52 protein-coding genes (1 of these 52 cut by a window edge) are annotated in these 57385 nt (G+C 72.1%); 37 read left to right on the plus strand and 15 right to left on the minus strand.

What is annotated here, in order from left to right:
• Positions 1-265 precede the first annotated feature (265 nt).
• The 11 genes from uvrC (at position 266) to pgi (ending at position 14500) form a co-directional block, all read left to right on the plus strand.
• Positions 266-2287: an excinuclease ABC subunit UvrC gene (gene uvrC, locus ACZ6S8_RS07505; RefSeq protein ID WP_469453353.1), complete on the plus strand. Its 2022-nt coding sequence runs from the start codon at positions 266-268 to the stop codon at positions 2285-2287.
• Positions 2284-3231 carry an RNase adapter RapZ gene (gene rapZ / locus ACZ6S8_RS07510; RefSeq protein WP_469453355.1) on the plus strand — a complete coding sequence of 316 codons (948 nt, stop codon included), beginning with the start codon at positions 2284-2286 and terminating at the stop codon, positions 3229-3231. The genes uvrC and rapZ overlap by 4 nt, the downstream gene beginning before the upstream one ends.
• On the plus strand, positions 3228-4283 hold the full coding sequence (locus ACZ6S8_RS07515) for a gluconeogenesis factor YvcK family protein (RefSeq protein WP_469453356.1): 1056 nt from the start codon (positions 3228-3230) through the stop codon (positions 4281-4283). The genes rapZ and ACZ6S8_RS07515 overlap by 4 nt, the downstream gene beginning before the upstream one ends.
• On the plus strand, positions 4274-5269 hold the full coding sequence (gene whiA, locus ACZ6S8_RS07520) for a DNA-binding protein WhiA (RefSeq protein ID WP_267722317.1): 996 nt from the start codon (positions 4274-4276) through the stop codon (positions 5267-5269). The genes ACZ6S8_RS07515 and whiA overlap by 10 nt, the downstream gene beginning before the upstream one ends.
• 154 nt (positions 5270-5423) lie before the next feature.
• Positions 5424-8384: a M14 family metallopeptidase gene (locus tag ACZ6S8_RS07525; RefSeq protein WP_469453359.1), complete on the plus strand. Its 2961-nt coding sequence runs from the start codon at positions 5424-5426 to the stop codon at positions 8382-8384.
• A gap of 233 nt (positions 8385-8617) precedes the next feature.
• The gene (gap, locus tag ACZ6S8_RS07530) at positions 8618-9622 is read left to right on the plus strand and encodes a type I glyceraldehyde-3-phosphate dehydrogenase (protein WP_351275161.1); all 1005 of its coding nucleotides are present in this window, start codon (positions 8618-8620) and stop codon (positions 9620-9622) included.
• Between the two features lie 142 nt (positions 9623-9764).
• Complete coding sequence (locus ACZ6S8_RS07535; RefSeq protein WP_469453360.1) at positions 9765-10976, plus strand: phosphoglycerate kinase; 1212 nt, start codon at positions 9765-9767, stop codon at positions 10974-10976.
• Between the two features lie 6 nt (positions 10977-10982).
• Positions 10983-11774 carry a triose-phosphate isomerase gene (gene tpiA / locus ACZ6S8_RS07540; protein WP_469453361.1) on the plus strand — a complete coding sequence of 264 codons (792 nt, stop codon included), beginning with the start codon at positions 10983-10985 and terminating at the stop codon, positions 11772-11774.
• 144 nt (positions 11775-11918) lie between these two features.
• Positions 11919-12152, plus strand: coding sequence for a preprotein translocase subunit SecG (gene secG / locus ACZ6S8_RS07545; RefSeq protein ID WP_267722499.1), 234 nt, complete (start codon positions 11919-11921; stop codon positions 12150-12152).
• A gap of 181 nt (positions 12153-12333) precedes the next feature.
• Positions 12334-12669 (plus strand): RNA polymerase-binding protein RbpA, encoded by a 336-nt coding sequence (locus ACZ6S8_RS07550; RefSeq protein ID WP_007263454.1) that lies wholly within the window; start codon positions 12334-12336, stop codon positions 12667-12669.
• Positions 12670-12844: 175 nt separating this feature from the next.
• Positions 12845-14500 (plus strand): glucose-6-phosphate isomerase, encoded by a 1656-nt coding sequence (pgi, locus tag ACZ6S8_RS07555; RefSeq protein WP_469453363.1) that lies wholly within the window; start codon positions 12845-12847, stop codon positions 14498-14500.
• 84 nt (positions 14501-14584) lie between these two features.
• Here the strand turns inward: pgi and pgl are convergent, their stop codons facing one another.
• The 5 genes from pgl to tkt all read right to left on the minus strand — a co-directional run bounded on the left by pgl (position 14585) and on the right by tkt (position 21335).
• Entirely contained in the window at positions 14585-15367 is a 783-nt protein-coding gene (gene pgl, locus ACZ6S8_RS07560) for a 6-phosphogluconolactonase (RefSeq protein WP_469453365.1), read from the minus strand.
• Positions 15368-15504: 137 nt separating this feature from the next.
• A complete protein-coding gene (opcA, locus tag ACZ6S8_RS07565) occupies positions 15505-16551 on the minus strand; it encodes a glucose-6-phosphate dehydrogenase assembly protein OpcA (protein ID WP_469453367.1) in 1047 nt (348 codons plus the stop codon).
• On the minus strand, positions 16548-18074 hold the full coding sequence (zwf, locus tag ACZ6S8_RS07570; RefSeq protein WP_371591348.1) for a glucose-6-phosphate dehydrogenase: 1527 nt from the start codon (positions 18072-18074) through the stop codon (positions 16548-16550). Before zwf ends, opcA begins: the two co-directional genes overlap by 4 nt.
• A 5-nt stretch (positions 18075-18079) precedes the next feature.
• Positions 18080-19198 carry a transaldolase gene (gene tal, locus ACZ6S8_RS07575; protein ID WP_469453369.1) on the minus strand — a complete coding sequence of 373 codons (1119 nt, stop codon included), beginning with the start codon at positions 19196-19198 and terminating at the stop codon, positions 18080-18082.
• 34 nt (positions 19199-19232) lie between these two features.
• Positions 19233-21335 carry a transketolase gene (tkt, locus tag ACZ6S8_RS07580; protein ID WP_469453371.1) on the minus strand — a complete coding sequence of 701 codons (2103 nt, stop codon included), beginning with the start codon at positions 21333-21335 and terminating at the stop codon, positions 19233-19235.
• Between the two features lie 353 nt (positions 21336-21688).
• Here tkt and ACZ6S8_RS07585 point away from each other — a divergent pair, with 353 nt between their 5' ends.
• The 3 genes from ACZ6S8_RS07585 to ACZ6S8_RS07595 all read left to right on the plus strand — a co-directional run bounded on the left by ACZ6S8_RS07585 (position 21689) and on the right by ACZ6S8_RS07595 (position 24303).
• The gene (locus ACZ6S8_RS07585; RefSeq protein ID WP_469453373.1) at positions 21689-22630 is read left to right on the plus strand and encodes a heme o synthase; all 942 of its coding nucleotides are present in this window, start codon (positions 21689-21691) and stop codon (positions 22628-22630) included.
• Between the two features lie 24 nt (positions 22631-22654).
• Positions 22655-22996 carry a hypothetical protein gene (locus ACZ6S8_RS07590; protein ID WP_469453375.1) on the plus strand — a complete coding sequence of 114 codons (342 nt, stop codon included), beginning with the start codon at positions 22655-22657 and terminating at the stop codon, positions 22994-22996.
• Between the two features lie 164 nt (positions 22997-23160).
• Complete coding sequence (locus ACZ6S8_RS07595) at positions 23161-24303, plus strand: amidohydrolase family protein (protein WP_469453376.1); 1143 nt, start codon at positions 23161-23163, stop codon at positions 24301-24303.
• A 31-nt stretch (positions 24304-24334) separates the two neighbouring features.
• Here the strand turns inward: ACZ6S8_RS07595 and ACZ6S8_RS07600 are convergent, their stop codons facing one another.
• The 4 genes from ACZ6S8_RS07600 to ACZ6S8_RS07615 form a co-directional block, all read right to left on the minus strand.
• On the minus strand, positions 24335-25324 hold the full coding sequence (locus ACZ6S8_RS07600; RefSeq protein WP_469453378.1) for a COX15/CtaA family protein: 990 nt from the start codon (positions 25322-25324) through the stop codon (positions 24335-24337).
• Positions 25325-25328: 4 nt separating this feature from the next.
• Positions 25329-26462, minus strand: coding sequence for a hypothetical protein (locus ACZ6S8_RS07605; RefSeq protein ID WP_469453380.1), 1134 nt, complete (start codon positions 26460-26462; stop codon positions 25329-25331).
• A gap of 82 nt (positions 26463-26544) precedes the next feature.
• The gene (locus ACZ6S8_RS07610) at positions 26545-27327 is read right to left on the minus strand and encodes an ABC transporter permease (protein WP_469453382.1); all 783 of its coding nucleotides are present in this window, start codon (positions 27325-27327) and stop codon (positions 26545-26547) included.
• Positions 27324-28250 (minus strand): ABC transporter ATP-binding protein, encoded by a 927-nt coding sequence (locus tag ACZ6S8_RS07615; RefSeq protein WP_469453383.1) that lies wholly within the window; start codon positions 28248-28250, stop codon positions 27324-27326. The genes ACZ6S8_RS07610 and ACZ6S8_RS07615 overlap by 4 nt, the downstream gene beginning before the upstream one ends.
• Before the next feature lie 121 nt (positions 28251-28371).
• Here ACZ6S8_RS07615 and ACZ6S8_RS07620 point away from each other — a divergent pair, with 121 nt between their 5' ends.
• The 13 genes from ACZ6S8_RS07620 (at position 28372) to dapD (ending at position 39665) form a co-directional block, all read left to right on the plus strand.
• Positions 28372-29163 carry a formate/nitrite transporter family protein gene (locus tag ACZ6S8_RS07620; protein ID WP_469453384.1) on the plus strand — a complete coding sequence of 264 codons (792 nt, stop codon included), beginning with the start codon at positions 28372-28374 and terminating at the stop codon, positions 29161-29163.
• A gap of 111 nt (positions 29164-29274) precedes the next feature.
• Positions 29275-30036 carry a helix-turn-helix transcriptional regulator gene (locus ACZ6S8_RS07625; RefSeq protein WP_469453386.1) on the plus strand — a complete coding sequence of 254 codons (762 nt, stop codon included), beginning with the start codon at positions 29275-29277 and terminating at the stop codon, positions 30034-30036.
• Positions 30033-31448, plus strand: a complete 1416-nt coding sequence (gene sufB / locus ACZ6S8_RS07630) for a Fe-S cluster assembly protein SufB (protein ID WP_469453388.1) — start codon at positions 30033-30035, stop codon at positions 31446-31448. Before ACZ6S8_RS07625 ends, sufB begins: the two co-directional genes overlap by 4 nt.
• 78 nt (positions 31449-31526) lie before the next feature.
• Entirely contained in the window at positions 31527-32705 is a 1179-nt protein-coding gene (gene sufD, locus ACZ6S8_RS07635) for a Fe-S cluster assembly protein SufD (protein ID WP_469453390.1), read from the plus strand.
• On the plus strand, positions 32705-33022 hold the full coding sequence (locus ACZ6S8_RS07640) for a bifunctional 3-phenylpropionate/cinnamic acid dioxygenase ferredoxin subunit (RefSeq protein WP_053681636.1): 318 nt from the start codon (positions 32705-32707) through the stop codon (positions 33020-33022). Before sufD ends, ACZ6S8_RS07640 begins: the two co-directional genes overlap by 1 nt.
• 7 nt (positions 33023-33029) lie before the next feature.
• Positions 33030-33803 carry a Fe-S cluster assembly ATPase SufC gene (sufC, locus tag ACZ6S8_RS07645; RefSeq protein WP_267722352.1) on the plus strand — a complete coding sequence of 258 codons (774 nt, stop codon included), beginning with the start codon at positions 33030-33032 and terminating at the stop codon, positions 33801-33803.
• Positions 33800-35056: a cysteine desulfurase gene (locus ACZ6S8_RS07650; protein WP_386521572.1), complete on the plus strand. Its 1257-nt coding sequence runs from the start codon at positions 33800-33802 to the stop codon at positions 35054-35056. Before sufC ends, ACZ6S8_RS07650 begins: the two co-directional genes overlap by 4 nt.
• Positions 35057-35087: 31 nt before the next feature.
• Positions 35088-35549: a Fe-S cluster assembly sulfur transfer protein SufU gene (gene sufU, locus ACZ6S8_RS07655; RefSeq protein ID WP_383915146.1), complete on the plus strand. Its 462-nt coding sequence runs from the start codon at positions 35088-35090 to the stop codon at positions 35547-35549.
• Complete coding sequence (locus ACZ6S8_RS07660) at positions 35546-35890, plus strand: metal-sulfur cluster assembly factor (RefSeq protein ID WP_008741046.1); 345 nt, start codon at positions 35546-35548, stop codon at positions 35888-35890. Before sufU ends, ACZ6S8_RS07660 begins: the two co-directional genes overlap by 4 nt.
• A 195-nt stretch (positions 35891-36085) precedes the next feature.
• Positions 36086-37480, plus strand: coding sequence for a hypothetical protein (locus tag ACZ6S8_RS07665; RefSeq protein ID WP_469453393.1), 1395 nt, complete (start codon positions 36086-36088; stop codon positions 37478-37480).
• Positions 37481-37542: 62 nt separating this feature from the next.
• Entirely contained in the window at positions 37543-37866 is a 324-nt protein-coding gene (locus ACZ6S8_RS07670; protein WP_469453395.1) for a DMT family transporter, read from the plus strand.
• A complete protein-coding gene (locus ACZ6S8_RS07675; RefSeq protein ID WP_469453397.1) occupies positions 37866-38417 on the plus strand; it encodes a TetR/AcrR family transcriptional regulator in 552 nt (183 codons plus the stop codon). Before ACZ6S8_RS07670 ends, ACZ6S8_RS07675 begins: the two co-directional genes overlap by 1 nt.
• 267 nt (positions 38418-38684) lie before the next feature.
• Positions 38685-39665, plus strand: a complete 981-nt coding sequence (gene dapD / locus ACZ6S8_RS07680) for a 2,3,4,5-tetrahydropyridine-2,6-dicarboxylate N-succinyltransferase (RefSeq protein ID WP_469453398.1) — start codon at positions 38685-38687, stop codon at positions 39663-39665.
• Between the two features lie 148 nt (positions 39666-39813).
• Here dapD and ACZ6S8_RS07685 read toward each other — a convergent pair whose 3' ends face one another.
• Both ACZ6S8_RS07685 and ACZ6S8_RS07690 read right to left on the minus strand, forming a co-directional pair.
• Entirely contained in the window at positions 39814-40098 is a 285-nt protein-coding gene (locus ACZ6S8_RS07685; protein WP_469453400.1) for a hypothetical protein, read from the minus strand.
• A gap of 233 nt (positions 40099-40331) precedes the next feature.
• The gene (locus tag ACZ6S8_RS07690; RefSeq protein WP_469453401.1) at positions 40332-42173 is read right to left on the minus strand and encodes an endonuclease/exonuclease/phosphatase family protein; all 1842 of its coding nucleotides are present in this window, start codon (positions 42171-42173) and stop codon (positions 40332-40334) included.
• 339 nt (positions 42174-42512) lie between these two features.
• Between ACZ6S8_RS07690 and ACZ6S8_RS07695 the strand changes: the two genes are divergently transcribed.
• Entirely contained in the window at positions 42513-44081 is a 1569-nt protein-coding gene (locus ACZ6S8_RS07695; RefSeq protein WP_469453402.1) for a hypothetical protein, read from the plus strand.
• Positions 44082-44405: 324 nt separating this feature from the next.
• Positions 44406-45845 carry an alkaline phosphatase PhoX gene (locus tag ACZ6S8_RS07700; RefSeq protein ID WP_469453404.1) on the plus strand — a complete coding sequence of 480 codons (1440 nt, stop codon included), beginning with the start codon at positions 44406-44408 and terminating at the stop codon, positions 45843-45845.
• 134 nt (positions 45846-45979) lie between these two features.
• Here the strand turns inward: ACZ6S8_RS07700 and ACZ6S8_RS07705 are convergent, their stop codons facing one another.
• The 4 genes from ACZ6S8_RS07705 to ACZ6S8_RS07720 form a co-directional block, all read right to left on the minus strand.
• Positions 45980-46156, minus strand: coding sequence for a hypothetical protein (locus tag ACZ6S8_RS07705; protein WP_469453406.1), 177 nt, complete (start codon positions 46154-46156; stop codon positions 45980-45982).
• A 102-nt stretch (positions 46157-46258) separates the two neighbouring features.
• Positions 46259-47509: a TerD family protein gene (locus ACZ6S8_RS07710; protein ID WP_469453408.1), complete on the minus strand. Its 1251-nt coding sequence runs from the start codon at positions 47507-47509 to the stop codon at positions 46259-46261.
• A gap of 53 nt (positions 47510-47562) precedes the next feature.
• Positions 47563-47784, minus strand: coding sequence for a hypothetical protein (locus ACZ6S8_RS07715; RefSeq protein ID WP_469453409.1), 222 nt, complete (start codon positions 47782-47784; stop codon positions 47563-47565).
• Between the two features lie 136 nt (positions 47785-47920).
• Entirely contained in the window at positions 47921-49444 is a 1524-nt protein-coding gene (locus ACZ6S8_RS07720) for an aldehyde dehydrogenase (NADP(+)) (protein ID WP_469453410.1), read from the minus strand.
• Between the two features lie 257 nt (positions 49445-49701).
• Between ACZ6S8_RS07720 and ACZ6S8_RS07725 the strand changes: the two genes are divergently transcribed.
• From ACZ6S8_RS07725 to ACZ6S8_RS07760, 8 genes are all read left to right on the plus strand, one after another.
• Positions 49702-50466, plus strand: a complete 765-nt coding sequence (locus ACZ6S8_RS07725) for an IclR family transcriptional regulator (RefSeq protein ID WP_469453412.1) — start codon at positions 49702-49704, stop codon at positions 50464-50466.
• A gap of 239 nt (positions 50467-50705) precedes the next feature.
• Entirely contained in the window at positions 50706-51707 is a 1002-nt protein-coding gene (locus tag ACZ6S8_RS07730) for a hypothetical protein (RefSeq protein ID WP_469453414.1), read from the plus strand.
• Positions 51707-53005 (plus strand): sensor histidine kinase, encoded by a 1299-nt coding sequence (locus ACZ6S8_RS07735; RefSeq protein ID WP_469453416.1) that lies wholly within the window; start codon positions 51707-51709, stop codon positions 53003-53005. Before ACZ6S8_RS07730 ends, ACZ6S8_RS07735 begins: the two co-directional genes overlap by 1 nt.
• A 176-nt stretch (positions 53006-53181) precedes the next feature.
• On the plus strand, positions 53182-53832 hold the full coding sequence (locus ACZ6S8_RS07740) for a response regulator transcription factor (RefSeq protein ID WP_469453603.1): 651 nt from the start codon (positions 53182-53184) through the stop codon (positions 53830-53832).
• A gap of 62 nt (positions 53833-53894) precedes the next feature.
• Positions 53895-55343, plus strand: coding sequence for a peptidoglycan D,D-transpeptidase FtsI family protein (locus tag ACZ6S8_RS07745; protein WP_469453417.1), 1449 nt, complete (start codon positions 53895-53897; stop codon positions 55341-55343).
• Between the two features lie 63 nt (positions 55344-55406).
• On the plus strand, positions 55407-55898 hold the full coding sequence (locus ACZ6S8_RS07750; protein ID WP_469453419.1) for a GNAT family N-acetyltransferase: 492 nt from the start codon (positions 55407-55409) through the stop codon (positions 55896-55898).
• A 68-nt stretch (positions 55899-55966) separates the two neighbouring features.
• Entirely contained in the window at positions 55967-56674 is a 708-nt protein-coding gene (locus ACZ6S8_RS07755) for a DsbA family oxidoreductase (RefSeq protein WP_469453420.1), read from the plus strand.
• A 206-nt stretch (positions 56675-56880) separates the two neighbouring features.
• Positions 56881-57385, plus strand: partial view of an aminotransferase class V-fold PLP-dependent enzyme gene (locus tag ACZ6S8_RS07760; protein WP_469453421.1) — the 5' portion only. It continues 551 nt past the right edge of the window; the window shows 505 of its 1056 coding nt (coding positions 1-505); its start codon is at positions 56881-56883; the stop codon falls past the right edge of the window.

A 57385-nucleotide genomic window follows, 5' to 3' on the forward strand; every position in this document is an offset into this window, starting at 1 on the left:
GGCGGGGGGGGGGGGGGGGGGGGGCCCGGGCCCGGGCCGCCCCCGGGGGGCCCCCCCCCCGCGGGGGGGCCCCCCGGGGGGGGGCGGCCCCCCCGGGGGGGCCCCCCCCCCCCGCCGTGTCCCGCCTGAGCCGTGCCTGAGCCGTGTCCCGTCGCGCCAGGGCCCGGGCCCGGACCCCGCGCCCGCGCGCCCCGAACACCTGCGGCCCCCGCCGGGGGCCCGGGCGTACGGTCCGTTGTCGGCGGGCGCAAGTAGGGTGGGCGGCATGGCCGACCCTTCCAGCTACCGCCCCAAGCCGGGACAGATCCCCGACTCCCCGGGGGTCTACCGATTCCGCGACGAGCACCGCCGGGTGATCTACGTCGGGAAGGCCAAGAACCTGCGCCAGCGGCTCGGCAGCTACTTCCAGGACGTCGCCAACCTGCACCCCCGCACCGCCACCATGGTGACCACGGCCGCCTCCGTCGAGTGGACCGTCGTCTCCACCGAGGTCGAGGCGCTCCAGCTGGAGTACTCCTGGATCAAGGAGTACGACCCCCGGTTCAACGTCAAGTACCGCGACGACAAGAGCTACCCCTCCCTCGCCGTCACCCTCAACGAGGAGTACCCGCGGGTCCAGGTCATGCGCGGCCCCAAGAAGAAGGGCGTGCGCTACTTCGGACCGTACGGCCACGCCTGGGCCATCCGCGAGACCGTCGACCTGATGCTGCGGGTCTTCCCCGTCCGCACCTGCTCCGCCGGCGTCTTCAAGCGCTCCGCGCAGATCGGCCGCCCCTGCCTCCTCGGCTACATCGGCAAGTGCTCCGCGCCCTGCGTCGGCCGGGTCACCCCCGAGGAGCACCGCGAACTGGCCGACGACTTCTGCGACTTCATGGCCGGCCGCACCGGCACCTACCTCTCCCGCCTCGAACGGCAGATGCACGAGGCCGCCGAGGACATGGAGTACGAGAAGGCCGCCCGGCTGCGCGACGACATGGGCGCGCTGCGCCGCGCCATGGAGAAGAACGCCGTCGTGCTCGCCGACGCCACCGACGCCGACCTCGTCGCCGTCGCCGAGGACGAGCTCGAAGCCGCCGTGCAGATCTTCCACGTACGCGGGGGCCGGGTCCGCGGCCAGCGCGGCTGGGTCACCGACAAGGTCGAGGCCGTCGACACCGCCGGACTCGTCGAGCACGCCCTCCAGCAGCTGTACGGGGAGGAGAAGGGCGAGGCCGTGCCCAAGGAGGTGCTGGTCCCGGCCCTTCCCGAGGACACGCCGGCCCTGAGCCAGTGGCTCGCCGAGCGCCGCGGCTCGAACGTCAGCCTGCGCATCCCGCAGCGCGGCGACAAGAAGGCCCTGATGGAGACCGTCCACCGCAACGCCCAGCAGTCCCTCGCCCTCCACAAGACCAAGCGCGCCAGCGACCTCACCACCCGATCCCGGGCCCTGGAGGAGATCGCCGAGGCCCTGGACCTGGACGGCGCGCCGCTGCGCATCGAGTGCTACGACATCTCCCACCTGCAGGGCGACGACGTGGTGGCCTCCATGGTCGTCTTCGAGGACGGCCTGGCCCGCAAGAGCGAGTACCGCCGCTTCCAGATCAAGACGTTCGAGGGGCAGGACGACGTCCGCTCCATGCACGAGGTGGTCTCCCGCCGCTTCCGCCGCTACCTCCAGGAGAAGCTGAAGACCGGCGAGTGGTCCCCCGAGGACGCCGACGACGCGGGCGCGGCGGCCGGGGTGGAGGACGACGGGCGGCCCAAGCGCTTCGCCTACCCGCCCCAGCTCGTCGTGGTCGACGGCGGCCAACCGCAGGTGGCCGCCGCCAAGCGGGCCCTGGAGGAGCTCGGCATCGACGACGTCGCCGTGTGCGGCCTGGCCAAGCGGCTGGAGGAGGTCTGGCTGCCGGGTGAGGACGACCCCGTCGTGCTGCCGCGCACCAGCGAGGGCCTGTACCTGCTCCAGCGCATCCGCGACGAGGCCCACCGCTTCGCCATCCAGTACCAGCGCAACAAGCGCGGCAAGCGCTTCACGTCCGGACCGCTGGACGAGGTGCCCGGCCTCGGCGAGAGCCGCAAGCAGGCCCTGGTCAAACACTTCGGTTCGGTGAAAAAGCTGAGACAGGCGACAATCGACCAGATCTGCGAGGTCCCGGGCATAGGCCGCAAGACGGCCGAGACCGTGGCCGCGGCCCTCGCCGGAGCGGTGCCCGCCGGCCCTGCGGTCAACACGGCCACAGGAGAGATCATTGAGGATGAGACACCCGCGCCCGCGGGAGCATCGTCCGAACGGGGGACCGAGCAATGACCGAGCACGAGACCACGCACGACCGAGACGGAGCACAGGTGAGCACGGGCACGACAGTGGAGCCCGGAGATGCCGCCGAGGCGGCCATCCCCGAGCTGGTGATCATCTCCGGCATGTCCGGGGCCGGCCGCAGTACGGCGGCCAAGTGTCTGGAGGACCTGGGCTGGTTCGTCGTCGACAACCTCCCGCCGGCGCTGATCCCCACCATGGTGGAGCTCGGCGCCCGCTCCCAGGGGAACGTGGCGCGCATCGCCGTCGTCGTCGACGTCCGCGGCCGCCAGTTCTTCGACGCCCTGCGCGAGTCCCTCGCGGACCTCGACAGCAAGGGCGTCACCCGGCGCATCGTCTTCCTGGAGTCGTCCGACGACGCGCTGGTCCGCCGCTTCGAGTCGGTCCGCCGCCCGCACCCGCTCCAGGGCGACGGCCGCATCACCGACGGCATCGCCGCCGAGCGCGACCTGCTGCGCGAGCTGCGCGGCGACGCCGACCTGGTGATCGACACCTCCAGCCTGAACGTGCACGAGCTGCGCGCCAAGATGGACGCCCAGTTCGCCGGGGACGAGGAGCCCGAGCTGCGGGCGACCGTCATGTCCTTCGGCTACAAGTACGGCCTCCCCGTCGACGCCGACCTCGTCGTCGACTGCCGCTTCATCCCCAACCCGCACTGGGTCCCGGAGCTGCGCCCCTTCACCGGGCTCAACGAGGAGGTGTCGGGGTACGTCTTCAGCCAGCCCGGCGCCAAGGAGTTCCTCGACCGCTACACCGAGCTGCTCCAGCTCATCGCCACCGGCTACCGCCGCGAGGGCAAGCGGTACGTGACCATCGCGGTCGGGTGCACGGGCGGCAAGCACCGCAGCGTGGCCATGTCCGAGAAGCTCGCCGCCCGCCTCGCCTCCGAGGGAGTCGAGACCGTCGTAGTCCACCGGGACATGGGGCGCGAGTGACCCCACGGACCCCCCGGCTGAGCCGCCTGCGCCGCCTCACCCCGGGACGGGGCGAGGACGGCGCGGGCCGTTCCGGCCGCCGGCGCGGCGCCGCTCCCAAGGTGGTCGCGCTCGGCGGCGGCCAGGGCCTGTCGGCCTCGCTCGCCGCCCTGCGCCGCATCACCGGTGACCTCACCGCCGTGGTCACCGTCGCCGACGACGGCGGCTCCAGCGGCCGGCTCCGGGAGGAGCTCGGCGTGCTGCCGCCCGGCGACCTGCGCAAGGCCTTGGCCGCGCTGTGCGGCGACGACGACTGGGGCCAGACCTGGGCCCGCGTCATCCAGCACCGGTTCCAGTCCGAGGGCGACCTGCACGGGCACGCGGTCGGCAACCTGCTGATCGTCGCCCTGTGGGAGCAGCTCGGCGACCCCGTCCAGGCCCTCGACCTGGTCGGCCGGCTCCTGGGGGCGCAGGGCCGGGTGCTGCCCATGTCGGCGGTACCGCTGGAGCTCCAGGCCTTGGTCAAGGGTCACGACCCGGACCGCCCCGAGGACGTCGACACCGTACGGGGGCAGGCCACGGTGGCCCTGACCCCCGGCGAGGTGCTCTCCGTCCAGGTGGTGCCGAGCGACCCGCCGGCCGTACCGGAAGCGGTGGCCGCGGTGCTGGACGCCGACTGGGTGGTGCTCGGGCCCGGCTCCTGGTTCTCCTCCGTGATCCCGCACCTGCTGGTGCCGGAACTGCTCGACGCGCTGGTCGAGACGAAGGCCCGAAGGGTCCTGTCGCTGAACCTCGCGCCGCAGCCCGGTGAAACAGAGGGCTTCTCTCCGCAGCGTCATTTGGAGGTTTTGGCCCGACACGCCCCTAAACTCGCCCTGGACGTGGTGCTGGCCGACGAGGCCGCCGTACCCGACCGCGAGTCCCTCGCCGATGCCGCGAAACGCTTCGGCGCCGCGGTCGAGCTGGCTCCCGTGGCCAGGCAGGACGGCTCTCCGAAGCACGATCCGGAGCTGCTGGCCGCCGCGTACGACCGTATTTTTCGGATGCATGGAAGGATCGGCCCATGGCGATGACGCCCGCGGTGAAGGACGAGATCTCTCGTCTGCCCGTGACCCGGACCTGCTGCAGGAAGGCCGAGGTCTCGGCGATTCTCCGGTTCGCGGGCGGGTTGCACCTGGTCAGCGGCCGCATCGTCATCGAGGCGGAGCTCGACACGGGCATCGCCGCGCGAAGACTGCGCAAGGACATCCTGGAGATCTTCGGCCATTCCTCGGACCTGGTCGTCATGGCCCCCGGCGGCCTGCGCCGCGGCAGCCGGTACGTGGTCCGGGTCGTCGCCGGCGGTGACCAGCTGGCGCGCCAGACGGGCCTCGTGGACGGCCGGGGACGCCCCATCCGGGGTCTTCCGCCCCAGGTGGTCTCCGGGGCCACCTGTGACGCGGAGGCGGCCTGGCGCGGCGCCTTCCTGGCCCACGGCTCGCTCACCGAGCCGGGCCGGTCCTCCTCCCTGGAGGTCACCTGCCCCGGCCCGGAGGCCGCTCTGGCCCTGGTGGGCGCCGCCCGCAGGCTCTCCATCGCCGCCAAGGCGCGCGAGGTGCGGGGCGTGGACCGGGTCGTGGTCCGCGACGGCGACGCGATCGGGGCCCTGCTCACCCGGCTCGGCGCGCACGAGTCGGTGCTGGCCTGGGAGGAGCGCCGGATGCGGCGCGAGGTGCGCGCCACCGCCAACCGCCTCGCCAACTTCGACGACGCCAACCTGCGCCGCTCGGCGCGCGCCGCGGTGGCCGCCGGAGCCCGCGTGCAGCGGGCGCTGGAGATCCTCGCCGAGGAGGTCCCCGAGCACCTCGCCGCGGCCGGCCGGCTGCGCATGGAGCACAAGCAGGCCTCCCTGGAGGAGCTGGGCGCGCTCGCCGACCCGCCGCTGACCAAGGACGCGGTCGCGGGCCGGATCCGCCGGCTGCTGGCCATGGCCGACAAGCGGGCCCAGGACCTGGGTATCCCGGGCACCGAGTCGAACCTGGACCTCAGCGAGGAGATGGCCGACAACATGGCCGGCTGAGCGGCCGCCGCCGCCGTTGCCGTACGCACACCGCGAGGGGCCCGCACGAGTGATCGTGGGGGCCCCTTTCGGCAGGCCCCATTGACATGTGCATGGGCTGGTCGTGAGCCTGTCGTCCGAACGCTTTCGTGGCAGACGACGCCCAGGGGGGCACATGAGGCACCGCGCGAGATCGATCCTCGCCGCAAGCGCACTCGTCTTCGCAAGCACACTGGCCGCGCTACCCGCGGCAGCCCAGGACCGGGCCGCGACCGGCGCCCCGTCCGGCGCCGACGAGGTGCGGGTCTACGACGCCGACATCACCCGTGAGCAGGTACCGCTCGTCCTGGCCGCCGGCCAGGACGCCCACGAGCTGACCGAGCGCGCCCCGGAGACCGGGACCGCCAAGGTCGAGCTCTTCCTCACGGGCGGCCAGGCGAAGGAGCTCGCCGCGCAGGGGATCCGGCTCGCCGAGCGCAAGGTCCCCGCCGCGGGACTGGCCCGCACCGAGGCGGCCGGGGACGGCGTGTTCCGGCCGTACAGCGGCAAGGGCGGCCTCCAGGAGGAGATCCTGCGGACCGCCGCGGAGAACCCCGCGCTCACCAAGGTCGTCTCCATCGGCAAGACCGTCCAGGGCAAGGACATCCTCGCCCTGAAGGTCGGCAAGAACGCCAGGAAGACCCGGGACGGCGACAAGCCGGCCGTGCTCTACATGTCCAACCAGCACGCCCGCGAGTGGATCACCCCGGAGATGACCCGCCGGCTGATGCACCACACGCTGGACAACTACGGCAAGGACCCGCGCGTCACCGGGCTGGTCGACTCCAGCGAGCTGTGGTTCCTGCTCTCGGCCAACCCCGACGGGTACGACTACACCTTCGCCGCGGACGGCGAACGGCTGTGGCGCAAGAACCTGCGCGACAACAACGGCGACGGCAGGATCACCGCGGGCGACGGGGTCGACCTGAACCGGAACTTCGCCTACAAGTGGGGCTACGACAACGAGGGCTCCTCGCCGAACCAGGCGAGCGAGACCTACCGCGGGCCCAAGGCCTCCTCCGAGCCGGAGACCGTCGCCGTCGACCGCTTCCAGAAGCGCATCGGCTTCGAGTACGCCATCAACTACCACTCGGCCGCCGAACTGCTGCTCTACGGCGTCGGCTGGCAGGTCGCCACCCCCACCCCCGACGACGTCGCCTACAAGACGCTCGCCGGGACGCCGGAGAACCCGGCCGTCCCCGGCTACTACCCGCAGGTCTCCTCGGAGCTCTACACGACCAACGGCGAGGCCGACGGACACGCCTCCAACACCAACGGCATCATGATGTTCACGCCGGAGATGACCACCTGCCAGACGGCCTCCGCGATCGACCCGAACGACCGGTGGAAGCCCGAGGACTGCGCCTCCGGCTTCAACTTCCCGGACGACGAGAAGCTCATCCAGGCGGAGTTCGCCAAGAACGTGCCCTTCGCCCTCTCGGTCGGCGAGAGCGCGGCCCACCCGGACCGGCCCGCCTCCACCGTGGGCCTGAGCGCCGCGGACTTCACCCTCGACCCGTTCACCACCTCCTACGCCGCCCGCGGCGAGGACCAGCGGGTCGCCGTCACGGCCCGCAAGTCGCTGCGCGACAAGGAGCTCAAGTACCGCGTCAACGGCGGCCGCACGCACGACGAGGACCTCAAGGCCTGGAAGGGCGGCGACGTCTACGGCGGCGAGGACAACATCTGGTTCGACGAGTACCGCGCCGAGGTCGACGGCGCCAGGCCGGGCGACAAGGTCGAGGTCTGGTTCACCGGACGCGACCGCACCGGCCGGCAGGTCTCCAGCGAGCACTTCACGTACACGGTGGCCGAGCGGCCGCGCGCGGACGTGCTGGTGATCGCCGAGGAGGGCGCCAAGGCCCAGCACGCGCAGACCTACGTGGACGCCCTGCGCGCCAACGGCAGGTCCGCCGCGGTCTGGGACGTCGCCACCCAGGGGGCGCCGCACCACCTCGGGGCGCTCTCCCACTTCCGCACGGCCGTCCACTACACCGGGGCCAAGACCCCCGGAGGAGACACCCAGCTGGCGGTCCGCGACTTCCTCAACGAGGGCGGCAAGCTGATCGAGGCCGGTGAGCTGGCCGGCGGCAACGCCCAGGTCGGGCGGGCCGTGACCAACGACTTCAGCCAGTACTGGCTCGGCGCCTACGGCCGTACGAGCACCTCCGGCGCCACCGGCTTCACCGGCGCGGCCTCCCTCGCCGGAGCCCGCGGAAACCTCGGCGACGCCGCGGGCAACCCGCTGAACGCCCCCGGCTCCTACACCGTGACCTCCGAAACCCTGGCGCCGGCGCAGTTCCCGCAGTTCAAGAGCGCGCAGGCCGGCCAGTTCGCCGGGGTCGTCAACCCGTACGCCCCCTACGCGGGCACCGGGATGGCCTCGGCCCTGCACACGGACGACGACTGGAAGCGGCTGGTCCGCACGATCGACCTCACCGGAGTCTCCGCCGCGGACAAGCCGCAGCTCAAGCTCGCCCTGAACTGGAACACCGAGGAGGGCTACGACCACGCGGCCCTGGAGGCCCGCACCTCCGGCGGGGACGACTGGACGACCCTGCCGGACGCGGGCGGCCTGAGCAGCTCCACCGTGCCGGAGGAGTGCGCGGCCGGGTTCTTCGTGAACGGCCACCCGTTCCTGCGCCGCTACCTCACGCTGGACGCCGGGGGCTGCACCCCGCAGGGCACCAGCGGAGCCTGGAACAGCTTCACCGGGTCCTCCGGCGGCTGGAAGCAGGTCTCCTTCGACCTGAGCGCGTACGCGGGCAAGAGCGTCGAGCTCTCGCTCTCCTACATCACCGACCCGGGCTCGGGCGGCCGCGGCGTCTTCGCGGACGAGGCGCGCCTGTCCGTCGGCGGCGCGGACCGCGCCGTCGAGGGCTTCGAGACCTCGCTCGGCGTCTGGGCGGCCCAGGGAGCGCCCGCCGGAAGCCCCGACGTTCCGGGCGATTGGTCCCGGTCCGGAGAGCTGTACAAGTCCTACGCGGCGGTGACTACGCGTGACACGGTTCTCCTCGGCTTCGGCCTGGAACACCTGCCGGCCGCGGCGGACCGCGCCGTACTCGTCGGTAAGGCGCTACGCACACTGAAGCACTGACAGGCAACCCCGTCCCACCCTCACTCTGAGTGACGGGTCCAAGGTCCCGGGGGCCTCGTGCCGGAACGGCTGGTACGGGGCCCCCGCGGGGCATCCCCCGGGAGGAGGGGGAGTGTCAGGCCCACGCCGATGTCACTCAAAAGCTCACGGAGAGGTAGGGTCGTAAGCGGTCGGGGACATCCCATACAGCTCGCCGGCGGACTTTACCGGCGCACCAACGAGGAGATCGGTTCGTGACGATCCGCGTAGGCATCAACGGTTTTGGCCGAATTGGCCGCAACTACTTCCGTGCGCTCCTGGAGCAGGGAGCGGACATCGAGATCGTCGGTGTCAACGACCTGACGGACAACGCCACCCTGGTGCACCTGCTCAAGTACGACACCATCCTGGGCCGCCTCAAGGCCGAGGTCTCCCACACCGCAGACACCATCACGGTCGGTGGCAACACCTTCAAGACCTTCGCCGAGCGCGACCCCGCGAACCTCCCCTGGGGTGAGCTGGGCGCCGACATCGTCATCGAGTCGACCGGCATCTTCACCAAGAAGGCCGACGCCGCGAAGCACATCGCCGCAGGCGCGAAGAAGGTCCTCATCTCGGCTCCGGCCAAGGACGAGGACATCACGATCGTGATGGGCGTCAACCAGGACAAGTACGACGCGGCCAACCACCACGTCATCTCCAACGCCTCCTGCACCACCAACTGCGTGGCGCCGATGGCCAAGGTCCTCCTGGAGAACTTCGGCATCGTCAAGGGCATGATGACGACGGTCCACGCGTACACGAACGACCAGCGCATCCTGGACTTCCCGCACTCGGACCTGCGCCGCGCCCGCGCCGCCGCCGAGAACATCATCCCCACCACCACCGGTGCCGCCAAGGCCACCGCCCTGGTGATCCCGGAGCTCGCCGGCAAGCTCGACGGCATCGCGATGCGCGTTCCGGTCCCGACCGGTTCCGTGACCGACCTCGTCATCGAGCTGGAGCGCGAGGTCACCCGGGACGAGGTGAACGCGGCGTTCCAGAAGGCGGCCGAGGGCCAGCTCAAGGGCATCCTCGACTACACCGAGGACGCGATCGTCTCCTCCGACATCGTGAACTGGCCGGCGTCCTGCACCTTCGACTCCTCCCTGACCATGGTCCAGGGCAAGAGCGTCAAGGTCATCGGCTGGTACGACAACGAGTGGGGCTACTCCAACCGTCTCGTGGACCTTACGGTCTACGTCGGTGGCCAGCTCTAAGGTCGCCCCGGTTCCAAGGCAAGGCACCACGATGTGAGCACAGGGTCCGGGCAGCGCGACGAAGCGCCGCACGGGCCCTGTTGCTTGCCTCGTTCTCCCTTCCTCGCCCTTAGGGTGAAGGGCTCCAAAGGAGTAGAAACACATGAAGACGATCGACGAACTGCTCGCCGAAGGCGTCAAGGGCAAGCGGGTCTTCGTCCGCGCGGACCTGAACGTCCCGCTGGCCGAGGGCACCATCACCGACGACGGCCGCATCCGCGCCGTCCAGCCCACGATCGCGAAGCTCGCCGCCTCCGGCGCCCGCGTCATCGTGGCCTCGCACCTGGGCCGCCCCAAGGGCGCCCCGGACCCGGCCTTCTCGCTCGCCCCGGCCGCCAAGCGCCTGGGCGAACTGCTCGGCGCGGACGTCGCGTTCGCCACCGACACCGTCGGCGACTCCGCCAAGGAGACCGTCGCGGCCCTCGCCGACGGCCAGGTCGCCGTCATCGAGAACCTGCGCTTCAACGCCGGTGAGACCGCGAAGGACGACGCCGAGCGCGGCGCCTTCGCGGACCGGCTCGCGGAGCTCGCCGACGTCTACGTCGGCGACGGCTTCGGCGCCGTCCACCGCAAGCACGCCTCGGTCTTCGACCTCCCCGCGCGCCTCCCGCACGCGGCCGGCTACCTCATCGCCACCGAGGTCGGCGTCCTGAAGAAGCTGACCGACGACGTCAAGCGCCCGTACGTCGTCGTCCTCGGCGGCGCCAAGGTCTCCGACAAGCTCGCCGTCATCGACGAGCTGCTCGGCAAGGCCGACCGCATCCTCATCGGCGGCGGCATGGCCTACACCTTCCTCAAGGCCCTGGGCCACGAGGTCGGCATCTCCCTGCTCCAGAAGGACCAGCTGGAGAAGGTCACCGAGTACATGGAGCGCGCCAAGGCCACGGGCGTCGAGCTCGTGCTCCCGGTCGACGTGCTCGTCTCCACGGAATTCCCCGACCTCAAGGGGAAGACCCCGGCGGACTTCGAGACCGTGGACGCGGACAAGATCCCCGCCGACAAGGAGGGCCTGGACATCGGCCCCCGGACGCGCGAGCTGTACGCGTCGAAGATCGCCGATGCCGAGACCGTCTTCTGGAACGGCCCGGTGGGCGTCTTCGAGCACCCCGACTACGCCAACGGCACCAAGGCCGTCGCGCAGGCCCTCGTCGACAGCAGCGCCTTCACCGTCGTCGGCGGCGGAGACTCGGCCGCGGCCGTGCGCACGCTCGGCTTCGACGAGAATGCTTTCGGCCACATTTCCACCGGTGGCGGCGCCTCCCTCGAATACCTCGAGGGCAAGACGCTCCCCGGCCTCGCCGCCCTGGAGGGCTGACACCGCATGACTGCACCCGTTTCCGCCGGCCGCACCCCGCTGATGGCGGGCAACTGGAAGATGAACCTCAACCACCTCGAGGCCATCGCCCACGTCCAGAAGCTCGCCTTCGCGCTCGCCGACAAGGACTTCGACGCCGTCGAGGTCGTCGTCCTCCCGCCCTTCATCGACCTCCGGTCGGTGCAGACCCTGGTCGACGGCGACAAGCTGAAGATCAAGTACGGCGCCCAGGACCTCTCGGCGCACGACTCCGGCGCCTACACCGGCGAGATCTCCGGCTCGATGCTGTCGAAGCTGAAGTGCACGTACGTGGCCGTCGGCCACAGCGAGCGCCGCCAGTACCACGGCGAGGACGACGCGACCTGCAACGCCAAGGTCAAGGCCGCCTACCGCCACGGGCTGACCCCGATCCTGTGCGTCGGCGAGGGCCTGGACGTCCGCAAGGCCGGACAGCAGGTCCCGTACACGCTGGCCCAGCTCGACGGCGGCCTGGCGGACCTCCCGGCCGAGCAGGCCGAGTCCATCGTGATCGCGTACGAGCCCGTCTGGGCGATCGGGACCGGCGAGGTCGCCACCCCCGAGGACGCCCAGGAGGTCTGCGGGGCCATCCGCGGCCGCCTCGCGGAGCTGTACTCGCAGGAGCTGGCCGACAAGGTCCGCATCCAGTACGGCGGCTCGGTCAAGTCCGGCAACATCGCCGCGATCATGGCCCAGCCCGACGTCGACGGCGCCCTGATCGGCGGCGCCGCGCTGGACGTGGACGAGTTCGTCGGGATCGTCCGCTTCGGCGACGCGTAGCGACTGCGGTGAGTATGCGGTAGGGCGGATCCGTCGTACCCTTGCGGGGGCCAGAGGCTGAACCAAACAGCCGCTGGCCCCCGCGCACGTCTCAGCGGAGCCCGGAAAGCCAGAAAAGCCAGAAAGTAGGAATCAGCCGTGATTATGGGGTTCTCGATCGCCCTGATCGTCTTCAGCGCCCTGCTGATGCTCCTCGTGCTGATGCACAAGGGCAAGGGCGGCGGCCTTTCCGACATGTTCGGCGGCGGCATGCAGTCGTCGGTCGGCGGTTCCTCCGTCGCGGAGCGCAACCTCGACCGCATCACCGTGGTCGTCGGTCTGCTGTGGTTCGCGTGCATCATGGCGCTGGGACTTCTCATGAAGTCGAGCGCCAGCTGACCGTTCTGGCCATTCCGCCAGTCCCGTCGGTGCCGTCCGGCCTACTATGAAGTCCGGCGTCCATCGCCTGGAATGAGTAACTCCGGTCCCTGGACGTGCGTTGGGCCTTACGTAGACTTGGGCGCCCGCGGCGGAATTCCCTTTCACGCTCCGCGGCACCATTACGCAGGGAGTTACGACCGTGGCAAGTGGCAACGCGATCCGTGGTAGCCGGGTCGGAGCGGGGCCGATGGGTGAGGCCGAGCGCGGCGAGTCCGCGCCCCGCCTGCGCATCTCCTTCTGGTGCTCGAACGGGCACGAGACCCAGCCGAGCTTCGCCAGCGACGCGCAGGTGCCGGACACCTGGGACTGCCCGCGCTGCGGGTTCCCGGCCGGCCAGGACCGGGACAACCCGCCGGCGCCGCCGCGCACCGAACCGTACAAGACGCACCTGGCGTACGTACGGGAGCGGCGCACGGACGCCGACGGCGAGGCGATCCTCGCCGAAGCGCTCGCCAAACTCCGCGGCGAGATCTGAACGGCCCGTCAGAAGCGCGCGCAGAGGCCCGGTACGGCAGGAGAGACTCCCGCCGCACCGGGCCTCTTCGCGTCCGCCCGCGCCGAAGGCGCCTGTCCGGCATTGCCGCTCCACATCCTTTAGGTTGGAGATCGGCGGGGCACGACAGGACGCGAGAAATGGGTTGATGGCCAGGATGAATGCAGACAGCCGTACGAAGCTCACCCGGACGCCGGAGTGGCTGGCACTCGGCAAGCACCGGGAGGAGCTCGGGCAGAAGCATCTGCGAGAGCTGTTCGAGGAGAACCCGGGCCGCGGCTCCGGCTACACCCTGCGCGCCGGTGACCTGCGCATCGACTACTCGAAGCACCTCGTCACGGACGAGACGCTCGCGCTGCTGCGCGAGCTCGCGGCGGCGACGGGCGTGGCGGAACTGCGCGAGGCGATGTTCCGCGGCGACAAGATCAACACGACCGAGGACCGGGCGGTCCTGCACACCGCCCTGCGCGCCCCGGAGGGCGCCGTGGTCGAGGTGGACGGCGAGAACGTCGTCCCCGGCGTGCACGCCGTCCTCGACAAGATGGCCGCCTTCGCCGACCGGATCAGGTCGGGGGAGTGGACCGGCTCCACCGGCAAGCGGATCAAGAACGTCGTCAACATCGGCATCGGCGGCTCCGACCTCGGTCCGGCGATGGCGTACGAGGCGCTGCGCGCCTTCACCGACCGGGCGCTGACCCTGCGCTTCGTCTCCAACGTGGACGGCGCCGACCTCCACGAGGCGGTGCGGGACCTGGACCCGGCCGAGACGCTGTTCATCATCGCGTCGAAGACCTTCACCACGATCGAGACCATCACCAACGCCACCTCGGCGCGGAACTGGCTGCTCACGGGGCTGGGAGCCGGCGACGAGGCCGTGGCGCGGCACTTCGTGGCGCTGTCGACGAACGAGGAGAAGGTCTCCGCGTTCGGCATCGACACGGCCAACATGTTCGAGTTCTGGGACTGGGTCGGCGGACGCTACTCCTTCGACTCGGCCATCGGGCTCTCCCTGATGATCGCGATCGGCCCGGACGCCTTCCGCGAGATGCTCGGCGGCTTCTCCGCCATGGACACGCACTTCCGCACGGCGCCGCCCGAGGAGAACGCGCCGCTGCTGCTGGGCCTGTTGGGCGTCTGGTACATCGGCTTCTTCGACGCCCAGTCGCACGCCGTGCTGCCCTACAGCCACTACCTCTCGCGGTTCACCGCGTACTTGCAGCAGCTGGACATGGAGTCCAACGGCAAGTCCGTGGACCGGGACGGCAATCCCGTGGAGTGGCAGACCGGCCCGGTCGTGTGGGGCACGCCCGGCACCAACGGGCAGCACGCCTACTACCAGCTCATCCACCAGGGCACGCGGGTGATCCCCGCGGACTTCATCGGTTTCGCGCGGCCCGTGGCCGACCTGGAGCCGGCGTTCGCCGCCCAGCACGACCTGCTGATGGCGAACTTCTTCGCGCAGACGCAGGCGCTCGCCTTCGGCAAGACGGCGCAGGAGGTGCGAGAGGAGGGCGTCCCGGAGTCCCTGGTCCCGCACAAGACCTTCCGGGGCAACCACCCGACGACCACGATCCTGTCCGCCGAACTGACCCCGGCGGTGCTGGGCCAGCTGATCGCGCTGTACGAGCACAAGGTGTTCGTCCAGGGCGCCGTCTGGAACATCGACTCCTTCGACCAGTGGGGCGTGGAGCTCGGCAAGGTCCTCGCCAAGCGGATCGAGCCGGCGCTGACCGAGGGCGCGGACGTTCCGGGCATGGACTCCTCGACCAGGGCCCTGGTCGCCGGATACCGGGAGCTGCGCGACCGCGGCTGAGCGAGCCCGCCGGACACGGCGCAGCGCCCCGCACCTTCGAGGTGCGGGGCGCTGCGCCGTACGTGCTCCGTCGCCGGCTGCGGCTCAGGCCGAGGCCGGCGGGTACATCCCGGAGGGGAGCTTGGCCGCCGCGGCCCGGTCCAGCAGCCACAGGGTGCGGGAGCGGCCGTGGGCCTCAGCCGCCGGGGCCTGGACGCCGCCCGCGCCGCCGAGGGCGATGGAGACCGCTCCGGCCTTGTCCTCGCCCGCCGCCAGCAGCCAGACCTCGCGGGCCGCCCGGATCGCCGGGAGGGTCAGGGAGATCCGCGTGGGCGGCGGCTTCGGTGCGCCGTGGACGCCCACCACCGTGCGCTCGGTCTCGCGGGAGGCCGGGTGCTCGGGGAAGAGGGACGCCACGTGGGTGTCCGGGCCCACCCCCAGCATCAGCACGTCGAAGCGGGGGACCGGTCCGTGGTCCTCCGGGCCGGCGGCCGCCGCCAGCTCGGCCGCGTACGAGGCCGCCGCCGCGTCCACGTCGGCCCCGTACGGGCCGTCGGAGGCGGGCATGACGTGCACGCGGGCGGGGTCCAGCGGAACGGAGTCCAGGAGGGCCTCGCGGGCCTGCGCGTGGTTGCGCTCGGGGTCGTCGGCGGGGACGTACCGCTCGTCGCCCCACCACAGGTCGAGCCGGTGCCAGTCGACCGCGTCCCGGGCCGGGGCGGCGGCCAGCGCCGCGAGCAGACCGTTGCCGTTGCGGCCGCCGGTGAGCACGATCGACGCGCTGCCGCGGGCCGCCTGCGCGTCCACGATCCTGGTGATGAGCCGGGCCGCCGTGGCCCGGGCCATCAGCTCCTTGTCCCGGTGGACGACGACCTGGGGAGTCGTCATACCCATGTGCTGCCGCCTTGTCGGTAGTTCGGGGGTGTGCCTGGTGCGGGTGCGGGTGCCGTCGCGCGGACTCCGCCCCGGACCCCGCGGCTCGAACGCCGGAGGGGCCGGATGACCCGGCCCCTCCGGCGTCCTCGCTACTTCGCCGCGGGCTTCTTCGCCGGCTTCTGCGCCGGAGCGGCCTTGGCCGGGGCCGCCTTGGCCGGAGCGGCCTTGGTCTCGGCCGGCTTCGCCGCGGCCGCGGCCTCGGCCGACTGGGCGGCCTGCAGCTTGGCCACGCCGAACTTCAGCGAGGCCTCGTACGTGTTGTCCGGGTCCAGCCGGCGCAGCTCCTCCGCCAGCAGCTCGGCCGTGTCGCGGCGCTTGAGCGCCACCGCACGGTCGGGCTGCCCCGGCATGGAGAGCGTGGCCAGGGCCCCGTCCGCCCGGTCCAGGACGATGTCGCCGTCCTTGGTCTCCAGGTGGACGGCCGTCAGGCCCGGCCCGGACGACTGCGTGCGCTTGACGGGGACGCCCAGCCGGTCCGCCAGCCACATGGCCAGCAGCTCGCAGCTCGGGTTGTCGCCCTCGCCCTCGACGACCACGGTGTCGACCGACAGGGTCTGCTGGTCCAGCGCGGCCGCCAGCATGGAGCGCCACGGGGTGATCCGGGTCCAGGACAGGTCCGTGTCCCCGGGGGCGTAGGCGGAGGCCCGGCCGGCCAGTGCCCCGACCGGGTTCTCGCATGAGTACGTGTCCGTGATCCGGCGCTGCCCCAGCGAACCGAGCGGGTCGCCCGCCAGGTCCGACGGAGCGCCCTCCGGCCACCAGACGACCACGGGGGCGTCCGGCAGCAGCAGGGGGAGGACCACCGACTGGGCGTGGTCGACCAGTTCGCCGTGCAGGCGCAGCACCACCGTCTCGCCGGACCCGGCGTCCGCTCCGACGCGGATCTCCGCGTCGAGGCGGGCGTCGCGACGGCTGCGCGGCGAGCGGCTGACCCGCTTGATGACGACGATGATCCGCGAGGGGTGCTCGTGGGAGGCGTCGTTCGCCGACTTGAGCGCGTCGTACGCGTTCTCCTCGTCGGTCACGATCACCAGCGTGAGGACCATGCCGATGGCCGGCGTGCCGATGTCCCGGCGTGCCTGCACCATCGCGGCGTTGATCTTGCTGGAGTTGGTCTCCGTGAGGTCGATCTTCATGGCCGGCGCCAGCTCCGTCCGTCTCGTGCGAGCATCTCGTCCGCCTCGACCGGTCCCCAGGTGCCCGCCGGGTACTGCGCGGGCTTGCCGTGCTTGTCCCAGTACTGCTCGATCGGGTCGAGGATGTTCCAGGAGAGCTCGACCTCCTGGTGGCGCGGGAAGAGGTTGGCGTCGCCGAGGAGCACGTCGAGGATGAGCCGCTCGTACGCCTCGGGGCTCGACTCCGTGAAGGACTCGCCGTAGGCGAAGTCCATCGTGACGTCCCGGACCTCCATGGAGGTGCCCGGAACCTTGGAGCCGAAGCGCACCGTCACGCCCTCGTCCGGCTGGACCCGGATGACCAGGGCGTTCTGCCCCAGCTCCTCGGTCGCGCCCGACTCGAACGGGAGGTACGGGGCCCGCTTGAAGACCACCGCGATCTCGGTCACCCGGCGGCCCAGGCGCTTGCCCGTCCGCAGGTAGAAGGGGACGCCCGCCCAGCGGCGGTTGTTGATCTCCAGACGGATGGCCGCGTAGGTGTCGGTCTTCGACTTGGGGTCGATGCCGTCCTCTTCGAGGTACCCGACGACCTTCTCGCCGCCCTGCCACGCCGCCGAGTACTGGCCGCGCACGGTGTGCTTGCCCAGGTCCTCGGGCAGCTCCACGGCGGTCAGCACCTTGAGCTTCTCCGCCACCAGCGCCTTGGGGTGGAAGGAGCCGGGCTCCTCCATCGCCGTGAGCGCGAGCAGCTGCAGCAGGTGGTTCTGGATGACGTCACGGGCGGCGCCGATGCCGTCGTAGTACCCGGCACGGCCGCCGATCCCGATGTCCTCGGCCATGGTGATCTGCACGTGGTCGACGTACGACCGGTTCCAGATCGGCTCGAACATGGTGTTGGCGAAGCGGAGCGCCAGGATGTTCTGGACGGTCTCCTTGCCGAGGTAGTGGTCGATCCGGAAGACCTCGTCACGCGGGAAGACCTCGTGGACGACCTTGTTCAGCTCTTCCGCGCTCTTCAGGTCGTGGCCGAAGGGCTTCTCGATGACGGCGCGCCGCCACGAACCCTCCTTCTGCGCCAGACCGTGGTCCTTGAGCTGCTGGACCACCTTGGGGAAGAACTTCGGCGGGACCGACAGGTAGAAGGCGAAGTTCCCGCCCGTTCCCTGGGCCTTGTCGAGCTCCTCGATCGTGGCCTTCAGCGTCTCGAAGGCGGCGTCGTCGTCGAAGTCGCCCTGGACGAACCGGCAGCCCTGCACCAGCTGCTGCCAGACCTCCTCGCGGAAGGGCGTCCGGGAGTGCTCCTTGACGGCGTCGTGGACCTCCTGGGCGAAGTCCTCGTCCTGCCACTCGCGACGGGCGAACCCGATCAGCGAGAAGCCCGGCGGGAGCAGGCCGCGGTTGGCGAGGTCGTAGACGGCAGGCATCAGCTTCTTGCGCGACAGGTCACCCGTAACGCCGAAAATGACCAGGCCGGACGGCCCCGCGATGCGCGGGAGCCGCCGGTCCTGTGCGTCACGAAGCGGGTTCGCTCCGTTCACAGACAAAGTGTTCAGGCCTCCGTGGGGGCGAGGCGCTCAAGCTCCGCCTCGGTCGACTTCAGCAGGTCGTTCCAGGACACCGCGAACTTCTCGACGCCCTCGTCTTCCAGCAGCTGCACCACATCGTCGTACGAGATGCCCAGCTTCGCGACCGCTTCGAGCTCGGCGCGGGCCTGGTCGTAGGTGCCGCGCACGGTGTCGCCCGTGATCTGCCCGTGGTCGGCCGTGGCCTCCAGGGTGGCCTCCGGCATGGTGTTCACCGTGTTCGGGGCGACCAGGTCGTCCACGTACAGGGTGTCCTTGTAGGCCGGGTCCTTGACGCCGGTCGAGGCCCACAGCGGACGCTGCTTGTTGGCGCCGACGCGCTCCAGCGCGGCCCAGCGGTCGGAGGAGAAGACCTCCTCGTAGGCCTCGTAGGCCAGCCGGGCGTTCGCGAGCGCCGCCTTGCCCTTGAGGGCCTTGGCCTCGTCGGTGCCGACGGCGTCCAGGCGCTTGTCGATCTCCGAGTCGACGCGCGACACGAAGAAGGAGGCGACGGAGTGGATCAGGGACAGGTCCAGGCCGGCGGCCTTGGCCTTCTCCAGACCCGCGAGGTACGCGTCCATGACCTCGCGGTAGCGCTCCAGCGAGAAGATCAGCGTCACGTTGACGCTGATGCCCTTGCCGATGACCTCGGTGATCGCCGGCAGGCCGGCCTTGGTCGCCGGGATCTTGATGAGCGTGTTCGGGCGGTCCACCAGCCAGGCGAGCTGCTTGGCCTCGGCGACGGTCGCCGGGGTGTTGTGGGCCAGACGGGGGTCGACCTCGATCGAGACCCGGCCGTCCTGACCGTCGGTGCGGTCGTAGACCGGGCGCAGGATGTCGGCGGCGTCACGGACGTCCGCCGTGGTGATCATGCGCAGGGCCTCCTCCACGGTGACCTTGCGGGTCGCGAGGTCGGTGAGCTGCTGCTCGTACCCCTCGCCGCCGCTGATCGCCTTCTGGAAGATCGCCGGGTTGGTGGTGACCCCGACCACGTGCGACTGGTCGATGAGCTCGGCGAGGTTGCCGGACGTGATGCGCTTGCGCGACAGGTCGTCCAGCCAGATCGCCACGCCCTCGTCGGAGAGGCGCTTGAGTGCGTCTGTCATGGGAATTGCATCTCCTACTGGTCTGGTACGGGCGTCAGCGCGCGGCGGCGGCGAGCGACTCGTGGGCGGCGGCGGTCACGGCCTCGGGGGTGAAGCCGAACTCGCGGAACAGCACCTTCGCGTCGGCCGAGGCACCGAAGTGCTCCAGCGAGACGATCCGGCCGGCGTCGCCGACGTAGCGGTGCCAGGTCAGGCCGATGCCGGCCTCGACCGCGACGCGCGCCCTGACGGAGGGCGGCAGGACGCTGTCCTTGTACTCCTGGCTCTGCTCCTCGAACCACTCGACGGACGGCATCGAGACCACGCGCGCCGGGACGCCTCCGGCCTGCAGCGCCTCGCGCGCGGCGACGGCGAGCTGGACCTCGGAGCCGGTGCCGATGAGCAGGACCTGCGGCTCGGCGGCGGCGCCGTCGGGGCCCGTCGCGTCGAAGAGCACGTACCCGCCCTTGGCGGCGTCGTCGTTGCGGTCGTACGTCGGTACGCCCTGGCGGGTCAGCGCCAGGCCGTGCGGAGCGCCCTTGCCGTACACCTTGGTGTGGCGGCGCATGATCTCGCGCCAGGCGACGACGGTCTCGTTGGCATCGGCCGGACGGACCACGTTCAGGCCCGGGATGGCGCGCAGCGAGGCGAGGTGCTCGACGGGCTGGTGGGTGGGGCCGTCCTCGCCGAGGCCGATGGAGTCGTGCGTCCACACGTAGGTGACCGGCACGTGCATCAGCGCGGAGAGGCGGACGGCGTTGCGCATGTAGTCGGAGAACACCAGGAAGGTGCCGCCGTAGATGCGGGTGTGGCCGTGCAGGGCGATGCCGTTCATGGACGCGGCCATGGCGTGCTCGCGGATGCCGAAGTGGACGGTGCGGCCGTACGGGTCGGCCTCCGGCAGCGGGTTGCCCACCGGCAGGAACGAGGAGTCCTTGTCGATGGTGGTGTTGTTCGAGCCGGCGAGGTCGGCCGAGCCGCCCCACAGCTCCGGAACGATCGCGCCGAGCGCCTGGAGCACCTTGCCGGAGGCCGCGCGGGTGGCGACGCCCTTGCCGGTCTCGAAGACGGGGAGGGAGTCCTCCCAGCCCGCCGGCAGCTCGTTCGCGTTGATGCGGTCGAACTCGGCGGCGCGCTCCGGGTTGGCGGTGCGCCAGGCGGAGAACTCCTTCTCCCACTCGGCCCGCGCCTCGCGGCCGCGGTCGACGGCCTGCCGGGTGTGCGCGAGGACCTCGTCGGCGACGTCGAAGGACTTCTCCGGGTCGAAGCCGAGGACGCGCTTGGTGGCCGCGACCTCGTCGTCGCCGAGCGCCGAGCCGTGGGCGGCCTCGGTGCCCTGGGCGTCCGGGGCGGGCCAGGCGATGATCGAGCGGGCGGCGATGAAGGACGGGCGGCCGGTCTCGGCCTTCGCGGCCAGCAGCGCGGCGTACAGCGCCTTCGGGTCGAGGTCGCCGTTCTCCTGCTGCTCGACGCGCTGGACGTGCCAGCCGTACGCCTCGTAGCGCTTGAGGGTGTCCTCGGAGACGGCCGTCTCGGTGTCGCCCTCGATGGAGATGTGGTTGTCGTCCCACAGCAGCACCAGGTTGCCGAGCTTCTGGTGGCCGGCCAGCGCGGACGCCTCGTGGGAGATGCCCTCCTGGAGGCAGCCGTCGCCCGCGACCGCGTAGATCATGTGGTCGAAGGGGGAGGAGCCCTGCGGGGCCTGCGGGTCGAACAGGCCGCGCTCGTAGCGGGTGGCCATGGCCATGCCCACCGCGTTGGCGATGCCCTGGCCCAGCGGGCCGGTGGTGGTCTCGACGCCCTTGGTGTGGCCGTACTCCGGGTGGCCGGGGGTCTTGGAGCCCCAGGTGCGGAACGCCTCGAGGTCCTCCAGCTCCAGCCCGAACCCGCCGAGGTACAGCTGGGTGTACAGGGTGAGGGACGAGTGCCCCGCGGAGAGCACGAAGCGGTCGCGGCCGACCCACTCGGGGTCCGACGGGTCGTGCCGCATCACCTTCTGGAAGAGGGTGTACGCGGCGGGGGCCAGGCTCATCGCCGTACCGGGGTGGCCGTTTCCGACCTTCTGGACCGCGTCAGCGGCCAGGATGCGGGCGGTGTCGACGGCCCGCTGGTCCAGTTCGGTCCACTCGAGCTCTGTGGTGGTCGGCTTGCTGCTCACCGTTTTTCAGGGCTCCTCTCCACATGTCTGTTCCCGGTGACGAGGCGGTGCACCGGCGCGATTCCGAGCCTACCCCCGCCACGGCGTGCAGCTATTCGAGTGCCGTACGTCGGTCACGTCGCCGGTGCCCGCCGTTCACCTGAGCGCCCGTGGCGCCCTCTGAGCGCCGGGGGGTGCGCTCGTGGTCGTCCCGTCCCGTATGCCCGGTCCGATCGGCCCAACACGAACCGACCCCCGCGCGGGGCGACGTAAGTGCAACGTCTAGAGTGGCGTGGTACGCGCAAGCCTTTACCGGACCTTCATGTCTTCCCTGGTCCGGGCCGAGCTTGCTGGATTCTCTGTCAGGGGTGTGCGTGACGGCCGTCGAATCCCGTCCAGCGGGGGTGCTCGGGACGAGCCCCGGCCACCGGCCGCTCGGGGCCCGGGCCATGGCTTTCGTGGCACTGACGAAGCCGCGGATCATCGAGCTTCTGCTCATCACGACCGTGCCGGTGATGTTCCTCGCCGAGCAGGGCGTGCCGTCGCTGTGGCTGGTCCTCGCGACCTGCTTCGGCGGCTACTTGTCGGCCGGCGGCGCCAACGCGCTGAACATGTACATCGACCGCGACATCGACGCGCTGATGGACCGGACCTCGCAGCGCCCGCTGGTGACCGGCATGGTCAGCCCGCGGGAGTGCCTGGTCTTCGGCATCACGCTCGGGGTCCTCTCGACGCTGTTCTTCGGTCTGCTCATCAACTGGCTGTCGGCGGCGCTCGCGCTCGGTGCGCTCCTCTTCTACGTCGTCGTCTACACGATGCTGTTGAAGCGGCGGACCTCCCAGAACATCGTCTGGGGCGGCATCGCGGGCTGCATGCCGGTGCTGATCGGCTGGTCGGCGGTCAAGAACGAGGTCTCCTGGGCCGCGGTCATCCTCTTCCTCGTCATCTTCTTCTGGACGCCGCCGCACTACTGGCCGCTGTCGATGAAGGTGAAGGACGACTACGCGCGGGTCGGCGTGCCGATGCTGCCGGTCGTGGCCGGGAACAGGGTCGTGGCCCGTCAGATCGTCCTCTACAGCTGGGTGATGGTGGCGGTCTCGCTGCTGCTGACCCCGCTGGGGTACACCGGCTGGTTCTACACCACGGTGGCGCTGGTCGCCGGCGGCTGGTGGCTGTGGGAGGCGCACGCGCTGCACGCGCGGGCCAAGTCGGGCGTGACGGGCGCGAAGCTCAAGGAGATGCGCCTGTTCCACTGGTCGATCACCTACGTGTCGCTGCTCTTCGTGGCGGTGGCCGTGGATCCCTTCCTCCACTGATTACTCACCGGTAGCATGCCGTCCATGGCAGACACCGCGCAGACCGCAGACAAGAAGCTGGACCGTACGGCGGCGAAGCTGGCCAAGCAGATCGGTGCGTTCGCCAAGCAGCACGGCGGCGCCGAGGGCCAGCTCGCCCACATCGGCCAGGCCGGCACCCGGATCGTGCTCGTCGGCACGGACGGCGGCTGGGGCGACCTGGTGGCCCCGACGTACGCCGCGGCGCAGCTGGCCGCCGAGAAGGCCGCGCTGACCCTCCACGAGGAGTTCGACGGCGAGTTCGCCGCCCGGGTGCGGACCGGCCCGTACGAGTGGACCCGGATGGCCGGCATCCAGATCGGCGGACCGGCGAACCCGGCGGTCTGACCGCCCCGGCGCCCCGCGCGACGGCTTCCACGACACCCCCCCCGCGACCCCGTCCGGGGACCGTGGGCGCCGTCTCGGTCAACAGCGCGAGCAACACCTCACACCCCGCTCATCCGTTAGGACGTGTGGAAGCGCCTTCCCCACGTCCGCAACGGGATGCCCGGATGATCGAAACGCCGCCCCTGGTCGACCAGCACTGCCACGGAGTGATCCGTACGGAGCTGGGCCTGGGCACCTTCGAGGCCGAGCTGCTCCGCTCGGCCGGCCCGCCCGCCGCGGGCACCACCTTCTTCGACACGCAGACCGGCTTCGCCGTGCGCCGCTGGTGCCCGCCGCTGCTCGGGCTGGAGCCGCACTGCGCGCCCGCCCGCTACCTGGCCCGCCGGCGCGAGCTGGGCCCGGCCGAATCCGCACGGCGGCTGCTGCGGGGCTCGGGCGTCGCCGCCTACCTGGTGGACACCGGGGCGCCCGGGGACCTCACGGGGGCCAAGGAGCTGGCGTCGGCCGCGGACGCGGAGACCTTCGAGGCGGTCCGGCTGGAGTTACTGGCCGAGCAGGTCGCCGACACCTCCGGAACCGTGGCCGCCTTCCTGGCCAACCTCGCCGAGGCCGTCCACCACTGCGCCGCCGGGGCGGCCGCCTTCACCTGCGGCGAGGCCCCCGGGAGCACGGCACCCTCCCTCGGCTCCCTCCTCGCCTTCGCGCCCGGGCCGCCGGTGGAGGGCGAGGTCCGCGGGGCGGCCGGCCGCTGGCTGGCCCGGCGGACCCGGGGCGAAGCCGTACGGGACCCCGTGCTCCTGCGGCACCTGCTGTGGAGCGCGGTCGAGTCCGGGCTCCCGCTCCAGCTGCACACCGGGGCGGACACGGGGGAGCCGGGGCAGCGGCCGGACCGGGGCGACCCCGGGCTCCTCGCCGAGTTCGTACGGGCCACGGCCGGGCTGGGCGCGCGGCTGGTGCTGCTCGGCGGATATCCGTACCACCGGCACGCGGCGCAGCTGGCGGCGGCCTTCCCGCACGTGTACGCCGACGCCGGCGCGGCCCTGGCCCGGACCGGGGCCCGGGGCGACGCGGTCCTGGCCGAGCTGCTGGAGCTGGCGCCCTTCGGGAAGCTGCTGTTCTCCAGTGGCGGGCGCCGGCTGCCCGAACTGCACGCGGTGGGCGCCCTGGTGTTCCGGGAGGCGCTGGGCCGGGTGCTGGGCGGGTGGGCGGCCGACGGCGCCTGGTCCCGGCGGGACGCGGAGCGGGTGGCCGCCATGATCGCGGCGGGCAACGCCCGCCGCGTCTACCGGCTGGACGGGCCGGGGTGAACGCGGCGGGCGCGCCCCGCACGGTGCGGGATCAGGCGGCGGAGAGCTGCGCGGCGCCCTGGGCCGGGATCTCCGGCTGGTCCGACGGCCGCTCCCGCAGGCTGAGCGCGACGCGCAGGACGGCGATCCACACCAGGCAGGAGCCCAGCATGTGGGCGGCGACGAGCACCTCGGGCAGCTGGGTGAAGAACTGCACGTAGCCGATGGCGCCCTGGGCGAGCAGCACGACCAGCAGGTCGCGGGCGCGGGCCCGGGCGTCGGACGGGGCGTCGACCACGCGCAGCACCAGCCACATCGCGACGGCGAGCGCGCACACCACCCAGGCGGCGACGGCGTGCACGTGCGCGGTGGCCGACCAGTCGAACGGCATCCGCTCGATCTCGCTGCTGTCGCCGGCGTGCGGTCCGGAACCGGTGACGACGGTGCCCGCGGCGATCAGCACGAACGTGATCGAGAGCAGCGCCCACGACAGCTTGCGGACCGGCCCCGGCACGCGCGGCCGGGGAGCGGTGTCGCCCTCGCCGACGCGGTGCCAGCTGACGGTGGTCACCGCGATCAGCGCGGTGGCCAGGAGGAAGTGCCCGGCGACGCTGTACGGGTTGAGCCCGGTCCTGACCGTGATCCCGCCGAGCACCGCGTTGGACATCACGACGGCGAACTGGGTCCAGCCGAGCCTGGTCAGCGAGTGCCGCCACGGCTTGGCCGCGCGCGCGGCGAGGATGTACCAGCCGACGGCCGCGGAGAGCACGTACGTCAGCATCCGGTTGCCGAACTCGATGGCGCCGTGGAAGCCCTGTTCCCGGGTCGCGATCAGGCTGTCGTCCGTGCACTTGGGCCAGGTGTCGCAGCCGAGGCCCGATCCGGTCAGCCGCACGGCGCCGCCGGTGACGACGATGGCCACGCTCATGACGAGCGCCGCGAGTGCGGCCCGCCGGACGATCCGGGGTGACGGAGTCCAGCGGCCGGCGAGGTAGGTGAATGGGTTCAACACGGCGCCTATCGTATGCGGAGCCTTGTGCAAAGTTTCACGAGGGGGTGCCCGGCGCCGCGTCGGGGCCGACGACCAGGCGGAACCGGGCCCCCGCCGGATCGCCCTCCTCGTGCCACCACAGGCGCAGGCGCCAAGGGACGCCGTCCCCCGGGTAGTCGGCCGAGCCGGTGAAGCCGCGCACTAATTCCGACGCTACGTCCTCGGCTGTCCTGTTTCGCACTTCTGTGGTGCTGTGCCACGGATGGTCCTGTACGTTCCACTGCCCGTCGGGCCCGCGCACCTCGACGCGCCACACCGCGAGCCAGGGGGTGACCTCCAGCATGGTGTGCACCTGTTCGGCCCCGAGGTGCAGCCGGGCCGCGATCTCCGACTCCGGCACGCCCTGGATCCGGGCGGCCACCACGGCCTGGGGCAGCAGCCGTTCGGGCAGCAGCCGGCGCGCGCGCAGGCTGACCAGCGAGCCGAACGCCAGGAAGCGCAAGCGGAGTTCCAGCTGGCGGCCGATGTGGTCGAGCGCCTCCTCGGCGTCCCCGGACTCCGCCGCGCCCGGATCCGCGAGCAGCAGCTCGCGGAAGTCCGACTCGGCGTCCACCGCCCAGGCCACCGCGTCCTCGGCGGACCCCAGCTCCGCGAGCCGGTCCCCGAGGAAGACCTTGGCCTGGGCGAGGCCGCTCCGGTTGACGGGGTCCCGCTGGTCGAGCCCCGCCCACACCCCGACCGCGGTCCGGGTCAGGTCGCGGGCGCGCTCGCCGGCCGCCCGCTCCGTCGCGCTCGGGCCGCCGGTGGCGGACCGGCCCAGCGGGTGCCGGGGCAGCCGGGCCCCGTCGCTCAGCGGCCAGGCGAGCCACACACCGTGGTTGATCAGCCCCCGGGCGTACCAGCGGGCGAAGTCGGGGGAGTACGCCGCCGCGCGCTCGGAGCTGCGCAGCGCCTCCTCGATCGTGGCGAGGGCGCCCGCACGGTCCCCGTCGGCGAACCGCAGCGCGGCCCGGTCGGCGAGGCGCAGCCCCAGCAGGGCCGTACAGCGGGGGTCCTCCGGGTGGGTGCGCAGGGCGCCGATCAGCTCGTCCAGCAGCCGGTCGCGCTCCGCCGGCTCCACGTGCGCGTCCCCCGCCCGGACCCGCGCCCACTGCCCGTCCAGCCGAAGAACGGCCTCTCGCTCCGCCATGTCCGCCCTCCGGCGTCGTGGTCCGCGCACCTCATGGGTCGGGATCCATAGTCGCGGGAAGGCGGACCGCAGCGGAAGGGATTCACTCCCAGCGGAACAGCCGTGCCGCGGCCCCCAGGCCGAGCACGGCCCAGCCCGCCAGGACGGCGGCCGTGCCCCACGGCAGCGCGGCGCCGTCCTGGAGCACCGCGCGCAGCCCGTCGGACAGGGCCGAGATGGGCAGCAGCTCCAGTACGGAGCGGACGCCGTCCGGGAACTTCTCCAGCGGCACGATCACCCCGCCGCCGACCAGCAGCAGCAGGAAGACGAGGTTGGCGGCGGCCAGGGTCATCTCGGCCTTCAGGGTGCCGGCCATCAGCAGCCCGAGCCCGGAGAACGCGGCGGTGCCCAGCAGGACCAGCGCCAGGACCGACAGCGGGTTCCCGTGCGGGGACCAGCCCAGCGCGAGGGCGATCACCGTCAGCAGCGCGATCTGCAGCACCTCGGTGACCAGGACCGACAGCGTCTTGGCGGCCATCAGCGCCCAGCGCGGCAGCGGGGAGGCCCCGAGCCGCTTCAGTACCCCGTAGCGGCGGTCGAACCCGGTGGCGATGGCCTGGCCGGTGAAGGCGGTGGACATCACGGCGAGCGCCAGGATGCCCGGGGCCAGGAAGTCCACGGACGTGCCCGTGCCGTCCCGGCCGGCCGGCACGCTGATGATGTCGACGGCCGAGAAGAGCACCAGCAGCAGTGCCGGGATGATCACGGTGAGCAGCAGCTGCTCCCCGTTGCGCAGCAGCATCCGGGTCTCCAGTGCCGTCTGCGCGAGGATCATGCGGGAGACGGGCGCGGCCCCCGGGGCGGGGGTGAACGTGCCGGCGCTCATGCGCGCAGCTCCTTACCGGTCAGTTCCAGGAAGACGTCTTCGAGCGTGTGCCGCTCCACCGAGAGGCTGTCCGGCATCACGCCGTGCTGGGCGCACCAGGAGGCGACGGTGGCCAGCAGCTGCGGGTGGACGTCGCCGGTGACCCGGTAGACGCCCGCGGTCAGCTCGGCGGCCTCGGTGCCGTCGGGCAGTGCCTTCAGGAGCGAGCCGAGGTCGAGGGCGGGGCGGCCGGTGAAGCGCAGGGTGTTCTCTGCGCCGCCGCGGCACAGCTGCTCGGGGCTGCCGTGGGCGATGACCCGGCCCGCGTCCACGATGGCGACCTCGTCGGCGAGCTGTTCCGCCTCGTCCATGTGGTGCGTGGTGAGGACGACGGTGACCCCGTCGGCGCGCAGTTCCCGTACGAGCTCCCAGGTCGCGCGCCGGGCCTGCGGGTCGAGTCCCGCGGTGGGCTCGTCCAGGAAGACCAGCTCGGGCCGGCCGACCACGGCCATGGCCAGGGCCAGGCGCTGCTGCTGCCCGCCGGACAGCCGGCGGTAGGGGGTGCGGCCGCAGCCGCCGAGGCCGAGGCGCTCCACCAGGGGGTCCACGTCGAGCGGGTGGGCGTACAGCTTGGCCATGTGGCGCAGCATCTCGACGGCGCGGGCCCCGGAGTAGACGCCGCCGGACTGGAGCATCACGCCGATCCGCGGGCGCAGCCGGGCGGCCTGGGCCACCGGGTCGAGGCCGAGGACGCGGACGGTGCCGGCGTCGGGCCGGCGGTAGCCCTCGCAGGTCTCCACGGTGGTCGTCTTGCCCGCGCCGTTGGGGCCGAGGACCGCGGTGACGGAGGCCCTCCGGACGGTGAGGTCCAGGCCGTCCACCGCGTTCCTGGGGCCGTACCGCTTCACCAGTCCGCGGATCTCCACGGCGGGGTCGTTGCTCATGGGGGGTGAGTCTACGGAGCCGCGGGAGGGGTCCTTGGTCCCGGGGTCGAAGGGTCACGGGCCCGCTCATTCATGACCTTTTCGAGCCGTACGGGGGCCGGCGCGGGCCTAGCGTCGAAGGGTGGACAGCATCGCGCGGAACGTCGAAGCCACCTCGGGGCAGGCCGAGCACAAGGCCCACGACCTCGGGCACCCGCCGCGGTACTTCGTCTCGGCGATGCTGGCGGGCGCGTACATCGGCATCGGCGAGGTGCTGCTGCTGGTCGCGGTCTCGCCGTTCGTCGCCCAGGGCTCGGCGGCGGTGAAGCTGCTGGAGGGGGCGCTCTTCCCGGTGGCCCTGACCATCGTGATGTTCGCCGGCGCCCAGCTGTTCACGAGCAACGTGATGGTGATGCTGGTCGGCGCCCTGTCCGGCCGGACCGGGGTCCGGGCCCTGGTCTCGTCGTGGACGCTCTCGCTGGCCGGGAACCTCGCGGGGGCCTTCGCCTTCGGCGCGATGGTGCACGCCTCCGGCGTGACCTCGTCACCGTCCGCCCGGGCCATGCTCACGGAGATGGTCCACGGGAAGACGGCCCTGGGCGGCGGTCAGCTCTTCTGGCGGGCCGTGCTGTGCAACATGCTGGTCTGCCTGGCGGTCTGGATGTTCACCCGGGCCCGGGGTGACGCCGCCAAAATCTTCGTCCTGTGGCTGCCGGTGGCGGTCTTCGTGGCCGTGGGATTCGAACACTGCGTCGCGAACATGGCTCTTTTCAGCCTCGCGATCCTGGATGGATCAGTCGGTTTCGGTGATCTTTTCCGGAACCTGATGTTTACCGTGCCGGGGAACGTCGTGGGCGGAGGATTGCTGGTGGGAGCCGTGTACTGGTTCACGGGAGGGTCCCGGCGAGAGGACGGAACGTGTTCCTCCGAATAGGTTTTGATAACGCTGCGTCGACAAATTAGGTAACCCTTAGTGATGGAGGCCACCAGGTGTGGTCGCCGTCACCGCTTGTCGCACAGCGGTTAATTACGCAACAATAGCGTTGTGAAATACGGCGAACGGCAGATCGAGACCCCCCAGGGGGAGCTCGCCACCGGGGAGCGGTCAACCCGCAACCGGGTGGCGCGGTCCATCCTGGACCACGGTCCGTCCACCGTCGCCGACCTCGCCAAGCGCCTCGGCCTCACCCAGGCCGCCGTGCGCCGCCACCTCGACACGCTCGTCGCCGACGACGTGGTCGCACCCCGGGAGCAGCGCGTGTACGGCACGCGCGCCCGGGGCCGGCCCGCCAAGGCCTTCGCGCTGACCGACTGCGGCCGCGACGCCTTCGACCAGTCCTATGACACCCTCGCCGCGGAAGCCCTGCGCTGGATCGCGCAGTCCGTCGGCGGCGGGGAACAGGGAGAGGCGGCGGTCGCCGCCTTCGCACGGTCGCGGATGGAGACGCAGGCGCAGGCTTACCGGGACGCCGTGGAAGCGGCCGCCCCGGAGGACCGCACGGAGGCCCTGGCCAAGGCGTTGACCGTGGACGGGTACGCTGCTACGGCGAAGAGCGCTCCCGGTCCGCACAGCGGTGAACAGCTCTGCCAGCACCACTGCCCGGTCGCACATGTAGCCGAGCAGTTCCCGCAGCTCTGCGAGGCGGAGACCGAGGTCTTCTCCCGCCTGCTCGGGACACATGTGCAGCGCCTCGCCACGATCGCCCACGGCGACGGAGTGTGCACGACGTTCATTCCGCGCAGCGCGAGCGCACCACAGACCGACACATCAGCATCTGCACGTACGGCCGGGAGGAACCCCGCATGACCACGGAGACTGCTCACCCTGAGCTCGATGGCCTGGGCACCTACGAATACGGCTGGGCCGACTCCGACGTGGCCGGCTCCGCTGCCAAGCGGGGTCTGTCCGAGGAGGTCGTCCGCGACATCTCTGCGAAGAAGTCCGAGCCGGAGTGGATGCTGAACCTCCGCCTCAAGGGCCTCAAGCTGTTCGGCAAGAAGCCCATGCCCAACTGGGGTTCCGACCTCTCGGGCATCGACTTCGACAACATCAAGTACTTCGTGCGTTCCACCGAGAAGCAGGCCGCTTCGTGGGAGGACCTGCCGGAGGACATCAAGAACACGTACGACAAGCTCGGCATCCCCGAGGCGGAGAAGCAGCGCCTCGTCGCGGGCGTCGCGGCCCAGTACGAGTCCGAGGTCGTCTACCACCAGATCCGCGAGGACCTGGAGGAGCAGGGCGTCATCTTCCTCGACACGGACACCGCGCTCAAGGAGCACCCCGAGCTCTTCCAGGAGTACTTCGGCACGGTCATCCCGGTCGGCGACAACAAGTTCGCGTCGCTGAACACCGCGGTGTGGTCCGGCGGCTCCTTCATCTACGTCCCCAAGGGCGTGAAGGTCGACATCCCGCTCCAGGCCTACTTCCGGATCAACACGGAGAACATGGGCCAGTTCGAGCGGACGCTGATCATCGTCGACGAGGACGCGTACGTCCACTACGTCGAGGGCTGCACCGCCCCGATCTACTCCTCGGACTCGCTGCACAGCGCCGTGGTGGAGATCATCGTGAAGAAGGGCGGCCGCTGCCGCTACACGACCATCCAGAACTGGTCGAACAACGTCTACAACCTGGTCACCAAGCGCGCCGTGGCGTACGAGGGCGCGACCATGGAGTGGGTCGACGGCAACATCGGTTCCAAGGTCACCATGAAGTACCCGGCCGTCTACCTGATGGGCGAGCACGCCAAGGGCGAGACCCTCTCCATCGCCTTCGCGGGCGAGGGCCAGCACCAGGACGCCGGCTCCAAGATGGTCCACATGGCGCCGAACACCTCCTCGAACATCGTCTCGAAGTCGGTGGCCCGCGGCGGCGGCCGCACCTCGTACCGCGGTCTGGTCGAGATCGGCGAGGGCGCGCACGGCTCGAAGTCCAACGTGCTGTGCGACGCGCTCCTGGTCGACACGATCTCCCGCTCCGACACGTACCCCTACGTGGACGTCCGCGAGGACGACGTGTCCATGGGTCACGAGGCGACCGTCTCCAAGGTCTCCGACGACCAGCTCTTCTACCTGATGAGCCGCGGACTGACCGAGTTCGAGGCCATGGCGATGATCGTGCGCGGCTTCGTCGAGCCGATCGCCCGCGAGCTCCCCATGGAGTACGCGCTGGAGCTCAACCGGCTGATCGAGCTGCAGATGGAGGGTTCGGTCGGCTAGTCCCCGACCGCCCCGCGCATCCGCAGCGGATTCTTCGACGTAGGCACGCTTTACAAGAGAGTGAGCAAGACGACAGCCATGGCTGAGGCTCAGAACATTCCGGCGGGTTCCACCACTGCCGGCGCGATCGCGGTGGCCGCCGAGTCCACCGTCGCCACCCGGATGAGCGCGCCCCCGTCCTTCGACGTGGCCGACTTCCCGGTTCCGAACGGCCGCGAGGAGGAGTGGCGGTTCACCCCGCTCGCCCGCCTCAAGGGCCTGCACGACGGCACCGCGGTCGCCAACGGCACCATGAAGGCCCAGATCGACGCGCCCGACGTGGTGACGGTCGAGTCGGTGGAGCGCGGCGACGCGCGCATCGGCAAGGCCGGCACCCCGGTGGACCGGATCGCCGCCCAGGCGTTCTCGTCCTTCGCCAAGGCCACGGTCGTCACCGTGCCCAAGGAGGCCGTCCTGACCGAGCCGGTGCGCGTCGCGCTCCACGGCGAGGGCGGCACGACCTTCGGCCACACGGTCTTCGACGTCCAGGCGTTCGCCGAGGCCGTCGTCGTCATCGACCACACCGGTGACGGCGTGCGCGCCGCCAACGTCGACTTCCTCGTCGGCGACGGCGCCAAGCTGACCGTCGTGTCCGTGCAGGACTGGGACGACACCGCCGTCCACGTGTCCCAGCACAACGCGCTGATCGGCCGTGACGCGACCTTCAAGTCGATCGTCGTCACCTTCGGCGGCGACCTGGTCCGGCTGCACCCGCGCGTGACCTACGCCGGCCCCGGCGGCGAGGCCGAGCTCTTCGGCCTGTACTTCACGGACGCCGGACAGCACCAGGAGCACCGCCTCCTGGTCGACCACAGTGCCCCGCACTGCAAGTCGAACGTGGTCTACAAGGGCGCGCTCCAGGGCCAGGACGCCCACGCGGTCTGGATCGGTGACGTGCTCATCGAGAAGACCGCCGAGGGCACCGACACCTACGAGATGAACCGCAACCTCGTCCTCACGGACGGCGCGCGGGTCGACTCGGTGCCGAACCTGGAGATCGAGACCGGCGAGATCGTCGGCGCCGGCCACGCCTCCGCGACCGGCCGCTTCGACGACGAGCAGCTCTTCTACCTCCAGTCCCGCGGCATCCCGGCCGACGAGGCCCGCCGCCTGGTCGTGCGCGGCTTCTTCGCCGAGCTCGTCCAGCAGATCGGTGTCGACGACATCGAAGAGCGCCTGCTCTCCAAGATCGAGACCGAGCTCCAGGGTTCCGTCTGATGAACTACGTCAAGGCCTGTGCACTGAGCGAGCTGGAAGCGGACACCCCCAAGCGGGTCGAGCTCGACGGCACGCCGGTGTCCATCGTCTCCACCGAGGGGGAGGTGTTCGCGATCAACGACATCTGCTCGCACGCGAACGTGTCCCTCTCGGAGGGCGAGGTCGAGGACTGCATGATCGAGTGCTGGTTGCACGGGTCGGCCTTCGACCTGCGCACCGGAAAGCCGTCCGGCCTGCCCGCGACGCGCCCCGTACCCGTATACCCCGTAAAGATCGAAGGGGACGACGTGCTCGTCTCCCTCACCCAGGAGTCCTGAGGTATCCATGGCAACGCTTGAAATCCACGACCTGCACGTCACCGTCGAGACCGGCGACTCGGCGACTGGTGCCCGCGAGATCCTCAAGGGCGTCGACCTCACCGTCAAGCAGGGTGAGACGCACGCCATCATGGGTCCGAACGGCTCCGGCAAGTCCACCCTGGCGTACTCCCTCGCCGGTCACCCGAAGTACACCATCACCGGTGGCACCGTGACCCTCGACGGCGAAGACGTCCTGGAGATGTCCGTAGACGAGCGCGCCCGCGCCGGCCTGTTCCTCGCCATGCAGTACCCGGTCGAGGTCCCCGGCGTCTCGGTGTCCAACTTCCTCCGCACCTCGGCCACCGCCATCCGCGGCGAGGCGCCGAAGCTGCGCACCTGGGTGAAGGAGGTCAAGGCGGCCATGGAGCAGCTCTCCATGGACACCTCCTTCGCCGAGCGCAACGTGAACGAGGGCTTCTCCGGCGGTGAGAAGAAGCGTCACGAGATCCTCCAGCTGGAGCTCCTCAAGCCGAAGATCGCGATCCTCGACGAGACCGACTCCGGCCTGGACGTCGACGCCCTGCGCGTCGTCTCCGAGGGCGTCAACCGGGTCCGCGAGGGTGGCGAGGTCGGCACGCTGCTGATCACCCACTACACGCGCATCCTGCGCTACATCAAGCCCGACTTCGTTCACGTGTTCGCGAACGGCCGCATCGCCGAGTCCGGTGGCGCCGAGCTCGCCGACCAGCTGGAGGCCGAGGGTTACGACAAGTACGTGAAGGGTGGCGCGACCGCGTGACACAGCTGCCTGGCCTCCTCGACACCGAGGCGATCCGCAAGGACTTCCCCCTGCTGGATCGTGTGGTCCACGACGGGAAGAAGATCGTTTATCTGGACAACGCGGCGACTTCGCAGAAGCCGCGCCAGGTGCTCGACGCGCTGAACGAGTACTACGAGCAGCACAACGCCAACGTCCACCGCGGCGTGCACGTGCTCGCAGAGGAGGCCACGGCGCTGTACGAGGGCGCTCGCGACAAGGTCGCCGCGTTCATCAACGCTCCGAGCCGCAACGAGGTGATCTTCACCAAGAACGCCTCGGAGTCGCTCAACCTGGTCGCGAACATGCTCGGCTGGGCGGACGAGCCCTACCGGGTCGACCGCGACACCGAGATCGCCATCACGGAGATGGAGCACCACTCCAACATCGTCCCGTGGCAGCTGCTCGCGCAGCGCACCGGCGCGAAGCTGAAGTGGTTCGGCCTCACCGACGACGGCCGGCTCGACCTGTCCAACATCGAAGAGGTCATCACGGAGAAGACGAAGATCGTCTCCTTCACGCTGGTCTCCAACATCATGGGCACGGTCAACCCGGTCGAGGCGATCGTCCGGCGCGCCCAGGACGTCGGCGCGCTGGTGCTGATCGACGCCTCCCAGGCCGCTCCGCACATGCCGCTGGACGTGCAGGCCCTCGGCGCCGACTTCGTGGCCTTCACCGGCCACAAGATGTGCGGCCCGACCGGCATCGGCGTCCTGTGGGGCCGCCAGGAGCTGCTGGAGGACCTGCCGCCGTTCCTCGGCGGCGGCGAGATGATCGAGACCGTGTCGATGCACGCCTCGACGTACGCCCCGGCGCCCCACAAGTTCGAGGCCGGTACGCCCCCGATCGCCCAGGCCGTCGGCCTCGGCGCGGCCGTGGACTACCTGACCGCGATCGGCATGGACAAGATCGCCGCGCACGAGCACGCGATCACGGAGTACGCGGTCAAGCGCCTCCTGGAGGTGCCCGACCTGCGGATCATCGGCCCCACCACGGCCGAGGACCGCGGCGCCGCGATCTCGTTCACGCTCGGTGACATCCACCCGCACGACGTCGGCCAGGTTCTGGACGAGCAGGGCATCGCGGTCCGCGTGGGACACCACTGCGCGCGCCCGGTCTGCCTGCGGTACGGAATTCCTGCGACGACGCGGGCGTCTTTCTACCTGTACTCCTCTCCGGCCGAGGTCGACGCGCTGATCGACGGCCTGGAGCACGTACGTAACTTCTTCGGATGACGAAGGACACGACGAAGGTGTTGGGGCCGCAGTGAAGCTGGATTCGATGTACCAGGAACTGATCCTGGACCACTACAAGCACCCGCACGGGCGCGGCCTGCGCGACGGCGACGCCGAGGTGCACCACGTCAACCCGACCTGCGGTGACGAGATCACGCTGCGCGTGAAGTACGACGGCGAGACGCTGACCGACGTCTCCTACGAGGGCCAGGGCTGCTCCATCAGCCAGGCCAGCGCGTCCGTGCTGAACGAGCTGCTCGTCGGCAAGGAGCTGGCCGAGGCGCGGAAGATCCAGGACGTGTTCCTGGAGCTGATGCAGTCCAAGGGCAAGCTGGAGCCGACCGAGGAGATGGAGGAGGTGCTGGAGGACGCGGTCGCGTTCGCCGGCGTCTCCAAGTATCCGGCGCGTGTGAAATGTGCTCTGCTGAGCTGGATGGCGTGGAAGGACGCGACGGCCCAGGCTCTGGGCAGCGCGGAGAGGGAGACGGCATGACCGACAACGCGACGCCCGAGGCGTCGATCAAGCCGGCCACCGAGGAGGAGGTCCGCGAGGCCCTCTACGACGTGGTCGACCCCGAGCTGGGCATCGACGTCGTCAACCTGGGCCTGATCTACGGGATCCACGTCGACGACGCGAACATCGCCACCCTCGACATGACGCTGACGTCGGCGGCCTGCCCGCTGACGGACGTCATCGAGGACCAGGCGAAGTCGGCGACGGACGGCATCGTCAACGAACTTCGCATCAACTGGGTCTGGATGCCCCCGTGGGGTCCGGACAAGATCACGGACGACGGTCGTGAGCAGCTTCGCGCGCTCGGCTTCAACGTCTGATCGACGCTCGCGCGTGAGGGCCCCCGGCACGGTCGTGCCGGGGGCCCTCCCTGCTTTCCGGCCGGTGCTCCTCCGGCGCGTTCTCCCGGCCGCTGTTCTCCGGGTGGACGGGCGCCGTGCACCGGGAGTTGGCCGGGGTGGCCGAATCTTCTCGACGGCCGTCACGACGTGACGCAGCACTGGAGAGGACCCCCTGTGACCGTTCGCCTTTCACCGGCCCGCCGTCTGGGCGCCGCGGGAGCCGCGGGAGCCGCGGCCCTGCTCGTCGCGGGGCTGGGCGCCCCCGCGCACGCCGCCGGGTACGCCGACCCGACGATCTCGCTGTCCGCCACGCACCTCAGCGGCGCGGTGGGCGCGTACGGCGACCCGTCCGTGACGGTGGACGTCGAGCAGGCCGGGATGCCGGCCGGCCTGCTGCGGCTGAGGGTGGTGTCGTCCACGAACCCCGCGGTGGCGGGCGCGGGCGACGTGCGGCAGGAGCGGACCCGGACGGGTGACCGGACCTTGACCGTGCGGGCCCGGGCGCAGGGGTACACCGACCTGGTCCTGGAGGTGACCGGCCGCGGCGGGAAGACCGCCACCGCGACGCTGTCCTACGCGGCGTCGGCGCGGGTCGCCGGATCGCCGGCCACCCGCTACCTCACCGGCTCCTCGGACGCCTCCGCCGCGATCGACGCGGGCGGCGGGCACGTACTGGTGGCCGACGACGAGTCCAACGTGCTGCGGCTGTACGACCGTTCCCGCTCGGGAGCGCCGGTGAAGACCTGGGACCTCGGCCCCGCCCTGGGCTGGAAGAAGGAGGCCGACATCGAGGCGGCCGCCCGGGTGGGCGACACGGTCTACTGGACGGGATCGCTCGGCAACAACAAGGACGGCAAGTACAAGGCGGAGCGCAACACCGTCTTCACCACCACGATCACCGGGTCGGGCGCCGCCACCGAGGTCACCTTCGCCGCCGCCTACAAGGGCCTGCGCGAGGACCTGGTCGCCTGGGACGCGGCACACGGCAACCGCTACGGCTTCGCGGCCGGGACCGCGAACGGTCAGGTGCCCAAGCAGATCGACGGGTTCAACGTGGAGGGGCTGGAGTTCGCCCCGGGCTCCACGACCACGGCCTACCTGGGCTTCCGGGCGCCGCTGGCCCCGGCGGTCCCGGGCGGCAGGGCGCTGATCGTGCCGGTCACCAACATCGACCGGGTCCTGGCGGGCGGAGCGAAGGCCGTCTTCGGCGAGCCCGTCGAGATGGACCTCGGAGGCCTGGCCGTCCGGGACCTCCGCAAGAACGCGGCCGGGCAGTACCTGATCCTCGCCGGCTCGTTCGCGGCCGACGACAACTCCGACCCGTACGCGCTCTACCAGTGGGACGGCGTCCCCGGCCACGCCCCCAAGAAGCGGGCCGACCTGCCGACCACGGACCCCGGCGGCTGGGAGGCCGTGGTGAACGTGCCCGACCTGCGCCGGCCCGGTGCCCGCGTCCAGCTGATCACCGACAGCGGCTCGGCCGACCTGTACGGCGACGGCACCGAGGCCAAGGACCTCGACCACGCCGAGTGGAAGAAGGCGCGGGCGGCCTGGTTCACCCTGAGGTGATCCGGGCGTCCCCCCGGGTTCTGTGTGTACGGTCGTACGCAACGTTGTGTACGCTCGTACACATGCCCTACGTACTGCTCGCCGCGGCCATCGCCGCCGAGGTCGCCGGAACCACCGCCATGAAGTACAGCGACGGGTTCACGAAACTGTGGCCGTCGCTGGGCACGCTGCTGGGGTACGCCATCGCCTTCACCCTGCTCGCCCAGACGCTGAAGACGATGTCGGTCGGCACGGCCTACGCGATCTGGGCGGGCGTCGGAACGGCCGCCATCGCCGCCATCGGCATGCTGTTCCTGGGGGAGGCGGCGAGCGCCGCGAAGATCTGCGGCATCGCGCTGGTGATCGGCGGGGTGGTCCTGCTCAACCTCGGCGGGGCGGCGCACTGATGGCCCCGGGCGCCCGCAGGTACGACCCCGGCCGCCGGCAGCGGATCGTCGACGCGGCCATCCGGGTGGTCGGGGCCAAGGGCATCGCGGGGCTCAGCCACCGCAGCGCGGCCGCCGAGGCCGACGTGCCGCTGGGGTCGACCACGTACCACTTCAGGACCCTGGACGACCTGCTCGTCGCGGCGCTGCACCAGGCCAACGAGGGCTTCGCGCGGGCCGTGGAGGACTCCGGGACCCTGGCCGACCCGGACGCCGACCTCGCGCAGGCGCTGGCCCGGCTGCTGGGCGAGTTCCTGACGGCCGACCGGGGCCGGGCGCGGCTGGAGTACGAGCTGTACCTGGAGGCCCTGCGGCGCCCCGCGCTGCGCCCGGTGGCCGCCCAGTGGTGCGAGGCGGTGGCCCGGGCGCTGGAGGTCCGGACGGATCCGGTGACGGCGCGGGCGCTGGTGGCGGTGGTGGACGGCATCGGCCTGCAGGTGCTGCTCACGGACGCGGAGTACGACGAACCGTACGCGCGCGAGGTCCTGGGGCGGGTTCTGGGCCGGGGCTGAGGCGGGGGCGGCCGGCGCGGTGGACGTACGGGGCGGGGGTCCGGCCCTGTACGGGGCGCGGGTCCGGCCCTGCTCGGCCCTGCTCGGCCCGGCGCGGCCCGGCGCGGCCCGGGTCCGGGCTCCCCGCCCCGGTCCGGGGTCCCGGCGGCGGTCCGCGGTCGTGCGGAGCGCCGGGTGAGTGTTCCGTGCACCTTCCCGTGCGGGGGACACGGACCGGCACATGAGACCGGTTCGCGACCGCGGCCCGTCGCCGGTTAGGTTTCGGGCATGACTGCTACGCGTACCACCGGCGCCGTCGCCGCCGGACTTGCCACCATCACCGCCGACGGCACCGTCCTCGACACCTGGTTCCCCGCCCCCCAGCTGGTCGCCGAGCCCGGCCCGGCCGGCACCGAGCGCCTCACCGCCGAGCAGGCCGTGGAGCTGCTCGGCGCCACCGCTCCGAAGGCGGTCCGCTCGGACGCGGTCCGCGGCGTCGAGGTCGTAGCCGTCCGCACCGTCATCGCCTCCCTCGACGACAAGCCGCTGGACGCGCACGACGCGTACCTGCGCCTGCACCTGCTCAGCCACCGCCTGGTCAAGCCGCACGGCCAGAACCTCGACGGGGTCTTCGGCCTGCTCGCCAACGTCGCCTGGACCTCGCTCGGCCCCGTCGCGGTCGACCAGGTCGAGACGGTCCGCCTCAACGCGCGCGCCGAGGGCCTGCACCTCCAGGTCACCTCGATCGACAAGTTCCCGCGGATGACGGACTACGTGGCCCCCAAGGGCGTGCGCATCGCCGACGCCGACCGCGTCCGCCTCGGCGCGCACCTCGCCGAGGGCACCACCGTGATGCACGAGGGCTTCGTCAACTTCAACGCCGGGACCCTGGGCACCTCCATGGTCGAGGGCCGCATCTCCGCGGGCGTCGTGGTCGGTGACGGCTCCGACATCGGCGGCGGCGCGTCCACCATGGGCACCCTGTCGGGCGGCGGCAAGCAGATCATCTCCATCGGCGAGCGCACCCTGATCGGCGCCGAGGCGGGGGTGGGCATCGCGCTGGGCGACGAGTGCGTCGTCGAGGCCGGCCTCTACGTGACCGCGGGCACCCGCGTCACCCTTCCGGACGGCCAGATCGTCAAGGCGCTGGAGCTCTCCGGCGCGAACAACATCCTCTTCCGCCGCAACTCGGTGACCGGCGCCGTCGAGGCCCGCCCGTACAAGGCGGCCTGGGGCGGCCTGAACGAGGTCCTGCACAGCCACAACTGACGCACCACCGCCGGGGGCCGCGGCCGGACCGCCGCTCCCGGGGCCGGTGCCGAAACGCCACTGAGCGCCCTCCCGCAGTCCGGGAGGGCGCTCAGCGGCGTTTTCACGGCCCGGGCGGAGCCGCGGGTCGGCCTGTGGTCCAGCGCGGCTAGCGCAGGGGGATCGTGCGGATCAGGCCCGCGAAGGCCTGCTGCTCCGCCTCCGTCAGCTCCACCGACTCCATCGGGTGCGCCGCGGAAGTGCGCTGCGCCGGGATGGCCGACAGGCCGTCGAAGGCGCCGGGCTCCGGGTGGTGGAAACGGCTGTCCCACAGCATGTGTCCGAGGCCGACGACCCAGACGAGAGCGGCCACGAACAGGACGGCGAGGCCAATTTCCTGGGCGAGGGAGATGGAGGGGAACACGCGGTCCTCCAGGGAGAGCGGGCGGTACAAGGCGGTACAAGACCGGGCGTGCAGACACTCAACACCACAACCGGCAGATTCGGTAGGGATGTGTCGAGCGTCACGCCAGGGCCGAAAGTCCCCAACTCGCCCGCGAAGGGCAGGAAGGGGACGCCGTCCCCGCAGGCCGTGACGGGGTCGCGGCGTGGCAGGGGGCCCGGCCGCCGGGGTACCCCCCCTCATGGCGGTCGGGGGAGCCGGCCGGGCCCGCTGCGGTCCGGTGGTTACGGACGGAAGCGCAGCACCTGCGGGTCGTGGTCGCTGTTCTGGGCCGAGAACTCCGCGTTGATGTGCACGCTGTCGTACGTGAAGTTCTTGATCGCCGGGCTGGTCAGGATCTGGTCCAGCACCTGCGCGTTGCCCTGGTAGACGTACGAGTACCGCTCGGCCTTCGGCAGCGACTTGACGGCCGGGTACAGGGCCCCGCCGACCGTCAGCGCGTTCGTCGTCGCCGAGAACTCGAAGTCGTTGATGTCACCGAGGACCAGGACGTTCGCGTTCTTCTCGGCCGCGAGGATCTCCTTCACGAAGCCGTTCACGGACTGCGCCTGCAGCAGCCGCTTCGCCTCCGAGGAACGCACCGGCGGCTGGTGGTGCGAGGTCAGGCCCTCGTCGCCGCCCTTGGAGCCGAAGTGGTTGGCGATCACGAAGACCGTCTTGCCGCGGAAGGTGAACTCGCCGGCCAGCGGCTTGCGGCTGTCCGCCCACGCCGGGTTCGCGGGGTCGATGCGGCCGGGGGAGTGGGTCAGGGCGGCCTTGCCCTTCTCCTTGACCACGCCGGTCGCCGTCACCGCGTCGCCCGGGGCGCGCTCGGTGAAGGAGACCCGCGCCGGGTTGTAGAGGAACACCTGGCGGATGTTGCCGCCGGGCTCGCCGCCGTCCTTCTTGTCCTCCGGGTCGACGGTCCGCCACTGGTAGGCCGGGCCGCCCGCCGCGGTGATGGCCGCGGTGAACTTCGCGAGCGTCTGCCCGGCCGACACCGTGCCGTCGTTCTTGGCGCCGTTGTCGTCCTGGATCTCCTCCAGGGCGAGGATGTCGGGGGAGGCCAGGTTCTCCACGACCGCCTTGGCGAGCGCGTCGAACTTCTCCTGCGGGTCGGTCGGGTCGAGGTTCTCGACGTTGTACGTGGCCACCGCGAGCTCGTTCGAGGCCTGCGCCTTGGTCTTCTCGGGGGCGAGGGTGCCCGCCTTGACCGTGCCGAGCGTGCGGGCCACCAGGGTGTAGCCGCCGAACTGGTTGAAGTCCAGCGGTCCTTCGGTGGTGCCGGTCAGCCGGTCGCCGACGTTGGCCACCGGGAAGGGCTGCTGCGCGAGGGGCGCGAGCTGCTGGATCTGGAGGCGGCCGGTGTTCTGGGACTCGTACGAGCCGTAGACCGTCCCGCCGCGCTTGGCCTGGTTCTCCCAGCCCTTCACCGTGACCCACAGCTCCGCGTACGGGTCGGTGGCGCCGACGACGCGCGAGGTGCCGATGCGGACGTTCATCCCCTCGAGGGATTCGTAGTGGTCCAGCGCGTAGCGGGAGGGCTCCAGGGTCAGGCCGTTGATGCTGCCGCCGGCGGCCGGGTCGCCGGCCGGGGCGTACTCGGCGGGGACCGTGTACTCGTTGATCGCGGTGGCCTCGGGCAGGGCGTTGCCCGAGGAGACCACGGTGACGACGGGCTTGGAGATCTGGGTGACGGACTGGTTGCCGGAGGCGGCCCCGCCGGGGACGTACTCGCCGACCGTGCCCGAGACCTTGACCGCGTCGCCCACGGCGACGGTCGGGACCGAGCTGGTGAAGACGAACACGCCTTCGCTCGTCGCGTCGTTGTCGTCGGCGTCCGGGTCCTGGATCCAGAAACCGCGCGAGCCGTACGTGCGCACGCCCGTCACGACGCCCTCGACGTCCGCGACCGACTGACCGTTGAGCGGGGATATCCGGGTGGTGCCCTGGACGTCGTGGATGCGTATCGGATCGGCGGCGGCGCCGCCCTCGGCCGCGTCGGCGGAGCCCACGAGCAGGCCGGTGGCCAGGGCGGTGGCGACGAGGGCCGCGACGGCGGCGGAACGGGGATGCGAGGAGCGCATGGTCAGGGACTCCGGTGTGGGATGAGGGAACGGAGGGAGGTGCGGCGCGAAGACGTCCGGGGAGTTTGCGGCTCCCGATACATCTACGCGCGTCAATTTCCTGTGTGGCCAGCAAAGTTGTCAAGGGGTCCAGGGAATACGACAGCTGACTGTGTGATGAACCAAAGGCGCAGGCCCGCCGGACGAGCCCGAAATGCGTCTACGCTGGGACGCCGTACGGGGGCCGCGACCGCCCCGGAGCGGCCGGGTCCGCCCGCCCGGCCGGACCGACCGCCGTACCCGTCCGGCCCGGCCGGCCATCACGGCCCGCCCCACCGCGTCCGCGAGGAGAACCACCCCATGTCCGCAGAGCCGCACTCCACTCTGCCGCCGGTCCGGCTGCACTCCGACGCGGAACTGGCCGGAGCCGCCCTGGCGGCCCCGCTGTTCGCGCGCGCCGTACGGCTGGCCCGCTGGGCCGGGCCCGCCACCCGGGTCGACGTCGGCGGCGAACTCGTCGTCGAGCAGCTGCCCGAGGCCGCCGCGGCCCTCAGACTCGACGCCGGCGACGCGGACTCCGCCATGTACGCGAGCCAGGCGTGGCGGGTGGCCGTGGACACCGGGCTGGTCGACGTGACCGAGCCGGAGGACGACGGGGCCGACCTCCCCGCGGCGGGCGCGGACGCCTCCGGTGCGATCGCCGCCGGTACGGGCACGGACGCCGCCGGGGCCGGGGAGAACGGGCTCGCGGCGCACCACGGCACTGCCGCGCCCGGCGAGGACCTGGCGCTCGTGACGGGCGGCACGCCCGGCGACGTCCTCGACCTCTGGCTGGCGGCCCTGGACACCGTCCTCGCGGACGCGGCGGTGCCCGACCTGGACGACCTCGTCGACGCGCTGGACGCGGGCGGTGACATCGACTTCGACCGACTGGACTGGAACCCGGGCCGCGAGGCGGACTTCCTCGACGGGGTCCTCGCCAACCTCTACCTGCTCACCGTCGCCGAGGGCGGCGCCGCGGACGGGCCGGTCCCGCTGCCCGTGCTCGCCGCGTCCATGGTGGTGCCCGACGACATGGGCGAGCCGACCGACGCCGTACTGGAGCAGGTCTCCGACGCGATGATGCGCCTCGACGACCAGTTCCGGCAGCTGGAGCCCATCGGGCTGGTCGAGTTCCGTCCCGTCGACGAGGAGCTGATGGCGGAGGCGGACGACACGGACATCGCGGCCGGGCACTCCGGCGACGGGGACGGCGACGCGGACGAGGACGTGTCCCGCTACGGCATGGTCCGCCTGACACCGCTGGGCCTCTACGGGGTGCGCGCCCGGATGCTGGAGGCCGGCGTCGACGCCCCCGCCGTCGGCGACCTGGCCGACAAGGGCGCGGACGCGCTGCTCGACGCGGTCTCCTTCTACCCCGAGGGCGCCGCGCAAGCCGAGATGGAGCAGTGGCTGAGCGGCCGCGAACTGCCCGCGGCCGTCGCCGAACTGCTCGCCGCCGCCCGCGGCGGGGACGAGGCCGCCCCGCTGCGCCGGCTGCGCTGCCAGCAGGCCCTCGCGCCCGCCGGGCCGGAGGCGGAGGGGGCGGTCCGCGCCGTACTGGACGACCCGGAGCTCGGCGGGCTCGCCCGGGTCTGGCTGGCCGAGCGCGGGGCGGCCGACGTGCCGGCGCCGGACGCGGCCCTGGTGTTCTGGCTGACGGTCGACACGATCGCGGCGCAGCTCGCCGCGGACGGCGAGACGCAGGAGCTGCCGCTCCTGATGGAGACCCTGACCGCCCATCACGCGGGATTCTTCGAGAAGGCGTGGCGGGTGGAGCACCCGGCGACCGCCTCCGTACTGGAGGCGATGGGCCGGATGCACCCGGACAAGAAGGCGGCGAAGGAGGCCCGCAAGGCCGCCTTCAAGGCCCGGTCCCGCCAGGCCTGAGCCAACGGGCCTTCCCGGGCGGGGGCGCGGGGAGGCGCGAACGGGGGACGCGCCGGACGGGAGCCGGGCGTGCGCCGGCGATCCGGGGCGGTCCGGGGCGGTCCTGGGGACGGTCCGGTCCGGGAGGCGGTCCGGTCCGGGAGGCCGTCCGGGCCGGCGAGCGGCGACAACGCGCCGTTTCCCGGGGCGGAGTTCGCCATTCCGGCCCCCGGCAAGGGCCCGGTCCGTCTTCGTGGGTAGTTCAGCCGCCGTTCACGTGCGGGCGGGAGCGTGTGCGCCGACGACCGCACGACAGGCGCACCACCTCCCCACCCTGGAGACCCGATGCCGCTCACCCGCAGAGACTTCACCGCCCGCACCGTGATCGCCGGAGCGGGAGTCGCGCTCACCGGGACGGTCGGCGCCCTGGCCACGGCGCCGGGCGCCCTCGCCGCCGACGACGGCGCGCTCCGCGACGCGGACGGAAAGCCCTGCGAGCCCGGCTACGGACCGCTCGTCCCCGACCCGGCCGGAATCCTCGCCCTTCCGGCCGGATTCCGCTACCGGGTGATCACCCACAGCGGGGTGACGCGACTGGAGTCCGGGGAGACCACCCCTTCGAACCACGACGGCACCGCCGCCTTCGAGGGGCCCCGCGGGGTCACCCTGCTCGTCAACAACCACGAGCTCAAGGGCAGGCGCGAGACCTGGCCCCGCCCCGTCCCGCTCGCCGAGGGGCTCGTCTACGACCCGGCCGCGGCCGGGGGCTGCACGGTCGTCGAGGTCCGGCGCGGCGGCGAGGTCGCCGAATGGGTGGGCATCGCCGGTACGTCGACCAACTGCGCGGGCGGCGCCACCCCGTGGGGCACCTGGCTGACCTGCGAGGAGAACTCCGACCTCGCCGGCAGGAACGGCATGACCAAGGACCACGGCTACGTCTTCGAGGTCGACCCGCACGACCGGCGCGCCAACCGCGACCCGCGGCCCGTGAAGGCCTTCGGGCGCTACGACCACGAAGCCGTGGTCATCGACCCGCGCCAGGGCCACGCCTACCTGACGGAGGACGCCTCCGGCCCCAACGGGCTGTTCTACCGCTGGACCCCGCCCCGCGGCTTCCGGCACGGGCGCGGCGTGCTCCGTACGCTCGCCGACGACGCCGGGGTGCTGCAGGCCGCCAAGTGCATCGACCGTACGGGCCGGTTCGTCGACGACCTCTCGCGCGCGACGCGGATCGGAACCGTCTACGGGGTCGACTGGGTGGACGTGCCGGACCGGGACGCGCGGACCGTGCCGGTGCGCGGGCAGTTCGCGGACGGTGTCGTGACGCGCGGCCGCAAGCTGGAGGGCATGTGGTGGGCCGACGGCGGCGCGTACTTCGTCTCGTCCTACGCGCGTGCGGAGAGCCCGGGCACCGCGCACGACGGCCAGGTGTGGTTCTACGACCCCAAGCGGCGGACGGTCCGGCTGACGGTCCTGATCGGGGTGAACGCCGACCCGGCGGCGGACGGCGGCTACGACGGCCCCGACAACATCACCGTGTCGCCGTACGGCGGGCTGGTCATCGCGGAGGACGGGTCGGGGCTGCAGCACCTCTTCGGCGCGACCGACTCCGGCCGGACGTACCCGCTGGCGCGCAACGAGCTGAACATCGGGTCGGCGGAGGATCCGGAGTACTCGGAGTTCACGGGCGTCTGCTTCTCACCGGACGGGCGCACGCTGTACGCCAACCTCCAGGACCCGGGGATCATGCTGGCCGTCACCGGCCCGTGGCGGCGCGGGCACTGACCGCGGTTCTGCCGACGGGACACGAGCCTGCCGGCCGGGCGGGACACGGGCCTGTCGCGCGCACCCTCGGGGAGCCCCGTCGAAGGAGCCGCCTCGGAGGGCCGGGGGGCCGCCGCATCGGACGGCCCGCCGGCTCACTGGGCTGCGGAGACCTCCGCGCGGGAGGCGACGGACCACTCGGCGAGGAGGAATTCATACGCCTCGGAGGGCCACTCGCCGCCCACACCGGTCTCGACGAGGTGCCGGATCGCCTCGTTCGCCTCTGAGGCGGACGGGCGGGCCGGACCCGCGGGTGTGAGTGACTCGTGCATGAGTCCAAGGCTACGGGCGGGCACTGACAGCCACCTCCGGATTACGCGTGGCTTCCATCACCCGCTGCGCTCCCCGGTGGCACCATGTGCCCGCCCACCTGCTCAGAGTGCCTGCGCGCCGGGCTTGACCATGCCGCGCACTGTGCGCGACTTCACAAAGTCGCCGATCGCCGTCATCTCCCACTCGCCGGTGAACTGCTTGATGAGCTTCGCCATCATCACGCCGGTCTGCGGCTCGGCGCCCGTGAGGTCGAAGCGGACCAGCTCCTCGCCGCTCGCCGCGTCGATCAGGCGGCAGTAGGCCTTGGCGACCTCGCTGAACTTCTGGCCGGAGAAGGAGTTGACGGTGAAGACCAGGCCCGTCGCGTCGGCGGGCAGACGTCCGAGGTCCACGACGATGACCTCGTCGTCGCCCGCGCCCTCTCCGGTCAGGTTGTCACCGGAGTGCTTGACGGCGCCGCCGAGGATGGACAGCTTGCCGAAGTAGCAGCTGTCGATGTGGTTGCGCTGCGGGCCGTACGCGATGACGGAGGCGTCGAGGTCGATGTCCTTGCCGCGGAACGCGGGCTCCCAGCCCAGACCCATCTTGACCTGGGACAGGAGCGGGCGGCCGCCCTTGACCAGGGAGACGGTCTGGTTCTTCTGGAGGTTGACCCGGCCCTTGTCGAGGTTGATCTTCCCGGCGCCGGGGGCGGCAGCGGGGGCGGCCGGAGCGGCGGCGGGGACCGGCGCTGCCGGGGCGGGCGTCGTCGCACCGCCGAGCCACGGGGAGACGGGGTGGGCCGAAGGCTGGGCGGCCGGCGCCGGCGGCGCGGGCGGGGCGACCGGGGCCGCCGCCGCGGGGGCCGGCTCCTCCTCCACGGAGACGCCGAAGTCGGTGGCGATGCCGGCGAGGCCGTTCGCGTAGCCCTGGCCGACCGCGCGGACCTTCCACACGCCGCCGCGCTGGTAGACCTCGACGACGACGAGCGCGGTCTCGGTGCCCAGCTGCGGCGGGGTGAAGGTGGAGATCACCGCGCCGCCGTCCGCGTTGCGCACGGTGGCGGTGGGCTCGATGCCCTGGAAGGACTGCCCGGCGGCGTCGGGGCTGGCCGTGACCACGATGCGCTCGATGCCCGGCGGTACCGAGGCGGTGTCCACGGTGATCGAGTCCGGCGCCGACCCGCCGCCGGACCGGTAGGTGACACCGGGCCCGGAGGGCTGGTTGAAGAAGATGAAGTCCTCGTCGGAGCGCACCTTGCCGTCCGCCGTGAGGAGCAGGGCCGATACGTCGAGCCGTACCGGCGCCGCCACGTCGACCGTCACGCGGACGGTGTTGAGCGGCAGGTTGGATCCAGGGGTCATAGCGGTCATGCCGGGAGAACGACCGGAGGTGCTTTGCCGTTCCCTTACCCTCGCGAGAGATTTCAGCGGCGGTTGCGCGGGTGGTTCTTCGCCATGCGCTCGTTGCCGAACTTGTACGAGCCCGTCCAGCGGGCCATCACGAGCTGCGGGTCCCCCGACCCCACCTCGGCGAGGAACTTCTCGGCCCGGCTCCCGCGCAGGGTGGCCGCGGGGCGCCCCTGGTGGGTGATGGCGACGAGGTGCTCGCCCAGCTGTTCGTACGTGAATCCGTGTGGTCTCGGCATGGGCCGCAGCCTGCCCCGCCGGGAGCGGGACGGCAACGCCTTTTGCCGCCGCCTCCCCCGCCGCGGCGGGGGAGGGGGAGGACCGGGCCGGTCCGGGACGGCAGGGCGTGGGCGCGCGGTGGCGGCCCGGATCCGGTCAGGCGCCCGTGACCCGGCGCGGCACCCCCAGCGGGTTGGCCTCGCGCAGCTCCGCCGGAAGGAGCGCGTCCGGCACCGACTGGTACGCCACCGGGCGCAGCCACCGCTCGATCGCGGTCGAGCCGACCGAGGTGGAGTGCGAGGTGGCCGCCGGGTACGGGCCGCCGTGGTGCTGGGCCGGGGCCACCGCGACCCCGGTCGGCCAGCCGTTCACCACGATCCGGCCGGCCAGCCCGGTGACCTGCGCGATCAGTTCGGCGGCCGGCCCCGCGGCCCCCTCGGTCTCGGCCGACGAGAGCTGGAGCGTGGCGCTCAGGTTGCCGGGGAGGCGCCCGAGCACGGCGGCGGCCTCGGCGCGGGAGGCGTACCGGACGACCACGGTCACCGGGCCGAAGCACTCCTCCAGCAGCAGCTCGTGCGCGCCGTCGCCGACGAGGCGGCCGGCGGGCACGGTCAGGTATCCCGCGCCGACGGTGTGCTCCCCGCCGGAGCCCGGGGTGACCGGCGCCCCGACGCCGGGCAGCGCGGCCCGCTCCCGTACGCCCGCGACGAAGTTCTCCCGCATCCGGTGGTCCAGCAGCACCCCCGGCTCGGTCTCGCCGAGCGCCTTCGTGAGTGCGTCGGCGAGGCGGTCGCCGTCCGGGCCCTCGGGGACGAGGACCAGGCCGGGCTTCACGCAGAACTGGCCGACCCCCAGGGTGACCGCGCCCGCGAGCCCGGCGCCGATCTCCTCGGCCCGCTCCGCGGCCGCGGCGGGCGTGACCACGACGGGGTTGAGGGAGCCGAGCTCGCCGTGGAAGGGGATGGGCACGGGCCGCGCGGCGGCCGCGTCGAACAGGGCCCGCCCGCCGCGGACGGAACCGGTGAACCCGGCGGCGGCCACCAGCGGGTGCCGGATCAGGTCCAGACCGGCGTCGAACCCGTGGACCACCGACACCACGTCGGCGGGCAGCCCGGCGGAGACCGCCGCGCGGCGCAGCAGCGAGGCGCACAGCTCGGAGGTGGCCGGGTGGTCCGGGTGGGCCTTGACCACCACGGGGCAGCCCGCGGCCAGCGCGCTCGCGGTGTCCCCGCCGGGAACGGAGAAGGCGAGCGGGAAGTTGGAGGCGGCGTACACCGCGACCACGCCCAGCGGGACCTTGTAGCGGCGCAGTTCGGGGCGCGGAGGGCTGAGGGAGGCGTCGGCGCGGTCGATGCGGACGTCGAGGTAGGACCCCTCGTCCACGGCGTCGGCGAAGGCGCGCAGCTGCCCGGTGGTGCGGGCCAGCTCGCCGGTGAGCCGGCCCGGACCGAGCGCGGTCTCGGCGTCGGCGGCCTCGATGACGTGGGCGGCGGCCTCGTCGAGGAGCCCGGCGGCGGCGCGCAGGAAGGCGGCGCGGGCGGCGGCGTCGGCGAGGGCGCCGCGGGCGGCGTGGGCCGCGCGCACGGCCCCGTCCACCTCACGGGGTGTGGCTTCCACCGCAACCTGCTCGCGCTGCTTCCCGGTGCGGGGGTCCACACTCCAGACTGGTGTCGTTGTCATGGGCCCACTGCCTCCTGGAACGTTCAGTATTCTGAACGCCGTTCCGGTGGATGAATGATCACATCTGCTGCGGACTCTATTTCCGCGTCCTCCGCGTGACAAGGGGCGCCCAGAGGGGAAGCAGGCGTATGACGACGACCGAGTCGGGGAGCGCGGTACAGGGAGTACGGGGGCCGGTACGGGCAGTACCGGAGGCGGCGGAATTCCCGGCCGTGGCGGCAGGACCGGCGGGGCCGGCAGGGTCGGCGGGACCGGCCGTGGCGGCAGGGCCCGCGGCGCCGGTCAAGTCGGCCGTGCGGACGGTGCTGCTGCTGGAGCACTTCGCAGCGCGGCCCGGGCTGCACAGCCTGGCCGACATCCAGAACGACCTCTCCCTGCCCAAGTCCAGCCTGTACATGCTGCTGCGCACGCTCGTGAACCTCGGGTGGGTGGAGACCGACGCCACGGGCACCCGGTACGGCATCGGCGTACGGGCCCTGCTCGTCGGCAGCTCCTACATCGACGGCGACGAGGTGGTGGCGGCGGCCCGGCCGACCCTGGACCGGCTGTCCGACGACACGACGGAGACCATCCACCTGGCCCGGATGGACGGCACGAGCGTGGTGTACCTGGCCACCCGGCAGTCCCAGCACTACCTGCGGCCCTTCACCCGGGTCGGACGGCGACTGCCCGTGCACTCGACCGCGCTGGGCAAGGCGCTGCTGGCCACGCACACGGACGAAGAGGTGCGACGGCTGCTGCCGAGGCGGCTGGAGGCGGTCACCGAGCACACCATCACCGACCGGGAGCAGCTCGTGGAGGAGCTGGCGCTGGTGAGGGAGCAGGGGTACGCGGTGGACCGGGAGGAGAACACGCTCGGGCTGCGCTGCTTCGGCGTGGCCGTGCCGTACCGGACGCCGGTGCGGGACGCGGTGAGCTGCTCGGTGCCGGTGGCGCGGCTGACGCCGGGGCACGAGCAGGTCATCAAGGCGGCGCTGTTCGAGGCGCGGGACCGGCTGTCGGTGGTGACGCGGCGGATGTGAGGCGCGGATGTGAGGCGCGGATGTGAGGCGCGGGCGGGGGCCGCGGAAACGGGGAGCGGCGGGGCGGCTCGGTGGTGCGGTTCGGTGAGGGCCGGTGGTGCCGGTTCGGTGAGGGCCGGCGGGGCAGCCCGGTGAGCGGCCGGGGGTGCGGCGGAGCCCGTGGTTCCTCCCCCGCCCGGGGGAGACGGTTCCCCATCACGGGGGAGGTGGCGGGGCGGTGCGCGCGGGACCGTTGGGTCATGACCACACGAACCGTTCACCCGTCGTACGCACCGCGGCCGCAGGCCCCCCGACCGGGGGCGGGGCGGCGGGCCCTGCGGGCGGTGGCCGTGGCCGCCACCCTTCCGTACCTGACGCTCAAGGCCGCCTGGCTGGCCGGGAGCCGGACGGGGATACCGGACGGCAGCGTGCTGGCCGAGCCCGGGACGTTCCTCGTCCTGGCGAACTCCTTCACGCTGTTCATGGACGCCTGCGTGATCGTGCTCGTGCTGCTCCTCACCCAACCCTGGGGGATGCGGGTGCCGTCCTGGCTGCTCACCGTCCCGGCGTTCACGGCCTCCGGACTGCTGACCCCGATCGTCCTCGGATTCCCGGGCCAACTGCTCATACGGGCACTCGGGTTCGGCGCGGATCCGTCCGTGAACGCGCAGCGCGCGCCCTTCCTGGACCCCTGGGTCTTCAACGTCGTCTACGGCGGGTTCATCGTCCAGGGGCTCGCCCTGGCCGGGCTGTTCGTGCCGTACGCACGGGAGCGCTGGGGCTGGGGCCGAAGAGGGATCGCGGGCCGGTCGGCCGGCGGCGCGGAGCCGGCGACGGCCTCCACGCGGGTGGTGGCGACGGCCGCCGCGCTGGGGGGCGCGGGCGTGGCCGCGGCGTACTTCTCCTGGGCCTTCGGAAGTACGGCCGGGATGGGCGCGGAGCGGGCGGCGTCGTGGTCCGCCGAGGCGGGCGTGGTCTCCGCGGTGCACGCGCTGTGCGCCCTGGCCGCCGGTGCGGGGGCGCTGCTGCTCGCCTCGGACCGGGGGCGCCGGGCCCGCTGGCCGGCGGCCCTGGCGTGGGTCGGCTCGGGGGCCGCGCTCGGCTGGGGCCTGTGGCCGTTGATCGCCTCGCTGGGCCCGCAGCTGGACGGGGGCGAAGCCCCTTCCGGAGCAACGCAGTTGATCTACGCTGGCCAGATGGCCACTGGAGTGCTCGCCGCCGTCGTCCTCACCCGGTTCCTGACCCGTCGCAGCGCGGGGTGATGCGCGGGGACGGCCCGGGACGGCTGCTCGGGCCGCGGGTCCGGCTGCGCTGGGTCCATCTCATCCTCGGCGGGGCCCTGTTGATGCCGTACTTCCTCCTCACCCAGGTGGGGGTCGGCATGGCGGCGGGCGGGGCGAACGCGCTCTCCTCCGTGCCGCTGATCCTCGCCTCCTACGCTGCGGCCCTGCCCCTGGCCGCGGTCACCGGGGTGTTCGGGCTGGTCCGGCCGATGTCCGTGGCCGCCGCCCGGGCCATGTGCGCGGTGCCGGGGGAGCGGCTGGCCGAGGGCCCGGCCCGGTCCTGGGCCGCCCGGGGGCGGACCTCGGCATGGTGGACCCTGCACCTGGGGATCGGCGCCGCGGTCAGCGGCATGACCCTCGCGGTCCCGCCCGCGGCGGTGGTGCTGATCGCGCTGCCGTTCGTGAGCGGGCTGCGGGGCTTCCCGCGGGAACTGGGCTGGGGCGGTGTGGCGGCCGACCCGTACGTGGCGCCCCTGCTCGGAGCCGCCCTGCTGGCCGCGCTCGCCCTGTGCGCCGTGGGGGCCGGGGCGCTGCTGGCCCGGCTGGCGCCCGTACTGCTCGGCCCGACGGCGGCCGACCGGCTGGCCGCGGCCGAGGAGCGGGCCGCCGACCTCGCCGTGCGCAACCGGCTGGCCCGGGAGCTGCACGACGCGGTGGGGCACGCGCTGAGCGCCGTCACCCTCCAGGCGGTCGCCGCCCGGCGGGTGCTCGACACCGACCCCGGGTTCGTACGGGAGGCGCTCGCCGCCATCGAGGAGACGACGCGGCGCACGGTGGGCGAACTGGACGCCGTCCTGGGCCTGCTGAGGGACGGCGACCCGGCCCGGACGGACGCCGCGCCCGCGCCGACCCTCGCCGCCGACCTCGACGGGCTGCTGGACCGCACCCGCGCGGCCGGCACCACCGTCACCGCCCATCAGGACCCCGGGTCGGCGGGGGACTGGTCCGGGCTCCCGGCGATCGCCTCCCGCGAGGCGTACCGGATCGTCCAGGAGGGCCTCGGCAACGCCCTGCGCCACGGCGCGGGCCCCGTGGACCTGCGGGTCCGCCTCCGGCACGGCGGCCCTTCCGGCCGCCCCGCGCACCCCGACCTGGAGATCACCGTGACGAACCCGCCCGCTGCCCCCGGCGGCCCGGAGCCCCGTACCACCGGGGGCCGCGGGCTGCGCGGCGCCGCCGAACGGGCCGCCCTGCTCGGCGGCTACATCGAGGCCGGCCCGTACGAAGGAGGCTGGCGGCTGCGCGCCGTCCTCCCGCTCGCCGGACCCGCCCGATGACGCCCGCCCACCGGGACGACGGACCGGTGGTTTCCGTGCGTCCGGACGACGGACCGGTGGTTCCCGTGCGTCCGGACGACGGACCCGTGGCGCCCGTCCGTCCGGGCGGCGGATCCGTCGCCCCTGGGGTGCCGCGGGCGGCGTCCGCGTCGCCGGGGGCGGCCGGGCGGCGGACCCTGCGGATCGTGCTCTGCGACGACGAGCGGCTGGTCCGCACCGCGCTGCGGGTCATCCTCGAAGCGGAACCGGACCTGGAGGTCGTCGGCGAGGCCGCCACCGGCTCCGAGGCCGTCTCCCTGGTCCGCTCCCTGGCTCCCGACGTGGTGCTGATGGACGTCCGGATGCCCGAGATCGACGGCATCCGGGCCACCGAGCAGATCCTCGCCACCATGCCCGAGCCGCCCCGGGTGGTGGTCGTCACCACCTTCGAGAACGACGCCCACGTCTACGACGCGCTGCGCGCGGGCGCCGCCGGGTTCCTCCTGAAGCGGGCGGACCCGGACGAGCTGATCGGCGCGGTCCGGCTCGTCGCCCGCAGCGACTCGCTGCTCTTCCCGTCCGCGGTCCGCGCCCTGGCCGCCGCCCGCACGGCAGGCGCCCCGCCCGCGGCCGCCGCGCCGTGGGTGGCCCGGCTCACCGACCGGGAGGCCGACGTCCTGCGCCTCATCGCCACCGGCCTGTCCAACCACGAGGTGAGCGAGCGACTGGGCGTCGGACCGCAGACGGTGAAGACCCACGTGGCGGCGGTCCTGGCCAAGACGGGCTCCCGCGACCGGACCCAGGCGGTGATCGCCGCCTACGAGGGCGGCTTCATGAGGAAACACTGAGAACTCCGCCACAATCGGGGCAGAGCGGAACGACCGGGGCCGCCGGGGCGTCTTTCCGGGGGATGAACAAGACGATCAGGCGTGCGTCGGTCTTCTGTCTGCTTCTGGTGCTGGCCCTGCTGGTCCGTGTCACCTGGGTGCAGGCATACCAAGGCCAGGCCCTCGCAGACGACAAGAACAACCGCCGGAACCTCATCGGGCAGTACGAGAACCCGCTGGGCAACATCATCGTGGGCGGGGAGGCGATCACGGGCTCGACGAAGACGGGCGGCAAGGACTTCGGGTACAAGCGCACGTACACCGACGGCCCGCTCTACGCGCCCGTCACCGGATACAGCTCCCAGGCCTTCGGTACGAGCATGCTGGAGGGCGTCTACAAGAACGTCCTCAACGGCTCCGACAGCCGGCTGAAGACCATGATGGACATGCTCACCAACAAGCGGGCCACCCCGGGCGACGTGCTGACGACCATCGACAAGGACGTCCAGAAGGCCGGGTTCGACGCGCTCCAGGGCAAGCAGGGCGCCGCCGTGGCCATCGACCCCGCGACGGGTCAGATCCTCGGCATCGTCAACAACCCCTCCTTCGACCCGGGCCGGATCGCCGGCGCGAACGACACGGAGGCCTGGGGGGAGCTGTCCGCCGACAAGGGCAAGGCCCTGGAGAACGTGGCCCTGCGCAAGCCGCAGGCGCCCGGCTCCACGTTCAAGCTCGTCACCCTCGCGGCGGCGATCGAGAACGGCCTGGTGACCGACATCGACACGCCGACCGGCATCAAGGCCCCGTACACGATCCCCGGCACCCGCACCGATCTGCGCAGCGAGGCCCCCGCGGAGATGTGCAACAACGTCTCGGCGCGCGTCGCCCTGAGGCTGTCCTGCAACAACGTCTTCGCCGAGCTGGCGCACCGGCTCGGCCAGGACAAGATGCGGGCCATGGCCGAGAAGCTCGGCTTCAACACGCAGATCGACACCCCGGTCCGCACCAACCCGCCGAGCTCGTACCCCAAGGCGAAGATGTCCGTCGACCAGGTCGCGCAGACGGGTATCGGCCAGTTCGACGTCCAGGCCACCCCCCTCCAGATGGCCATGGTCACGGCCGCCGTCGAGAACGGCGGCAAGCTCGTCGCGCCGCACATGGTCTCCCAGGTCACCGACGCCAACGGCAACGTCCTGGAGAGCTTCAAGGACCCGAAGTCCGAGCAGGTCATGAAGGCCAAGACCGCCTCGATGCTGCGGGACGCGATGAAGACGGTGGTCAGCGAGGGTGGCGGCAAGCCCGCCCGGGTGAGCGGCGCGGAGGTGGGCGGCAAGACGGGCACCGCCCAGCGCGGCGTCAACAACAGCCTCTCGCCGCTGGCCTGGTTCACCTCCTACGGCAAGCTGAACGGCAAGCAGATCGCCGTCGCGGTCGTGATCGAGAACTCGGACACCGACCGCTCCGAGATCGGCGGCGGCAAGCTCGCCGCCCCCATCGCGCAGAAGATGATGGAGGCGTGGCTGAAGAAGTAGCCACGCCGAGCGCACGTCCGGCGCGCCGGGAACCTTCGGGGTTCCCGGCGCGTCGGTCATTCCATGATCAGGACCGCGCAGTTCGCCGACCTCGACGCCATAGCCGCCCTCCACATCCGGGCGCGGGCCACCTACTACCGGGGCCGCCTCCCCGAAGAGGCCTACGGCGGCGAGGCCGAGCTGGCGCGCACCCGCGAGGGCTGGTCGCGCGCCGTCGCCCGGTCCGCCGCCGACGGCAGCGTGCTCTGCGCCGAGCGGGACGGGCGCATCACCGGCGTCGCCGCCTTCCGCACCGCGGACGGCGAGACCACCCTCACCCAGCTCCACGTCGACCCGGACCACTGGAGCCGGGGCACCGGATCCGCCCTGCACGAGGCCTGCCTCGACGCCTGGCGCCGGGCCGGCACGGACAGGGCCCGGCTGGAGGTGTACGAGCACAACCTCCGGGCCCGGGCCTTCTACGCACGCCGGGGCTGGCTCCCGGAGCCGGAGTCCGCCGCCTCCGCCTCCCACCTCGTCCTGTGGCTCGCGGTCACTGCGCCGACCGGGGAATGAGACGCGTCCCCATGTCGTTGAAGAGGGAACTGTTTCATCCCGTGACGGACCCGGAGAGAAGAAGGATCATGCGCGTCGAGATCTGGAGCGACATCGCCTGCCCCTGGTGCTACATCGGCAAGGCCCGTTTCACCAAGGGGCTGGCCGACTTCGCGCACCGCGACGAGGTGGAGGTCGTCTTCCGGTCCTTCGAGCTCGACCCCAACGGTCCCAAGGGCGTCTCCGCCCCCGTCGTGGAGATGCTCGCCCAGAAGTACGGCCGCACCCTCGAAGAGGCGCGCGGCATGGAGGAGCACGTCGCGCAGAGCGCCCGCGCGGAGGGGCTGACGTACCGCACCGAGGGCCGCGACCACGGCAACACCTTCGACATCCACCGCCTGTTGCACCTGGCCGCCGCCCGCGGCCGCCAGGAGGAGCTGCTCGACCTGGCCTACCGCGCCAACTTCGCCGAGGAGCGCTCCGTCTTCGACGCCGGGGTGCTGCTCGCGCTCGCCGTCGAGGCCGGTCTCGACGAGGCCGAGGCCCGCGCCGTGCTGGCCGACGACTCCGCCTACGCCGAGGAGGTCCGCACCGACGAGCGCGAGGCCGCAGAGCTGGGCGCGAACGCCGTGCCGTTCTTCGTCCTCGACCGCCGCTTCGGAATCTCCGGCGGACAGCCGGCCGAGGTGTTCACCCGCGCGCTGGAGCAGGCCTGGGCGGGGCGCGAGGTGGAGGAGCCGGCGCCCGCCGAAGGGGCGTGCGAGCCCGACGGGGCGTGCGCGGTCCCGCAGTCCTGACAGTCCCGCAGTCCTGACGGTCCCGCAGTCCTGACGGCTCCGCGGTCCTGACGGCCCCGCAGCCCCGGGCCGCGGGGCCGGCCCTGCGGCTCTCCCTCCCCCCGGCTCCGGCCCGCGGCCTCGACCTCCGCCATAAGGATCACTTTGGGCTAGGCCGGGGAACTCGGCCATGGACTTTGGGTCGGTCCTGGGTCAGAGTGGAAGGCATGGATCTTCCCCTCGCCGAGACGGCCCGCGCCGAGTTCGCCCCGTCCACCGTCTACCTCAACACCGCCACCTGCGGCGTGCTGCCGCGCGCGGCCGTCGCGGCGGTACGCGAACTGGTCGGGGCCGCGGGCGCCGCGACCCCCGCCGGCTTCGGCGACTTCGACCGCGTGAACCGGGTCCGCGCCGCCTTCGCCCGGCTGGTCGGGGTCGGAACCGACCGCGTGGCCGTCGGCTCGGCCGTCTCCACGCACGTCGGCCTCGTCGCGGCCTCCCTGCCGTCCGGCTCCGAAGTCCTGTGCCCCGAGGGTGAGTTCGCCTCCGTCATCAACCCCTTCGTGGTGCGCGGGGACCTCAAGGTCCGCTTCGCCCCGCTGGAGTCCCTCGCCGAAGCCGTCGACGCCGGCACGGCGCTGGTGTCGCTGAGCGCCGTACAGTCCGCCGACGGGCGGACGGCGGACCTGGCCGCGGTGCGCGCGGCGACGGCCGCGCACGGGGCCCGGATGC

Source organism: Streptomyces sp. NPDC048461 (assembly GCF_055587105.1).

What these genes read in the sequence shown, in the direction of transcription:
- uvrC (WP_469453353.1), top strand. Translation starts at nt 266, where the DNA reads ATGGCCGACCCTTCCAGCTACCGCCCCAAGCCGGGACAGATCCCCGAC.
- rapZ (WP_469453355.1), top strand. Translation starts at nt 2,284, where the DNA reads ATGACCGAGCACGAGACCACGCACGACCGAGACGGAGCACAGGTGAGC.
- whiA (WP_267722317.1), top strand. Translation starts at nt 4,274, where the DNA reads ATGGCGATGACGCCCGCGGTGAAGGACGAGATCTCTCGTCTGCCCGTG.
- ACZ6S8_RS07525 (WP_469453359.1), top strand. Translation starts at nt 5,424, where the DNA reads ATGAGGCACCGCGCGAGATCGATCCTCGCCGCAAGCGCACTCGTCTTC.
- ACZ6S8_RS07535 (WP_469453360.1), top strand. Translation starts at nt 9,765, where the DNA reads ATGAAGACGATCGACGAACTGCTCGCCGAAGGCGTCAAGGGCAAGCGG.
- tpiA (WP_469453361.1), top strand. Translation starts at nt 10,983, where the DNA reads ATGACTGCACCCGTTTCCGCCGGCCGCACCCCGCTGATGGCGGGCAAC.
- secG (WP_267722499.1), top strand. Translation starts at nt 11,919, where the DNA reads ATGGGGTTCTCGATCGCCCTGATCGTCTTCAGCGCCCTGCTGATGCTC.
- pgi (WP_469453363.1), top strand. Translation starts at nt 12,845, where the DNA reads ATGAATGCAGACAGCCGTACGAAGCTCACCCGGACGCCGGAGTGGCTG.
- pgl (WP_469453365.1), bottom strand. Translation starts at nt 15,367, where the DNA reads ATGACGACTCCCCAGGTCGTCGTCCACCGGGACAAGGAGCTGATGGCC.
- opcA (WP_469453367.1), bottom strand. Translation starts at nt 16,551, where the DNA reads ATGAAGATCGACCTCACGGAGACCAACTCCAGCAAGATCAACGCCGCG.
- tal (WP_469453369.1), bottom strand. Translation starts at nt 19,198, where the DNA reads ATGACAGACGCACTCAAGCGCCTCTCCGACGAGGGCGTGGCGATCTGG.
- ACZ6S8_RS07590 (WP_469453375.1), top strand. Translation starts at nt 22,655, where the DNA reads ATGGCAGACACCGCGCAGACCGCAGACAAGAAGCTGGACCGTACGGCG.
- ACZ6S8_RS07595 (WP_469453376.1), top strand. Translation starts at nt 23,161, where the DNA reads ATGATCGAAACGCCGCCCCTGGTCGACCAGCACTGCCACGGAGTGATC.
- ACZ6S8_RS07605 (WP_469453380.1), bottom strand. Translation starts at nt 26,462, where the DNA reads ATGGCGGAGCGAGAGGCCGTTCTTCGGCTGGACGGGCAGTGGGCGCGG.
- ACZ6S8_RS07610 (WP_469453382.1), bottom strand. Translation starts at nt 27,327, where the DNA reads ATGAGCGCCGGCACGTTCACCCCCGCCCCGGGGGCCGCGCCCGTCTCC.
- ACZ6S8_RS07615 (WP_469453383.1), bottom strand. Translation starts at nt 28,250, where the DNA reads ATGAGCAACGACCCCGCCGTGGAGATCCGCGGACTGGTGAAGCGGTAC.
- sufB (WP_469453388.1), top strand. Translation starts at nt 30,033, where the DNA reads ATGACCACGGAGACTGCTCACCCTGAGCTCGATGGCCTGGGCACCTAC.
- sufD (WP_469453390.1), top strand. Translation starts at nt 31,527, where the DNA reads ATGGCTGAGGCTCAGAACATTCCGGCGGGTTCCACCACTGCCGGCGCG.
- ACZ6S8_RS07640 (WP_053681636.1), top strand. Translation starts at nt 32,705, where the DNA reads ATGAACTACGTCAAGGCCTGTGCACTGAGCGAGCTGGAAGCGGACACC.
- sufC (WP_267722352.1), top strand. Translation starts at nt 33,030, where the DNA reads ATGGCAACGCTTGAAATCCACGACCTGCACGTCACCGTCGAGACCGGC.
- ACZ6S8_RS07660 (WP_008741046.1), top strand. Translation starts at nt 35,546, where the DNA reads ATGACCGACAACGCGACGCCCGAGGCGTCGATCAAGCCGGCCACCGAG.
- ACZ6S8_RS07670 (WP_469453395.1), top strand. Translation starts at nt 37,543, where the DNA reads ATGCCCTACGTACTGCTCGCCGCGGCCATCGCCGCCGAGGTCGCCGGA.
- ACZ6S8_RS07675 (WP_469453397.1), top strand. Translation starts at nt 37,866, where the DNA reads ATGGCCCCGGGCGCCCGCAGGTACGACCCCGGCCGCCGGCAGCGGATC.
- dapD (WP_469453398.1), top strand. Translation starts at nt 38,685, where the DNA reads ATGACTGCTACGCGTACCACCGGCGCCGTCGCCGCCGGACTTGCCACC.
- ACZ6S8_RS07690 (WP_469453401.1), bottom strand. Translation starts at nt 42,173, where the DNA reads ATGCGCTCCTCGCATCCCCGTTCCGCCGCCGTCGCGGCCCTCGTCGCC.
- ACZ6S8_RS07695 (WP_469453402.1), top strand. Translation starts at nt 42,513, where the DNA reads ATGTCCGCAGAGCCGCACTCCACTCTGCCGCCGGTCCGGCTGCACTCC.
- ACZ6S8_RS07700 (WP_469453404.1), top strand. Translation starts at nt 44,406, where the DNA reads ATGCCGCTCACCCGCAGAGACTTCACCGCCCGCACCGTGATCGCCGGA.
- ACZ6S8_RS07705 (WP_469453406.1), bottom strand. Translation starts at nt 46,156, where the DNA reads ATGCACGAGTCACTCACACCCGCGGGTCCGGCCCGCCCGTCCGCCTCA.
- ACZ6S8_RS07710 (WP_469453408.1), bottom strand. Translation starts at nt 47,509, where the DNA reads ATGACCGCTATGACCCCTGGATCCAACCTGCCGCTCAACACCGTCCGC.
- ACZ6S8_RS07715 (WP_469453409.1), bottom strand. Translation starts at nt 47,784, where the DNA reads ATGCCGAGACCACACGGATTCACGTACGAACAGCTGGGCGAGCACCTC.
- ACZ6S8_RS07720 (WP_469453410.1), bottom strand. Translation starts at nt 49,444, where the DNA reads ATGACAACGACACCAGTCTGGAGTGTGGACCCCCGCACCGGGAAGCAG.
- ACZ6S8_RS07730 (WP_469453414.1), top strand. Translation starts at nt 50,706, where the DNA reads ATGACCACACGAACCGTTCACCCGTCGTACGCACCGCGGCCGCAGGCC.
- ACZ6S8_RS07735 (WP_469453416.1), top strand. Translation starts at nt 51,707, where the DNA reads ATGCGCGGGGACGGCCCGGGACGGCTGCTCGGGCCGCGGGTCCGGCTG.
- ACZ6S8_RS07745 (WP_469453417.1), top strand. Translation starts at nt 53,895, where the DNA reads ATGAACAAGACGATCAGGCGTGCGTCGGTCTTCTGTCTGCTTCTGGTG.
- ACZ6S8_RS07750 (WP_469453419.1), top strand. Translation starts at nt 55,407, where the DNA reads ATGATCAGGACCGCGCAGTTCGCCGACCTCGACGCCATAGCCGCCCTC.
- ACZ6S8_RS07755 (WP_469453420.1), top strand. Translation starts at nt 55,967, where the DNA reads ATGCGCGTCGAGATCTGGAGCGACATCGCCTGCCCCTGGTGCTACATC.